At 38.8% G+C, this 57,671-nt stretch carries 52 protein-coding genes (2 of these 52 cut by a window edge); 33 read left to right on the top strand and 19 right to left on the bottom strand.

What is annotated here, in order from left to right; all coding sequences use genetic code 11:
* Nucleotides 1-1,033, top strand: the 3' portion of a protein-coding gene (locus tag GUA46_RS07910) for a leucine-rich repeat domain-containing protein (RefSeq protein ID WP_176620030.1). 659 nt of this gene lie to the left of the window's left edge; only the last 1,033 of its 1,692 coding nucleotides appear in the window; its start codon lies beyond the left edge, outside the window; it ends in the stop codon at nt 1,031-1,033.
* Nucleotides 1,034-1,095: 62 nt separating this feature from the next.
* On the opposite strand, the gene GUA46_RS07905 is transcribed toward GUA46_RS07910, so the two are convergent.
* The gene (locus tag GUA46_RS07905) at nt 1,096-4,485 is read right to left on the bottom strand and encodes an amidohydrolase family protein (protein WP_176620029.1); all 3,390 of its coding nucleotides are present in this window, start codon (nt 4,483-4,485) and stop codon (nt 1,096-1,098) included.
* A 254-nt stretch (nt 4,486-4,739) separates the two neighbouring features.
* Here GUA46_RS07905 and GUA46_RS07900 point away from each other — a divergent pair, with 254 nt between their 5' ends.
* From GUA46_RS07900 to GUA46_RS07885, 4 genes are all read left to right on the top strand, one after another.
* Nucleotides 4,740-6,674: a hypothetical protein gene (locus GUA46_RS07900; RefSeq protein ID WP_176620028.1), complete on the top strand. Its 1,935-nt coding sequence runs from the start codon at nt 4,740-4,742 to the stop codon at nt 6,672-6,674.
* Between the two features lie 2 nt (nt 6,675-6,676).
* On the top strand, nt 6,677-7,501 hold the full coding sequence (locus tag GUA46_RS07895; protein ID WP_176620027.1) for a DUF2490 domain-containing protein: 825 nt from the start codon (nt 6,677-6,679) through the stop codon (nt 7,499-7,501).
* A 34-nt stretch (nt 7,502-7,535) separates the two neighbouring features.
* Nucleotides 7,536-8,381 carry an MORN repeat-containing protein gene (locus GUA46_RS07890; protein ID WP_176620026.1) on the top strand — a complete coding sequence of 282 codons (846 nt, stop codon included), beginning with the start codon at nt 7,536-7,538 and terminating at the stop codon, nt 8,379-8,381.
* A 171-nt stretch (nt 8,382-8,552) separates the two neighbouring features.
* The gene (locus GUA46_RS07885) at nt 8,553-9,617 is read left to right on the top strand and encodes a leishmanolysin-related zinc metalloendopeptidase (protein ID WP_176620025.1); all 1,065 of its coding nucleotides are present in this window, start codon (nt 8,553-8,555) and stop codon (nt 9,615-9,617) included.
* 92 nt (nt 9,618-9,709) lie between these two features.
* On the opposite strand, the gene GUA46_RS16825 is transcribed toward GUA46_RS07885, so the two are convergent.
* Together GUA46_RS16825 and GUA46_RS07880 are read right to left on the bottom strand one after the other, a co-directional pair.
* Nucleotides 9,710-10,171 (bottom strand): HAD family hydrolase, encoded by a 462-nt coding sequence (locus GUA46_RS16825; RefSeq protein ID WP_229418471.1) that lies wholly within the window; start codon nt 10,169-10,171, stop codon nt 9,710-9,712.
* On the bottom strand, nt 10,137-11,777 hold the full coding sequence (locus GUA46_RS07880) for a helix-turn-helix domain-containing protein (RefSeq protein ID WP_229418470.1): 1,641 nt from the start codon (nt 11,775-11,777) through the stop codon (nt 10,137-10,139). The genes GUA46_RS16825 and GUA46_RS07880 overlap by 35 nt, the downstream gene beginning before the upstream one ends.
* 246 nt (nt 11,778-12,023) lie before the next feature.
* Between GUA46_RS07880 and GUA46_RS07875 the strand changes: the two genes are divergently transcribed.
* From GUA46_RS07875 to GUA46_RS07845, 7 genes are all read left to right on the top strand, one after another.
* Nucleotides 12,024-12,587 (top strand): ankyrin repeat domain-containing protein, encoded by a 564-nt coding sequence (locus GUA46_RS07875; protein WP_218109530.1) that lies wholly within the window; start codon nt 12,024-12,026, stop codon nt 12,585-12,587.
* A gap of 23 nt (nt 12,588-12,610) precedes the next feature.
* The gene (locus tag GUA46_RS07870; RefSeq protein ID WP_176620023.1) at nt 12,611-13,714 is read left to right on the top strand and encodes an acyltransferase family protein; all 1,104 of its coding nucleotides are present in this window, start codon (nt 12,611-12,613) and stop codon (nt 13,712-13,714) included.
* Between the two features lie 96 nt (nt 13,715-13,810).
* Entirely contained in the window at nt 13,811-14,239 is a 429-nt protein-coding gene (locus tag GUA46_RS07865) for an FKBP-type peptidyl-prolyl cis-trans isomerase (protein ID WP_176620022.1), read from the top strand.
* A 588-nt stretch (nt 14,240-14,827) separates the two neighbouring features.
* Nucleotides 14,828-16,516 carry a leucine-rich repeat domain-containing protein gene (locus tag GUA46_RS07860; protein ID WP_176620021.1) on the top strand — a complete coding sequence of 563 codons (1,689 nt, stop codon included), beginning with the start codon at nt 14,828-14,830 and terminating at the stop codon, nt 16,514-16,516.
* Nucleotides 16,517-16,859: 343 nt separating this feature from the next.
* Nucleotides 16,860-19,064: an ATP-dependent endonuclease gene (locus tag GUA46_RS07855; protein ID WP_176620020.1), complete on the top strand. Its 2,205-nt coding sequence runs from the start codon at nt 16,860-16,862 to the stop codon at nt 19,062-19,064.
* A gap of 6 nt (nt 19,065-19,070) precedes the next feature.
* On the top strand, nt 19,071-20,960 hold the full coding sequence (locus GUA46_RS07850) for a UvrD-helicase domain-containing protein (RefSeq protein ID WP_176620019.1): 1,890 nt from the start codon (nt 19,071-19,073) through the stop codon (nt 20,958-20,960).
* 25 nt (nt 20,961-20,985) lie between these two features.
* A complete protein-coding gene (locus GUA46_RS07845; RefSeq protein ID WP_176620018.1) occupies nt 20,986-21,408 on the top strand; it encodes an exonuclease/endonuclease/phosphatase family protein in 423 nt (140 codons plus the stop codon).
* A gap of 201 nt (nt 21,409-21,609) precedes the next feature.
* On the opposite strand, the gene GUA46_RS07840 is transcribed toward GUA46_RS07845, so the two are convergent.
* Nucleotides 21,610-21,816, bottom strand: coding sequence for a hypothetical protein (locus GUA46_RS07840; protein ID WP_176620017.1), 207 nt, complete (start codon nt 21,814-21,816; stop codon nt 21,610-21,612).
* A gap of 140 nt (nt 21,817-21,956) precedes the next feature.
* Here GUA46_RS07840 and GUA46_RS07835 point away from each other — a divergent pair, with 140 nt between their 5' ends.
* Entirely contained in the window at nt 21,957-22,178 is a 222-nt protein-coding gene (locus GUA46_RS07835) for a helix-turn-helix domain-containing protein (protein WP_176620016.1), read from the top strand.
* Nucleotides 22,179-22,803: 625 nt separating this feature from the next.
* Here GUA46_RS07835 and GUA46_RS07830 read toward each other — a convergent pair.
* On the bottom strand, nt 22,804-23,031 hold the full coding sequence (locus tag GUA46_RS07830) for a hypothetical protein (protein ID WP_176620015.1): 228 nt from the start codon (nt 23,029-23,031) through the stop codon (nt 22,804-22,806).
* 192 nt (nt 23,032-23,223) lie between these two features.
* Between GUA46_RS07830 and GUA46_RS07825 the strand changes: the two genes are divergently transcribed.
* The 9 genes from GUA46_RS07825 (at nt 23,224) to GUA46_RS07785 (ending at nt 32,166) form a co-directional block, all read left to right on the top strand.
* Entirely contained in the window at nt 23,224-23,436 is a 213-nt protein-coding gene (locus GUA46_RS07825; protein ID WP_176620014.1) for a helix-turn-helix transcriptional regulator, read from the top strand.
* A gap of 164 nt (nt 23,437-23,600) precedes the next feature.
* Nucleotides 23,601-23,954, top strand: a complete 354-nt coding sequence (locus tag GUA46_RS07820) for a type II toxin-antitoxin system MqsR family toxin (protein ID WP_176620013.1) — start codon at nt 23,601-23,603, stop codon at nt 23,952-23,954.
* Nucleotides 23,951-24,967 carry a type II toxin-antitoxin system antitoxin SocA domain-containing protein gene (locus GUA46_RS07815; protein ID WP_176620012.1) on the top strand — a complete coding sequence of 339 codons (1,017 nt, stop codon included), beginning with the start codon at nt 23,951-23,953 and terminating at the stop codon, nt 24,965-24,967. The genes GUA46_RS07820 and GUA46_RS07815 overlap by 4 nt, the downstream gene beginning before the upstream one ends.
* A 12-nt stretch (nt 24,968-24,979) precedes the next feature.
* On the top strand, nt 24,980-25,258 hold the full coding sequence (locus GUA46_RS07810; RefSeq protein WP_176620011.1) for a multiubiquitin domain-containing protein: 279 nt from the start codon (nt 24,980-24,982) through the stop codon (nt 25,256-25,258).
* Nucleotides 25,233-26,420: a ThiF family adenylyltransferase gene (locus GUA46_RS07805; protein WP_176620010.1), complete on the top strand. Its 1,188-nt coding sequence runs from the start codon at nt 25,233-25,235 to the stop codon at nt 26,418-26,420. Before GUA46_RS07810 ends, GUA46_RS07805 begins: the two co-directional genes overlap by 26 nt.
* Complete coding sequence (locus GUA46_RS07800) at nt 26,410-26,829, top strand: ubiquitination-like system serine protease family protein (protein WP_176620009.1); 420 nt, start codon at nt 26,410-26,412, stop codon at nt 26,827-26,829. Before GUA46_RS07805 ends, GUA46_RS07800 begins: the two co-directional genes overlap by 11 nt.
* Before the next feature lie 980 nt (nt 26,830-27,809).
* Nucleotides 27,810-28,112, top strand: a complete 303-nt coding sequence (locus GUA46_RS07795; RefSeq protein WP_176620008.1) for a hypothetical protein — start codon at nt 27,810-27,812, stop codon at nt 28,110-28,112.
* 268 nt (nt 28,113-28,380) lie between these two features.
* Entirely contained in the window at nt 28,381-31,566 is a 3,186-nt protein-coding gene (locus GUA46_RS07790) for a DEAD/DEAH box helicase (protein WP_176620007.1), read from the top strand.
* Nucleotides 31,567-31,806: 240 nt separating this feature from the next.
* Nucleotides 31,807-32,166, top strand: a complete 360-nt coding sequence (locus GUA46_RS07785; RefSeq protein ID WP_119641543.1) for a hypothetical protein — start codon at nt 31,807-31,809, stop codon at nt 32,164-32,166.
* A 493-nt stretch (nt 32,167-32,659) separates the two neighbouring features.
* Here the strand turns inward: GUA46_RS07785 and GUA46_RS07780 are convergent, their stop codons facing one another.
* From GUA46_RS07780 to GUA46_RS07770, 3 genes are all read right to left on the bottom strand, one after another.
* On the bottom strand, nt 32,660-33,439 hold the full coding sequence (locus GUA46_RS07780; RefSeq protein ID WP_176620006.1) for a universal stress protein: 780 nt from the start codon (nt 33,437-33,439) through the stop codon (nt 32,660-32,662).
* 133 nt (nt 33,440-33,572) lie between these two features.
* Nucleotides 33,573-34,943, bottom strand: a complete 1,371-nt coding sequence (locus GUA46_RS07775) for an aldehyde dehydrogenase (RefSeq protein ID WP_176620005.1) — start codon at nt 34,941-34,943, stop codon at nt 33,573-33,575.
* 104 nt (nt 34,944-35,047) lie between these two features.
* The gene (locus GUA46_RS07770; RefSeq protein ID WP_176620004.1) at nt 35,048-35,839 is read right to left on the bottom strand and encodes a hypothetical protein; all 792 of its coding nucleotides are present in this window, start codon (nt 35,837-35,839) and stop codon (nt 35,048-35,050) included.
* A gap of 144 nt (nt 35,840-35,983) precedes the next feature.
* Between GUA46_RS07770 and GUA46_RS07765 the strand changes: the two genes are divergently transcribed.
* From GUA46_RS07765 to GUA46_RS07755, 3 genes are read left to right on the top strand one after another with little or no spacing between them, the layout of a single operon-like run.
* Entirely contained in the window at nt 35,984-36,460 is a 477-nt protein-coding gene (locus tag GUA46_RS07765) for a DUF5004 domain-containing protein (protein WP_176620003.1), read from the top strand.
* A gap of 38 nt (nt 36,461-36,498) precedes the next feature.
* Nucleotides 36,499-37,137, top strand: a complete 639-nt coding sequence (locus GUA46_RS07760; RefSeq protein WP_176620002.1) for a GntR family transcriptional regulator — start codon at nt 36,499-36,501, stop codon at nt 37,135-37,137.
* 58 nt (nt 37,138-37,195) lie between these two features.
* Nucleotides 37,196-37,342 (top strand): hypothetical protein, encoded by a 147-nt coding sequence (locus GUA46_RS07755; protein ID WP_176620001.1) that lies wholly within the window; start codon nt 37,196-37,198, stop codon nt 37,340-37,342.
* Here GUA46_RS07755 and GUA46_RS07750 read toward each other — a convergent pair.
* Together GUA46_RS07750 and GUA46_RS07745 are read right to left on the bottom strand one after the other, a co-directional pair.
* Entirely contained in the window at nt 37,339-37,971 is a 633-nt protein-coding gene (locus GUA46_RS07750; protein ID WP_229418469.1) for an NTP transferase domain-containing protein, read from the bottom strand. The two genes, GUA46_RS07755 and GUA46_RS07750, sit on opposite strands and share 4 nt — an antisense overlap.
* 16 nt (nt 37,972-37,987) lie before the next feature.
* Entirely contained in the window at nt 37,988-38,239 is a 252-nt protein-coding gene (locus GUA46_RS07745) for a MoaD/ThiS family protein (RefSeq protein WP_176620000.1), read from the bottom strand.
* A gap of 215 nt (nt 38,240-38,454) precedes the next feature.
* On the opposite strand from GUA46_RS07745, the gene GUA46_RS07740 reads away from it, so the two are divergent.
* Nucleotides 38,455-39,537 (top strand): vWA domain-containing protein, encoded by a 1,083-nt coding sequence (locus tag GUA46_RS07740; RefSeq protein ID WP_176619999.1) that lies wholly within the window; start codon nt 38,455-38,457, stop codon nt 39,535-39,537.
* A 74-nt stretch (nt 39,538-39,611) separates the two neighbouring features.
* Nucleotides 39,612-40,550 (top strand): 3-keto-disaccharide hydrolase, encoded by a 939-nt coding sequence (locus GUA46_RS07735; RefSeq protein WP_176619998.1) that lies wholly within the window; start codon nt 39,612-39,614, stop codon nt 40,548-40,550.
* 57 nt (nt 40,551-40,607) lie between these two features.
* Here GUA46_RS07735 and GUA46_RS07730 read toward each other — a convergent pair whose 3' ends face one another.
* Genes GUA46_RS07730 through GUA46_RS07705 form a run of 6 tightly spaced genes read right to left on the bottom strand, consistent with a single transcriptional unit; the run spans nt 40,608 to nt 46,168 of the window.
* Nucleotides 40,608-41,207 carry a 3-keto-disaccharide hydrolase gene (locus GUA46_RS07730; RefSeq protein WP_108247353.1) on the bottom strand — a complete coding sequence of 200 codons (600 nt, stop codon included), beginning with the start codon at nt 41,205-41,207 and terminating at the stop codon, nt 40,608-40,610.
* A gap of 37 nt (nt 41,208-41,244) precedes the next feature.
* Nucleotides 41,245-42,693 carry a M14 family zinc carboxypeptidase gene (locus GUA46_RS07725; protein WP_176619997.1) on the bottom strand — a complete coding sequence of 483 codons (1,449 nt, stop codon included), beginning with the start codon at nt 42,691-42,693 and terminating at the stop codon, nt 41,245-41,247.
* Nucleotides 42,690-43,352: a peptidoglycan recognition protein family protein gene (locus GUA46_RS07720; RefSeq protein WP_176619996.1), complete on the bottom strand. Its 663-nt coding sequence runs from the start codon at nt 43,350-43,352 to the stop codon at nt 42,690-42,692. Before GUA46_RS07720 ends, GUA46_RS07725 begins: the two co-directional genes overlap by 4 nt.
* Nucleotides 43,339-43,782: a 3D domain-containing protein gene (locus GUA46_RS07715; protein WP_417942966.1), complete on the bottom strand. Its 444-nt coding sequence runs from the start codon at nt 43,780-43,782 to the stop codon at nt 43,339-43,341. Before GUA46_RS07715 ends, GUA46_RS07720 begins: the two co-directional genes overlap by 14 nt.
* Nucleotides 43,773-45,254, bottom strand: a complete 1,482-nt coding sequence (locus GUA46_RS07710; RefSeq protein WP_176619995.1) for an FG-GAP repeat domain-containing protein — start codon at nt 45,252-45,254, stop codon at nt 43,773-43,775. The genes GUA46_RS07715 and GUA46_RS07710 overlap by 10 nt, the downstream gene beginning before the upstream one ends.
* Before the next feature lie 41 nt (nt 45,255-45,295).
* Nucleotides 45,296-46,168: a pirin family protein gene (locus tag GUA46_RS07705; protein ID WP_176619994.1), complete on the bottom strand. Its 873-nt coding sequence runs from the start codon at nt 46,166-46,168 to the stop codon at nt 45,296-45,298.
* Nucleotides 46,169-46,219: 51 nt separating this feature from the next.
* Between GUA46_RS07705 and GUA46_RS07700 the strand changes: the two genes are divergently transcribed.
* Complete coding sequence (locus GUA46_RS07700) at nt 46,220-47,554, top strand: serine hydrolase domain-containing protein (protein ID WP_176619993.1); 1,335 nt, start codon at nt 46,220-46,222, stop codon at nt 47,552-47,554.
* A 690-nt stretch (nt 47,555-48,244) separates the two neighbouring features.
* Here the strand turns inward: GUA46_RS07700 and GUA46_RS07695 are convergent.
* Complete coding sequence (locus tag GUA46_RS07695) at nt 48,245-49,087, bottom strand: 1,4-dihydroxy-2-naphthoyl-CoA synthase (protein ID WP_108246048.1); 843 nt, start codon at nt 49,085-49,087, stop codon at nt 48,245-48,247.
* A 359-nt stretch (nt 49,088-49,446) separates the two neighbouring features.
* On the opposite strand from GUA46_RS07695, the gene GUA46_RS07690 reads away from it, so the two are divergent.
* The 5 genes from GUA46_RS07690 to GUA46_RS07670 all read left to right on the top strand — a co-directional run bounded on the left by GUA46_RS07690 (nt 49,447) and on the right by GUA46_RS07670 (nt 55,608).
* Nucleotides 49,447-50,874, top strand: coding sequence for a prolyl oligopeptidase family serine peptidase (locus GUA46_RS07690; protein ID WP_218109529.1), 1,428 nt, complete (start codon nt 49,447-49,449; stop codon nt 50,872-50,874).
* A 129-nt stretch (nt 50,875-51,003) separates the two neighbouring features.
* Nucleotides 51,004-51,588 carry a porin family protein gene (locus GUA46_RS07685; protein WP_176619992.1) on the top strand — a complete coding sequence of 195 codons (585 nt, stop codon included), beginning with the start codon at nt 51,004-51,006 and terminating at the stop codon, nt 51,586-51,588.
* Nucleotides 51,589-51,857: 269 nt separating this feature from the next.
* Nucleotides 51,858-53,618: a serine hydrolase gene (locus GUA46_RS07680; RefSeq protein WP_176619991.1), complete on the top strand. Its 1,761-nt coding sequence runs from the start codon at nt 51,858-51,860 to the stop codon at nt 53,616-53,618.
* A gap of 60 nt (nt 53,619-53,678) precedes the next feature.
* Nucleotides 53,679-54,566, top strand: coding sequence for a carbon-nitrogen hydrolase (locus tag GUA46_RS07675; protein ID WP_108246051.1), 888 nt, complete (start codon nt 53,679-53,681; stop codon nt 54,564-54,566).
* 1 nt (nt 54,567) lies between these two features.
* Complete coding sequence (locus tag GUA46_RS07670) at nt 54,568-55,608, top strand: agmatine deiminase family protein (protein WP_176619990.1); 1,041 nt, start codon at nt 54,568-54,570, stop codon at nt 55,606-55,608.
* Here GUA46_RS07670 and GUA46_RS07665 read toward each other — a convergent pair.
* Both GUA46_RS07665 and GUA46_RS07660 read right to left on the bottom strand, forming a co-directional pair.
* Nucleotides 55,605-56,846: a glycosyltransferase gene (locus GUA46_RS07665; RefSeq protein WP_176619989.1), complete on the bottom strand. Its 1,242-nt coding sequence runs from the start codon at nt 56,844-56,846 to the stop codon at nt 55,605-55,607. The genes GUA46_RS07670 and GUA46_RS07665 overlap by 4 nt on opposite strands.
* Before the next feature lie 62 nt (nt 56,847-56,908).
* A protein-coding gene (locus GUA46_RS07660) for a DEAD/DEAH box helicase (RefSeq protein ID WP_176619988.1) crosses the window boundary here: on the bottom strand, nt 56,909-57,671 show its 3' portion. It continues 749 nt past the right edge of the window; 763 of the gene's 1,512 nt are visible here — the last part of the coding sequence; its start codon lies beyond the right edge, outside the window; its stop codon occupies nt 56,909-56,911.

Raw genomic sequence — 57,671 nt, 5'->3', positions numbered from 1 at the left:
ATATGTATCTACCCTAAATACTATTGAAATAGAAAATGAAGCCAATCATACTTATGAAATAAATGGTGTCTATAAAATAAAAATTATCGGAGCAGTAGAGGTTATTGAATATTTGAATTTCAGTAATTATGAGGTGGAATTCAATAATCAAAGCAATATTATTGCTGCGGATTTAAGTAATTTAACCCTATTAAAAGAGGTGGATTTCCATATCGGAAAATTAACATCATTGGATACTTCAAATAATCTTTTATTAGAAAACCTTAGTCTGGGATACAACCAAATAACACATTTGAATTTAACTAATAACGAGAAACTTAGGAGGTTGTATGCTAGATTTAATCAGTTAACCGAAATAGATGTTTCACAAAATCCAATGTTGGAACTTTTGTGGATAAATGGCAATCAAATTTCCAATTTAGATGTTTCCAACAACTCTTATTTACAGTTATTATTTGCTAGGGAAAATAATTTAACCAGTTTGGATGTGACTCAGAACAGCCAGTTAAACCAACTTGACTTAAGCGGTAACTTAATGTCAAATATTGATGTCACCCAGAACACAAACTTGTTTTTGATCAATATTGGTGCAAACAACCTAACCCAAATAGATTTATCGCAAAACATAGAATTGGAACGTATAGATTTATATGAAAATCAAATAAGTGCGATAGACCTTTCCGCAAATTTAAAACTACAGGATTTATATATCGAAGATAATTTATTGAGCAGCTTGGACTTATCGCAAAACGTAGCACTTGAAAGATTAATAATCGAGAACAATAACTTTAGCCAAATCGATATTACCCAGAACCACAAAATGTTTGATTTGCAAATTGGCGGCAATCAATTTATGGCAGCGGAGCTGGACCAAATGATTTCTTTTGTTTACGACCAGGCGATTCTGAATTCAACCACCTATGGTTATATCGATTTCCAAAACAATCCAGGTACGGATTTGATAGATCAAACCACCATTGCTAAAATCAATGAATTAGGACTAGATTACGATTGGACATTCAACAATAATTAAGGAAAGGCCGAAATAAAAATAAAAGGCGCACTGATCAGTGCGCCTTTTTTGTTACTGAAAATTTATTTCTTCATTCCAGGAATACCCTCTGGCTTTTTCGTTTGCCAATGGAATGTCTCCGCTTCTTTTTTAACAGGAGCCACCTCATCTAACGTATCGGCATCGTAGACCCTTCCGTTTTTGATGACATGGGTAATTGTGTTGGTATTTCGAATATCTTCCAACGGATTTTTATCCAAGATCAAAATATCCGCCAACTTGCCTTCCTCGATACTTCCCAGATCACCATCCAAACCAAGCGATTCCGCACCAAGGATGGTCGCAACTTTAAGGGCGTCCATTGTCTGCATTCCGCCACTTGCTACCGACCACAGTTCCCAATGATAGCCTAATCCCTGTAACTGACCATGGCTTCCAATGCCACCGAGTCCATCAGCTTCGACCAAATCTTTCATAAACTCGGCATGCTTTTTAAACACATGTTCTTCGGGCATAAACCAAGCTCCTCTTCGTCTTGATTTTTGAGCCAATTCTTCATAAGGAGTAAAGTATTGTAGCTTTTTATCGTGGTACACATCTTCGGTGGCATAATAATAGTTCTCTGCCCATGGTCCGCCGTAGGACACCAAAAGGGTAGGGGTGACCGCCATTTTGGATTCTGCAACGGATTGTACAACGTCATCATAAATGGGGTAAATTGGGAATGAATGTTCGTGACCGGGATAACCGTCCAACAATTGGGTCATGTTCAATTTAAAATCCAATCCACCTTCGGTAGTCGGCATCAATTTTAGTTCTTTGGCTGCCATAATGATCCATTGGCGCATCTGTCGGTTCCCCACCAAATACATTTTTATGCTCTTGGTATCGTAGTACTCGCTGTATTGCTTCAGCACTTCCTTGGCATGTTCCAATGATTTTATTTTGTACGACCAATAACCAACGCCGGGCCCGGTACTATAGACCCGTGGTCCGTGCATCATTCCGGCATCAACCATATCGGAATATGTAAGAACGTCGGTTGTGGCCGTCTGAGGGTCCCTGGTGGTTGTAACACCGTACGCCAAATTGGCGGAATAAATCCAAATCTGATTTTTATGAATGCCCCAGTTAGGCCACATGTGCGCGTGGGTATCCACAAAACCGGGGGTAATTGTTTTGCCAGCAGCATCAATTTCCACGGTTCCTTTTGGAACAGTTAAAGAACCTGACGCACCAACTGCTTTAATTCGATTGTTTTCGATAAGGATGTCACCGTTTTCAATGATTTCATCATCTTTCATTGTGATGATGCGTGCACCTTTTATTAGCACCATTCCTTCTGGAATATCTTTGGTATAACTAACCTTTACTTTGATTTCTTTGGCTTGATATCCTTTGTCCTCCTTTTTGTCATCATCCTTCTCATCTTCTTCCTCGTCATCTTCGCTCTCCTTTTTTAGTTTTTCGGCTTCCTTTTTAGCAATTGCCACACTGTCGGCATATGCTTTGGCAGCCGGAAGATTGTAAATAAAGTGACTGGCGCCCAAAGACCAATGTACATCTTTACTATTGCCCGACCAAGCAGCAAACTCTCCGCCCAGCAATGTCAACTTCATGGCAGGGAAGGCTGCTTTATCCGCATCTGCTACGGATACTTTTGGCGTTTTCCCATATTTAGGTATGGTAACCGTATAAATATCATTGTTGATTTTGGCCAAGGCCGTGGTGCCGTCCGGTGAAATCTTGATTTCTGATGGAGCAGATGACTTATCCTCTGGAGCTTTATTTTGTTCTGACCCTGGCAAAATACTATGTCCTCCGTTTTCATCATGGAATCCAAAAGAAGAGGAGCCGAATGTAGTAATACCGCTTAGCGTAAGGTGTTCCTTTTGATCAGTACCGTCCCATCGAATTGAAAGCAAATCTTTGCCTTTGCTCAAATAAATTCGGTCGTCCACTTTGGTAAAATGTGGATTGGAACGACCTTCGGATTTATCTATCACCGTAATTTTTCCACCTTCGGATGGAATCCATGCCAAATCTTCCTCGGCACCACTCGCACGAGGGCCAATTGCATCGCGATACACTTGCGCGGAACCTTTGGTAAAGGCAATTCTATTGCTTTGGTAAGACCAGGCCGGATTGCTATAGATGGCCGACTCCTCCGTTAGTTTTTTGGAGCCTCCGCGTCCGTTAGCATTTACTTTATACAAATAACCGCCATCGGTTTCCCAAGATGTGAAAACAATGCTTTCGCCATCAGGGGACCAAGCGGGTTGTGCTTCGGTGAAATCGTTTTTTGTCAAACGTTTTGGTGTGCCGTTGGGCAAATCCATAACATACAGCCTGTTTAACGCGGTAAAGGCAAGTTTGCTTCCATCGGGTGACGGGACACCATCCCGGATTTGTGTCACAAAAGCCTCTTTGGTATCCTCAATGGGATATTTAAAAGATAATTGTGGGCCTAATTCGAGATTGACATCTACTTCAAAAGGTATCTCAACCGATGAATTCGAGTCGATATTTATACGGTATATTTTTCCTCCATAGCTTGCCACCAAGTTTTTACTATCAGGAGTAAAGGCCATTCCGGGCAGTACGCCAAGTGGTGCAATGGATTCTTGCTCATCCCGCTGTACTGGATAGGCCAACCAACGTTCGTCACCATTTTCCAAATTGAGCAATACCAGTCCCGTCTCGGTTTCAAAGCGGCTTCCATATACCAGCCATTTGCCATTGGGCGAAAGCGTAGGGGTAAATGCCGAACCATATCTGGAAGTTACCGTAGAAACCCCACCATCCTCGGTGTTGTAAGTTCCTAGTTGATATTGAGGCAATTGGGCGTTATAGTTCCATGCTCCCGTACGTATCGAAAAATAGATGAGTTTTCCATCTGGCGAGAATTCTGGGTCAATGGCTTTCAGTTTTTCCGGTTCGGAGATAAGTTGGGCACCGCCTCCGCCATCTTTGTGGTACATGTGCAGCTTGATGTTCCTACGGCCCTTGGCACCAACAATATAGTCTCCGTCCGGACTCCAATCGGCCGAAAAGAAATTCTGATCACTGTCCTTGGTAATTTGTTTGGTTTCTTCTGACTCCAATTCCATGGTCCAGATATTATCGGACCCGCTTTTATCGGAAATAAAAACGATGGATTTTCCATCGGGGCTGAACCTCGGGTGGACATCATAGGCCATTCCTTTGGTAATCTGAGTTGCTTTGCCCCCTTGAATGGGAATGGTGTATAGGTCGCCCATCAAATCAAAAATGATGGTTTTGCCATCAGGGCTTACGTCCAAGGAAATCCAAGTTCCCTCTTTGGTGGTGAAAGAAATGGTTCTCTCCGGTTCTAAGGGCAGTTCTTCGGTTGCCTTTTTTGTGCTGTCCGCAACCTGCTCTTTATCCTGAGCAAAAGAAGAAGTACTCATAAATACTATGGCACATGCCAACAGGTAGTAATTTTTTTTCATTGAGTTAGTTTATTGATGAATCAAGAGAACAAGGTATGAAAAAAAAGAAAGGATTTATTTATTTTTAAAGCAGTTGCAGTATTTGCAAAAGTAGACTGGATAAGCAGTTTGATAGAAATTTCCTTAGAGCCTTAATAACCGTTCAATAAATAACGGGTATATCCATCAATATCGTAAAACCATTGACCATCTCGTCCATATACCCCTTTCGGAACGTATGTAAATGGACGATTCGACTAACACTAGATTACTCCATGATACAGCCTTCCAAAAAGCGGCTTTTTTCTGTATTTCTATTTTTGATGCTTTCGCTTCAGACCTTTGGGCAAGAACGAAAAACATATGAAGGACCACTAAAAGTAGGACCTTATACGGGAAAAGCAGTTTATCAATTCGTTATTTCTGACCTCGATACCATTTTTGACGGTGATTTTCAATTACAACAATCCAATTTGGAGACCTTGGTGGAAAACGAGGACACATCCTTTCGTTTTTCGGGCAAGTTTGATAAAGGCGTTGCCAACGGACCATGGGAATTTGAATTTGGAGAATACAAGACCAATAGTCAGAGTCAGGTGGTGGGCTACGAATACCGGGTTTTGGTCAGTGGTGTGCAAGAAATAGGTGAGGGGAACCTAATAGATGGTAAACCCGATGGTGATTGGAACTACACCATTAACCAGATAAAGGACTCCGAGGTTGAAAAAATCATATTTAAAAGCACCATTTCTTTTGACAAAGGAGTACCGCGTCAAAACTTTCAAATAGAGAACGATAGCAGCGTGCTGGTGGGTCGATTTTTAAGGGACGGTCTTGCGCACGATGAATGGTCGTACTATGGAACAGAGGCCGTGGAGGATATCGAGGATTGGTTCTTCGAGGATGGATTACTGAGAACCATAAAAATAAAGTCCGAGGGTAAATCACAGGATATAAACGTATTCACCAAGAGCGTTGCAGCCTATAAAACCGTTCAGTTGAACGAGGGCTATATTACTTTGCTTGAATCGCTTGTCCATTTACAAAGCGGGGAAAGCCAAATACTGCGTCTCTTGGGACAGAACATGGGTTATTATCAAAAGGTCAACAATGTGCTAAACCATTTGGGAACTTCTGATTTTAAGCCCAACATGAAAGTCAGGGTACCTTATTTTCCTTTGGATTCCCTTCAAAATAAAACCTTGGACAAAATTGTTTCGGAATATAAAGATGCAGAAGAAATGAGCTCCATCATTTTGGATAACAGTCATCTGAACATTGTAAAACGTACGGATTCCGAAGCACTTTTTTACTACAATGCCGCTCAAAAAATAAACAACGACTTCTTGATTCCGTTATCCACATTGGTTTCACATAGGGAACTGGAAATTGTACAGTACCAAGAAATTCCTTTGCTATTGAAAAGGCTTTGGCCCAATGGCAAACCTAGCACGGAGATTTTGGTGGTCGCCGACGAAGAAGGTGGCACCAGGACGTTTAAGTTGCCAAGTTCTGAGGAATTTGAATATGAAAGCAATGACCTGTTAGCGGTCGAAGCTTTGGCCACGTACGCAAAAATGAGTTTGGAATACATAAAGGGTTCCCTTGCATCACGATTGACCAATGAGGAACAGCTTCAAATGTTGAACGGACTTGAAGAAGAGCTTATTGAGCTGAACAATGATCTAGAGCACAAATTAGATTCTGTTCCAGGACTTTCATCAGAATATACAAATGCACTAAAACAGCTAAAGAACTTGTCCGATAGCTCTTTGACCCGGTATGCGGATATCAAAAATCCCCAGCAAAAACTGGAATATGGCAAAGGGGCAAAAACATGTCTTATGCAGCTGAGCGAATTGGCAACTGGCATTAAAGCACTTCCGAACCGTGTTGAAGCTGTGGAAAAGGAATATACCGATGCCGTATGGAATCCATTTATGGCCAATGTGATGGAGGAGGAGGTGAAAAAACGAATTGTATCGGCCTACAGGGATATCCTGATTCCTTATTTCTTGAACACGGCAACAGAAGAATTAACATGTGACAATACAGGGACATTGAACGACCAGATGATGAACACTCACCAAAGTATATTGGATTTGAGAAATAAGGACACCCGCAAATTGGAGCGCAAACTCCGTCGTGAAAAACGGCCAACCGAAGTTTTGGCACTTATACTTGAACAATCAACTTCCCAAAACCAATAAGCATGAGGAATAGTAGAAATAGCTTTTTGGCGGTTGTTGTCTTATTATTTGGATGTACGGTTTTTGCACAAGAATCAGAACCCGAAGTGCTTCCGGAGACCTCACAGTACAAGGACCCAAAGACGAAAGTCTGGGTCAACACCTATGGGAACATAAGAATAGGTAAACGATTCTTCTGGGATGCCCAGACCCATTTTAGGTTTCAGGAAACCAAAAGCACCCCGTTTATTGGACAGATCGGTCAAATTTATAACCGACATGCCATTGGTTATATTTTCAACAAAAAGACCAATTTTAGATTGGGTGGGGTAGTGCGTATCAATTTTAATACCGATGAAGATTCGGAAGGTAAAAATGTGGTTCCCGAATGGCGTATCTGGCACCAATATCAGTTTGCCATGCCGTTTTATTCGGCCATGTTCTATCATCGAATTCGAATAGAGCACCGTTGGAGCAAAGGCTTTACGGAGAACAGCGACTATATTTTCAGAAACCGTTGGCGATACATGTTCAGGGCAAAAATCCCTTTGAACAATAATAAACTCAGCCCCAAAACCATTTATGTGGCACCAGAGGCGGAATTGATCATGCAGAGCGGCAAGGAGGTGGTCGCAAGTCCAATGGAAGACCTTCGGTTAACAACTACTATTGGATATATTGTTACCCCACGGCTCACATTCGCCGCAGGCCTTTTGTACAACCAAGGACAGGAAAGGTACAATGGAGGTTATTATCAACAAGGTTGGACATTGCGATTCCATATGTATTATTCTCCTGACTTTAGAAGAGTTAAAAAAAAGTTACCGGACGTCCATTTGACCGATTAACCACGTATGTAATAGTGAACCAAGCAATTAACGCATGAAAATAAAAAAATACGCTCCCTATATACTTTTAGCACTTTTTGCCGTGGCAATGTTTTTCTTTGCATCCCGTTCGGTTCAACTTCAAAAAGACCTTGCGCAGGTCAAAGAAGAAAACAAGGTTATTTCAGAAAAAATAAATGCCTATGAGCAACTGAACCGAATAGATTCTTTGTTGCTCCAAGAAGATTATGATACTGCAATTTCATCATACCATGCTTCCATGAATTCCAGCAAGGAAAACAATATGGTGATTCCTTTACGCATAGCCTTGGCGGAAAAGTTAAAGCAAAACAAAATAGTTGTCAGCCCCATGCCCGACAGCGTAACTGCAAGACAAGATACCATCCAAGAATCAAACTGGGCCGAAGAGGAAGCCGTTAGAAAATATGATTCCATCAACTTTTCCTTGGAAAAGGCCAAAGTACAATTGACCCGTCTTAAAAAACAGTTGCAGCAAAAATCATTTGGGGAATATCTTACGTTCAAAAGCAAGAAAGGCAATCAACTACACTATATCGGTCAGGTGAAAGATGGCAAGGCCCACGGTTTTGGCGTTGCACTTTTAGAGACCGGAAGTAGGTACGAAGGTGATTGGAAAAACAACCAGCGCCATGGCGAGGGTACCTTTTACTGGGCCGATGGCGAATATTATGTGGGAAGCTATGAAGATGACAAGCGTAATGGATACGGCACCTACTACTGGCCCAATGGGGAAAAGTACACCGGTGAGTGGAAAAACGATAAGCGAAACGGAGCAGGTAGGTTCTATGATGCCGAGGGAGATGTGGTCGCAGGTGGTGAATGGAATGATGATAAATTGGTAGAGGTCAACGAAAAGTGATTTCTGTATTCAATCAATCATCATTAAAAAACAACCATTCTTACATAGATAATATCATTCCATACATAATCATTGCTGTTTTGTTACAAGGTTAGAGTAATCTACTTTTTTTTGTTAAATTTAGTTAAAATCAAAACTCTGGTTTACTAGATTAACTTAAAAATTGAGAACATGATTACGAGAAACCTCACAAAATCTTTCCGCAATTCTTTATCATTTACAGCAGCCGCGGGAATGCTGATTTTTTCCTCTTGCTCCAACGATGTTGGTATGGACGAAGATGTAAACTCCATCCAAAAGTCCGAACCTAAGTTGGTTACACTTGCAGCACGCACAGGAGAGCCCATTATTTTGGATGATTTGATCACTACGGATATTTCGACCGCAAGGGCAACAGGTGCCGCAGGTACCGATAACGGACGCTTTAATATCAGCCTAAAGTTTTTATTGCCACCTACCGAAAGACAGCAAGAAGTATTTGATCAAGCTGCAGCCCGATGGGAGCGAATCATTATAAAGGACGTTCCGTCCATAACAGGAACCATTCCATCGGCATTTACCGGTTTTCCTCCAGCGGTAGATGGAACTCTTGATGATATTGTGATCGAGGTAGCCCTAGCGCCAATTGATGGTCCTGGTGGTATATTGGGACAGGCAGGGCCCAACTTTGTCCGCACAAGTGATTTCTTGCCAATTTCGGGCGTTATGTATTTTGACGTAGAGGACTTGGACTTTTTGGAAAGCCTGGACTTGTTCGAAGATGTGATCGTACACGAAATGGGGCACGTTTTGGGCATTGGTACACTTTGGAACACGGCTGATTTTGGATTTGACAGAACCTTGATGCTAGGTGGCGAGACCACACCATATTTTGCAGGACACAAAGCGAACGTATTCTGGAATGCAGAAGGAGGAGCAGGGGAACTGCCCATAGAAAGCCTTTATGGACCAGGAACGGCATTTGGCCACTGGCAAGAGTCCACATTGAACAATGAATTGATGACCGGGTTCTTGAACTTGGGTGAAAATCCATTGAGCAGGATTACGGCCGGTTCCATGCAAGACCTGGGCTATGGTGCAGCGAGCGTAGGGGAGCAGTACGACCTACCACGAGGAACACCAGGTGTTGATTTAAGCACCTTAGAGGAAGGTGATACCTCCGAAGGGCTCAACATAGCTTCCAAAGAAATATTGTTGATGCCCGTGGGTTTCGTAAATACGGGTAATAAAAAGTAAAACTTTTACCCCATGCATAAAGAAAAGCTTGTACCGGAGAGGTATGAGCTTTTTTGCTTTTGAATGCCCAGTGGGCCATAAATTTCTATCGTTCAGAGCAGTTTTTTTTCTTTCAAAGTCTCTTCAAGTCGATTATGGTTGTCCCAAAATCTATTCGCTATTTTTTTTATCACGTTTTGGTATTCTGGGTGTACTTCGAGCTTCTCCAGGTTAGGGTCCAATCCCATAAACAATACAATCCAATACTGAAAATGGTTTTTGGCGGCAAATGCTTCCAATTGTTCAATGGCCTGATCAAATTTGTTCTCATAGGCATATTTTACCGCCATACTTGCAGGTTGGTATATAGATTTATCATTTACACAGTAATCGGTATAGGCTGCCAATAGTTCATCAGCTTCTTTTTGATGCCCCATTTTTTCATAGGTTACCCCGATTTTGATATCCTCTTGAGGATAAATATTCAATCCACGGGCCTTTTTCATCTCATTATATGACTTGTAATATCTGTAAGCACTGTCATATTCTTTTTGAAAGTAGTGCAGTTTGGCCACTCACTTCCTGTAAAATGTCCAAGCGGGTAGTATCCTTCTGAAGCTCCCGTTTTATGGCATTCAAAGTCTGCTTAATGTCCTGGTTCTTGGCATAACGGATATAGGCCTTAAGATATGGGGCATAAGGGTTTTGCGGAAATAGCTCAATTGCTTTGTCAATGTATTCCAAGGCTTCTTCGGTAAACCCCGATTGTATAAGGGCGTTGCTCAAATGAAGATAAATATAGCTCTTGGCCGTATCGTTGTCCGCCACATCCAATTGAATGCCTCTTAGCGCATATTCCAAATATTTTCCGGTATTGGGCAGTTTGTTGGCATAAAGAGTGGACAACATATTTACCACCCCCGAAGAATTGGGGTTGTATTCCAACGCTTTTTCCAAATGGGGGACAGCCAATCTATAGTCCCCAATATGTTCATAATACAAAGCTTTGGCAATCAAACTTTCGGTTAATTTTGAATCGTGCAACAAGGCTTTGTCAGCATAGTTGTTGATGATCTCGGTATGCTGTTTTTCTTTCTTATAAAGGTCAAGATAGTAGTATGCAATTGCCAGGTCTGCATATACCAAGGCAAATTCAGAATCTTCCCCAATGGCTTTTTCAAACAATGGAATGGCTTCCAAAAGACCTTCTTCCGTTTGCCGGTTAAAGGGTTCTTGGGCCTGCAGATAATAATCGTATGCGGCTAGGTTATCGGTTGGTTTCTTATCGATTAGTTCCAATTCGGATGGAGTTACCTTGGCCTTGATGGCATCGGCAATTTTTTTTGCGACTTCGTTCTGCACTGCGAAAATGTCGATCACCTTGTGTGTGTATTGTTCGCCCCAGATTCGTGTATCCGTAGCGGCATCGATCAATTGGATATTGAGCATAACTTGGTCGCCCACTTTTTGGCCACTTCCTTCCACGACATAGTTCACGTTCAGTTCATAGGCGATTTCACCTATATTCTGGTTGGAATTGCGGTATTTTTCTACCGATGTCCGACTAATTACACGTAAATCCTCAATTTTTTGAAGGTTCCCTAACGACGCTTCCATCAAACCATTGACAAAATACAGGTTGGTGGAATCACTGCTTTCATTTTTGAACGGAAGTACCGCAATGGATTTTTCCAAGTTTGTTTTTTGTGATGCATCGGCAGTAGTAGGGGAGGAAGGCAAAAGTAGATAAGCAACACCACTGATAACAAGAATGGCCAAGGCCATAATGGCCCATTTGTATTTTATCCAAAATGGAGTGGATGTGTTCTCCCGTTCAGCTTCAAAACCAAGTTTACCAACTTCTCCGGGAGGGTGGCCGTAATGTTCCCGAAAACATTTGATAAAATAAGAAGTACTGCCAAACCCTACCCGATAGGACACCTCCGAAACCGTAAGGTCGGATTCCCTGAGCAATTCCATGGCCTCTTCCAATCGGATTTGTCGAATAAACTGACTGGCGGATAATTGTGTCTGCTTTTTGCATTTACGGAGCAGGCTGGAGCGGCTCATATGCATGGCATCTGCCAATTCCGATACGCCAAAATGTTCATCGCCCAGATGTTCCAGTACGATGGCTTTGGCCTCATAGGTAAATTTCTGCCCTTTTGGTTTGTCTAGCATGGTGGTTTGCAGATTGATAGCTGCATGGGTTTAACAAATATAAGCGATTCCTTTCCATGGAGAAAATGCAGGTTTTGCCGCATAATTTATATCCATGCACCATAATTTTTATGGACTGCGCAAGACTTACATACAACGCGGCATAGCTGATTAGTACTGCATCAGGCTTTGGGGAATCTTTGTAACGTAAAATTTATTGTTCAATACTTAAAACGAAAAGTCATGAAAAATTTTAAAAACAATTCAATGAAACATCTAAAGTACGCATTGCTTATTGTAATGGTAAGCCTATCCGCCTGCGGACAAAAAAAGTCAACCTCCGATAAGGAAGAAACTGCCAAAACAGAGGTAAAAGCCCCTGATGTGGCCCTTTCTGCTGCCGTGGTCGCTGGAAATCTGGAAGTGGTGGAACAGCATATCAAAGCTGGGACCGACATCAATGAAAAGGACGCCCTTAGCGGTTCCACTCCATTGATCACAGCTATTACTTTTGATAAGAAGGACATTGCACAAACTTTGATAGATGCGGGAGCAGATTTGTCCATTAAAAACAATGATGGTTCCACTGCACTGCATGTGGCCGCTTTCTTCTGTAAAATCGAAGCTGTTCAAATGCTATTGGATTCGGGCGCGGACAAAAAAATAAAAAACAACTACGGTGCAACACCGCGCGAAACCGTTGTGGGCCCGTTTGCCGATGTAAAGCCCATTTACGAAATGATGCAGCAACAATTGGGGCCTATTGGCTTGCAATTGGATTTGGAGGAGGTTGAAGAGACCCGTCCTACTATTGCCGTAATGCTACAATAATCCATCAAAAAACAACAGTCATCATGAAAACAGCACGTAGACACGATATTGATTGGTTGCGGGTAATTACCATTGCCCTGTTACTGATCTATCATATTGCCATTATTTTTCAACCTTGGGCCATGTTTGTTGGTTTTGTAAGGAGCGAACAATCCCTTGAAGGGCTATGGACCCCGATGACATTGCTCAATGTATGGCGTATCCCTATTCTGTTCTTTGTATCGGGCATGGGGCTCTTTTTTGCCATGCGCAGACGTAACTGGAAACAATTGATAGGGGAGCGGACCAGACGTATTTTGTTGCCGTTGTTGTTCGGGATAGTGGCCATTGCACCGTTGCATATGTTTATTTTTCAAAAATTCTATAAACTGCCTTTGGGATACTATCCGCATATGGGGCATCTATGGTTCTTGGGAAATATTTTTGTCTACGTGCTGTTGTTTTTACCTGTTTTTTATCTCTTAAAGCAAAGAGAAGGAGGGGTGTTTCAACAAATATTGGGCTCACTGATGTCCAACCCTGTTGGCCCCTTGTTGGTTTCGTTGTTCTTTATGTTGGAAGCCATTTTAGTAGAACCACAGGTGTATTCCATTTATGCGGAAACATGGCATGGGTTCTTTTTAGGGGCATTGGCCTTCTTTTTTGGGTATTTGTTCGTTTACAGTGGCCAACATTTTTGGGATACCGTAAAAAAATGGCGCTGGGGCTATTTGGCACTTGCCTTGAGCCTGTATGCAGTACGGTATTTGGAGTTCCAGTTGGAAGCTCCCGGATACCTCATGGCCTTGGAATCCAATTGTTGGATTTTAGGAATCCTTGGTCTTGGCTATCGGTACTTGAACAGGCCCAGCGGGCTGTTGCAATATTTGAGCCAGGCGGCCTATCCTGTTTATATCATCCATATGTTTGTGATGTATTTGGGGGCCCTGTTGATTTTGCCGTTAAAGATTCACCCGTTTTTACAGTTTGTAGCCATAACGGTGTTCACTTTTATAGTATGTTATTTGTTGTTCGAATTCCTTATTCGTAGGATATGGTTTTTGCGGCCTCTGTTTGGTCTAAAGGGGAAGGTGGACAAAGAGGTTGCAAAAAAATCATGGCTAGCGATGCTTAAATCCAATTTTTAAGGAGGTTTTGGCAAAACGAATCCAGAACTTTTCGTTGAACCATTTTATACCCTGTATATTTGCAACGTTTTGATTTTAAAACTATAAACAAAAATTATGAGTAAAGTAAAAGAGAATGACACTGTAAAGGTGCACTACACAGGTAAATTGACCAACGGACAGGTTTTTGACAGTTCATTGGAGCGCGAACCTATGGAGGTAGCCTTGGGGCAGGGTCAACTTATACCAGGTTTTGAAAAAGGGCTTATTGACATGGAGGTCAATGAAAAGAAAACCATCACCATAGACAAGCAAGAAGCCTATGGAGAGGTGAACGAGGCACTTTTTCAGAAAATCTCTAAAACACAATTGCCCGAAGACCTAAAACCAGAGGTAGGCATGGGCTTGGTAGGCTCCAATGCCCAAGGGCAAGAGCAACAGTTTAGAGTGGCCAAGGTAGAAGAAGAAGATATTATCATCGATGCCAACCATCCGTTGGCAGGCCAGGATTTGGTGTTCGACCTTGAAGTGGTTGAGATACTATAAATACACGATTTTCACACTATATTGTTAAAGCCACCCTTTGGGTGGTTTTTTTGTTTGTGCCCAGTAGGACGTTTGAACCATATGGAGAATTATAGCTTACCAATGACAAACCCTTAAAATACAACATGACGACATTTGTACTATAATGTTCTCGCGTTATGTAACTTGAGCTTTGGTACGGCATAAAAAGTGAAGGTCTTGTAGACCTTTTCTTTTTTGAGCGGGTTGAAGCGATGGCAAAGTTTATTATACACTTCTTAAAAAATTTCCTTTTAAAAATGTAAAGGAACACTGTTTTGCCGAACCCACGGTGTGAGGGAGGTAAAAGTGTATGGAATGGCAAAAAAGTTCTGAACTACTATACCAAATCAACTTTCACACCTAGCCCATGAGAAATACGTGAAAGTATATCGAGACCTACTGAATATCTTCCCTGTTCAATCCTACTTAAATTGGCAGCGTCAATATTTGCAAATTAAAACCAAGGCATTTGAACTAGAAATTTCGATAAACACCGATTATTACATTTTTATATAAGAAAAATAGTGTTAATTTAAGGCGAGAATTAACCAAACAAACTATCTCTTAATGAGAACTAGAATATTTTTCCTTTTGGCTTCAGTATTTTTACTGATTTCTTGTTCATCCGAATCTACATCCGAAGATTTAATACCCTCAGAAATTGATGGTGTCCATACATTTCAAATTGATTTTACCGAACTAAAGGCACAGAGTACATCACAAAAAGGTACAGAAAACCTTGAACCTATTTTTGCCTTGATTAGCGTAAAAAGTAGTAATGGGAGCTCAATTCTCAATAGGGAAAGGGTTAATTTGATCCATGTGAACGGAAGTTACAGTACTTCTGAAATAACTTTGAAAGTAGGTAATTATAGGTTAACAGAGTTTATTGTGGTCGATGAGAATGATGTGGTTCTTTCAATGGTGCCATATGAAAGTTCTGCAATGTCACAGTTCGTTGCCAATACTTTGCCCATAGCATTTGAAGTTTCAGAAAATGAAGTAAATAATACACTTACAGAAAACTTGTTTACCGCTGGTTTTACATCCACTGATTTTGGGTATACTGGCTTAAGCATGGTGTTTCCTGAGATTTCTGATTTTTTTGAATTACATATAGATGAATCCGAACTACAAACAACCAAGACTTTGACTATTAAATCGCTTACGGGTTCGAATTTTTTGGTGGATTGGGGAGATGGGGTTGTTGATGATTATACTACCTCTACAACCGATACAGAAGAACCGATTGAGCTTGTTCATATTTATGAGACCGCTGGAAATTATACTATAACTATTAATGGCCCCATTGAGGTTATAGAATACTTTACATTTATGGGAGGTGAAATTCCAAATGAGATATATCAACGTCAAAATAATTTGGTTTGGGTTGACTTAACTAAATTAAAATTACTGAAGTATGTGGGGATTAATGAAGGAAGATTATCCACCATCGATGTTTCTGGTAACCCAGTGTTGGAAAATTTAATAGTGTTTCGAAATAATCTGACCAGTATTAATTTATCAGGCAACCCGAATTTAAAGGAGATATTTATAACTGAAAATTCCTTGACAAGTTTAGATATCACACAAAATCCAAATTTAGAACGGATTTACGTGTCAGAAAATCAGTTGACAACATTGGATTTGGCTAACAATAAAGATTTGGCACTAATATCGGCCGATAAAAATCAATTAAGTAGTTTGGATATATCTAATAATACTAAACTAACCCATGTATATTTAGGTAGTAACATACTGACAAATTTAGATACATCGAATAATGCTGAATTGATTTCCTTGTCTGTTGGATTTAATCAGGTAACTTCTATTGATGTTTCGAACAATCCATTGCTAAAATTCTTGCAAATTAATGAGAACCAAATAAGCAGCTTGGATATTTCGAACAATCTAAATCTTGAAAGGTTGGATGCAAATGACAATTTGTTCACCGAGTTAGATATTTCAAGTAATGAGGCCTTAAAATCTTTAGTGATTGGCAATAACAACTTTCAAACCATTGATATATCCAACAATCCCTTTTTGACTTCATTGCAGCTCGCAAACAATCAATTCGATAATGAAATTCTAGATGAAATTATTTCCATCTTGTATAATAATGTTGTGTTATATTCATTAACAGAGGGTAGAATGTATTATTCGGATAACCCAGGAACAGAAAGTATTGATGGTGGTAGCATTACAAAATTGGGTGAAATGGTCGATACCTACCAATGGAAAATTTACGGGAATTAAATTGTACCATAATGTTCTAGCGTTATGTAACTTGAGCTTTGGTAAAAGCGAAAGTTTGCACTGCATTCTCTGAAAAAATTTCTTCTAAAATTTTCTTTTAAAAAATGTAATGGAATACTGTTTTGCCGAAACCGCAGAGTGGGGGAGGTGAAAGTGTATGGAATGGGTTAATACTACAAATTCAAAATCGAAAACGGATTTACGTAATTGATTACTTGTTAAATTTTAATATATTTAAATACTCCCCTATATAAAAGTCTATCCAAATAACAATTTTGCTTTGGATTTAAATAAATATTTTACAACCAAAAACATTTTAGACTCTTAATTATACCAATACAAAATGGAACTTAATTTCATTGATATTCAGAATTTTAGAAAACTTAAAGCGTGTCGAATTGATATAGGCAATGAGCAAACAATTTTTGTTGGCCCTAATAACAGTGGCAAGACTTCCGCAATGGATTCTCTGTCTTTTTTTTTGACTGATAAAAATAAGTTCTCAACTCGCGATTTCACTCTAAATAATTGGCTTGAAATTAATAAACTGGCTGAAATATGGCTAGCTGATGATAACAAAAATGATGAATATTGGGACAAGCAATTAGAGGAACTAGCTTGTTTTCTTCCTCAAATTGATTTATGGCTAAATGTAAGTGATAAAGAGTTACATTATGTACATCACTTAATACCAACCCTCGATTGGAAAAGTGGTCTTTTAGGTATTAGACTTAGATATGAACCAATTAATTTAGAAAGTCTGCTGATAGAATTTAAGAGTGATTATGATGCTGCTACAAAGCTTGGAGAAAAATCTAAATTAAAATTGTGGCCAAAAGATATGTGGGATTTCCTAGACCATAAATCGAAGTTGCCAAAACTATTTACTATAAAGTCATACATTTTAGATCCAGCAAAAGTAGGTGATTTCAAAGATCAAAATCAACTAGCTCAAGAATTAATGCCTGGAAGTATTCCTATTGATAATGATTCCTTTAAAGGACTAATAAAGGTGAGTACAATCAATGCACAAAGAGGATTTTCTGATGTCAATAATTCAAATCACAAGTTAAAGCCTCTATCAACTCAATTTAGAGATTATTACAGTAAGCATCTTAGCCCAGAGGATAAACCAACAGATGATGATTTGGGGGCATTGACTGCTATTGATAATGCAAAAAAGGCTTTTGATGACAAATTGAAAGATCGCTTTGGACCATCTTTGAATGAATTGGGTGATTTGAATTATCCTGGATTTGGTAATCCAAACATTACAATTTCAAGTTCAATTTCTCCAATAGATGGTATTAGTCATGATTCTGCAATTCAGTTTGAAATAATGAAAGATAAGGAAGGAAAGAAGACTTTGCTTTCACTTCCTGAACAAACGAACGGTCTTGGTTATCAAAATTTAATATCCATGGTATTTGAACTTATTAGGTTTAGAGATGAGTGGATGAAGGTTGGGAAAAGATCTAAAAGTGATGATGAAAACGAGATTTATGAGCCCCTACATCTAGTTCTAATTGAAGAGCCTGAAGCCCATTTGCATGCACAGGTGCAACAAGTTTTCATTAACAAAGCATACGATATTTTAAGAGCTCATAAAAATCTAGGGAAAAATAAAAAATTTACTACACAGTTAATTGTAAGTACTCATTCTAACCACATTGCACACGAAGTTGATTTTGTTTGTTTGAGATACTTTAAACGATTATTGGCAACTGGACAAAACGTGGCTACTTCTAAGGTAATTAACTTGTCAAAAACTTTCGGGGACGAAAATGCAACAACAAGGTTTGCAACCCGATATTTAAAAACAACTCATTGTGATTTGTTTTTTGCTGATGCGGTTATACTTATAGAAGGAGCGGCTGAAAGAATGCTAATTCCTCATTTTATTAATAATCATCATAAAAACTTGTCTAAATCCTACCTGTCATTGGTTGAAATTGCTGGGAGTCATGCTCATAAGCTTCAATCTCTAATTGAAGATCTTGGAGTTTTAACTTTAATTGTTACCGATCTCGACCCTATTGACCCAACTAACAACAGAACTTCGGTAATACCTAAAAAAAACAAAGGCTACGAAACCGCCAATAGTACCATTTCAAAATGGGTGCCAGGAGTTAAATCTTTAGATTCCTTAATTGATTTAGATTCTAAAGCTAAAGTTACTACAAGCGGTCTAATTAGAGTTGCATATCAAATTAATCAAAAAATTACCGTGGATAATGATAAAAAGGAGACGACTGTTAATGCAACAAGCTTTGAAGACTCACTTGTGTATGAAAATATTGTCCAATTTAAGTCAATGGAGGGGTTAAGACTAATCAGAAAATTCAAAAACACTATAGTCGAATCTACAGTAGAAAACTTTGAAAAAGATGTTTATGAAACATTGAGAAAAAGTGCCTCTGGGGATAAAGCAGCTTTTGCATTAGACTTACTTTTTCTAGATGACCTAAATAAATTGAAAGTGCCGAAATACATAGAAGAAGGATTAATTTGGCTAGAAGAAAGTTTGTCAAAAAGTCAAAATCTTTAAAAGCAAATGGAGTTGGAATCAAATGTAAATATTGATGATGTTGTAGAACAAGAAATTCAGAAAAACTTGGATTTCAATAACCCAAAGAGTTTTTTCCTTTTTGCGGGTGCAGGTTCTGGTAAAACTAGAACGTTAATTAACGTGCTAAAGTTCATCAAAAAAGAGCACGATGAAAATTTAAAACTAAACAATCAAAAGATTGCAATAATTACCTATACGAATGCGGCATGTGATGAGATAAAGAGTAGAATTGATTATGACCCATTATTTAGTGTCTCTACTATTCATAGTTTTACTTGGAACCTAATCAAACATTTTACTACAGATATAAAAGATTGGTTAAAAAATAAATTAAAAGATGAAATTGCCGACTTAGAAGATAAACAGAGTAGGGCTCGTGGGATGAATAAATCCTTTATCGATAGAGCAAAAAAAATAGAATCAAAAAGTAAAAGGTTATCGATACTCAAAAACATAAATGCATTTGTTTATAATCCAAATGGTGATAATGTTAGTAAAGACTCATTGAACCATAGTGAAGTTATAGAGTTAGGAGCTTATTTTCTAAATACTAAGGAACTTATGCAGAATATCTTGGTTAGAAAATATCCAATACTTCTAATTGATGAAAGTCAGGATACGAATAAACATTTAATCGAATCTTTTTTTTTAGTTCAAAAACAGCATAAAGATTGCTTCGCACTAGGAATTATTGGAGATATGATGCAACGTATTTATTTGGATGGGAAAGAAAACTTGGAAGGTGATATTCCTGCTGATTGGTTAACACCCAAAAAGAAACTTAATCATCGATGTCCAAAAAGAATTATAAAGCTCATAAATAAAATTAGAGAAGAAGGAGATGGTCAACAACAAGAGCCTAGAAGTGATAAAATTGAAGGTACCGCTAGGCTTTTTGTGGTACAGGTTCCATGTTCAGATAAAAAAGAAATTGAAAAACAAATTGCCATAAAAATGGGTGAAATCACTAAAGATGAGAAATGGCTAGGTGAGAATTCAGAGATAAAAACACTAACATTAGAGCATCATATGGCTGCTAAAAGAATGGGGTTTGACAACTTGTTTTTGCCTTTATATAGTACTAGTAGATTGAAAACAGGTGCTTTAGATGGCAGCCTTACAGGAATGAGGTTTTTCACAAACACAATACTTCCATTGTATAATGCTTGGATCAATGATGATAAATTTGAAATTGCTAGAATTGTAAAAGAGAAATCTCCGTTAATAAGTAAAGTAGCCCTAATAGAAGCTAAAGAGCAAAGTGTATTAATTGAAAAAGCAAATGACGCTGTATTAAATCTTTTTAATTTATGGGATAATGGGGTTCCAACGTTATTAGATATACTTAGGAATGTCGCAGATTCACGCCTTTTTGCTATACCAGATACATTGGTGCCGATAGCGAATAGAACTCAAGAAGAATTAATAATAATTCAAGAAACTGAGGAAGAAGAGGATGAAGATAAAGACTTAATAATAGATGCATGGGATGAGGCACTTTTGGCGAGTTTCGACCAAATACCGCTTTATCAACAGTATTTGATTGATGAGGCCAATTTCGGCACCCATCAAGGTGTTAAAGGAAGGGAGTTCAAGCGAGTCATGGTAATATTGGATGATGATGATGCACGAGGAAACTGGTTCAATTTTGAAAAACTTCTTGGAGTAAAAGGGCATACCGCTGCAGACGTTCAAAATATGAATGAGGGTAAAGAGACTAGTATGGATAGAACCTTAAGATTACTTTATGTAACCTGTAGTAGAGCAGAGGAAAGTCTTGCTATAGTAGCATACACATCTAACCCTGAGCTATTTGCTAGAAATATTGTTGATATGAAATGGTTTCAAAAGGAAGAAATTGAATTTATAAATTAAAATTTAAAAGTGATTATAATAAATCATGCTAGATAAGTATTTCAAAAGATTAAACCATAAGTCAAAAGGTTATCAAGTAACTCATCGTGGCCAACAATTGTCTTACGGATACAAACCAGATTTGGTTTTAGTAGATGATTATGAACGATATATTATTCTGGAAAGTGAGCATGGGACAAGTCGGAAACACTTTATTGGCGGAATGATTAAAGCTGCCCATTTTTTAACTAAAAATAATGGAGTGTTAATATTTGTAATATTGGTAAAGAAAAACACAACTGAAGAGCAAATAGCAAATCATCTGAGTAGTTATCTAAAATGGATAAAGAGTTTAACTAAACTAAGAGATGTGTATGTGCTGTCTGATTTAAATTATTGTTCCGAAAATGAACCGATAGAATTATTGGGTAAACGATTTAAAGAGATTGCTTTAAAAGTTGAAGTCTAAAAAAAGATGTTGGTCTGAAGAAAATGCGGGCGAGTAGGGGAGTGAATTTGTGGCTTGACACAAAGAGCCATTGCCCTGGGCTTTGTGTTGGGGCGTGAAACGCCCAAGTAGCAAAGCTACAAGGCACAAAGGGCGCGCGGAAGCATATTTTCTTCTTGATTTTTTGTTTCTTTTGCATCAAGGCAAAAGATAGAAAGCCTATTAAGATTTTTTTCTGTGGCCAGTTGGGTAAGGTTTAATCTTTTTCTTAAAATCCTCAATTTCATCTTTCAGTTTCTTATTGGCGTTCGTAATAAGCTCATTTTGTAGTTTCATTATGGCCAACAAATCATGCATGGCATTTAAATTCTCCAATTGAGCACCGACAATTTGTTCTAAATCTGCCTTGGTATATCCATTTCTACCCATAGAATATATATTTTTTAAACAATAGTTTCGATTATCTATACTAAAGTATAGAATGTATATCCAAAATCAAAACATTTGATGCAAAATTTGATACAAGTGTATACATAATCTATATTTATGTTGATAAAAATCAAACACTTATGACCAAACTAGGTTTATATCTAGCAAAGAAGTCAATAAATAAGGCAGAAGTCTCCAGAAAGACTGGGATAAGTAAATCCCGAATGAGCCAATTGAGTTCTAATGAATCTACGAAGCTTCGTGCGGATGAATTGTACCTTATTGCTTTGGCTATTGATGTAGATCCTTGTGAAATCTTACAAGAAGTCTGTGGGGATATCAAACTACAGGAAGAGCATTAAATTCTATTTGACATAATATTATAGGAGGCAGAATTATAAGTTTCAATTAGGGGGAGTATTTGAGCAAGTGCTTGGAAATTTATGCTTCGCTAAATTTTAAGCTTTTGCGACAAGCTTACTAGATTTTCCTGAAATTTTTCTTTTCCAGATTTTCAATTAAACCAAAGGTTTCAACAAATACGAAAAGCTGAGCTTTTAATGGCGCTGGCCAAGTGGCTGAGAATTGCGTATAAAAATAAATGCTTGGGCATTTACTTTTTATGAAAGCAATGTGCTGTTGGCCGAGCGGCTATTTTACATAGCGACAAATTGAAAATTTCAATCCTTGACGCCCACACGAGGGATATTTTACATAATGGAAAATTATAGCTTACGGATGGCGAAACCCTTAAAATACAACATGACGACATTTGTACTATAATGTTCCCGCGTTATGTTTCTTTGCTTTGGTATAAGCAAAGCTTATCTCCACCGCACCAACTCGCCTAAATTTTTAAAGAATCTCATTCTTTAAAAATTGTAGCGTCTGAAAAGTTGAGCTAAAAACTTCCTTTTAAAAATGTAATTAATACTATTTTGCCGAACCTGCAAAGAGTAGGGGAGGTAAAAGTGTATGGAATGGGTTTTAGGCACAATTATTTTGCTCAATATGGATTTTCAGAACAGCTTCTTTTAACTTCATGAGTACATGACAAACATTTTGGCGTTCCGTTTCTGAAAAAGAATCCGTGGGTAGGTAATGGAACATATAAATGGCCTTGTCCAACCATTGCGTAAAGGAAAGTAAATCTCCATCATGGCATTCTTCAAAATAGGAGAGTAGGGGGAGTAGGTTAATCTCGGTGGATCTCATATAGTTGGTTATTTAATTGTTGAAAAAACCGTAAAAGACTATAATTAATCGTTTTAATATTAAAAAATTAACTAAAACGACATTTAATATTACTAAAACGAATCATAAGATTCGTTTAAAGTTAATTATTAAATGCGAATTAGAAAACTAAGTTTGTTTAAAATGCTACAGATTTAACGTAAAACGATTCATATGAGCACTAAAAAGCCAATCAATAGAATTAGAGTAGTCCTTGCAGAACAGGATAGAACCAATAAATGGCTAGCTGAAAAAGTAGGGAAGAGCAGAACTACCGTTTCCCGATGGTGTACAAATGAAATGCAACCATCACTTGAAACTTTGCGAGTAATTGCGGAGGCTCTAGGTGTGGATATTCGTGAGCTTTTGGTACCTACCTTATTATAGCTATTTCTCTGTTACTGCTGAGTAAAGCAGCTTTATGTCACTTTAAAGTTGAAAAAAAATAAATATTTTCTTATAAAATCAACTTTAAAGTATTATTTAAAATAATTTCGTATATTTGCCACTGTAAAGTTGAATATATGTAAAATCCTGTAATCTAGAAGCGAATGACAAAAGAAGAAGTGGAATTGTTTTTACAGGAATTTCGAGCCAAAATTAGTGCCAATATAGGTGGGGTAGGTATAATTATAAAGAGAGAAAGAACCGCCAATCTACAAACAATGTTGGATTTAGAGTTGACTAATGTCACCGTTAGAGAGCATTTGAAAAATTTATCATACAAAGACTATTATAAGGGACCCGCCAAAGATTCCAATGGTGGGGCAGATTTGTGGGAGTTTGGAAAAAAAATAAAGAATAAGGAGATATATATTAAAATTACTTTAGGCTCATTTGGAAAGCCTGTAATATGTATTAGCTTTCATTATCCAGTTAGGCCAATAAAATATCCGTTAAAATGATTTACAATCAAATAGACAGTCCATTTTCTAATGGGCAAGCAATATTGAAGAAAAAGAAGAGTAATCTAACGTTTCGTAAAAATGACTTTGAAATTACTGAGCATTTTTATGTTTGTGAAGACACCGGCGAGGAATTCACAACTAGTGAATTGGATGCTATTAATATTAATCAAGTTTACAATCAATACAGAGATAAATACGGGCTTCCTTTTCCAGACCAGATAAAACAAATTAGAGAGAAATATAAAATTTCGGCAACAAAAATGTCTGAAATTTTAGGCTTCGGGGCCAATAGTTACCGTCTTTATGAACAGGGAGAGGTGCCGAGCGTTGGGAATGGAAGACAAATATTAGGCGCTGCTGATCCAGAGACATTTAGACTTTATTTAATATCAAATCAAGAATTAATCGACCCTAGAGATTTTCACAAAATCAATAAGACTATAGATGAGTTGGTTAGCTCTGAAACAGCCAGCAAATTTCATGATCAGAATATGAAGGAATTATTCGGGAAAATTTCATCAGATCAATATACTGGTTATAAAATGCCAAGTCTTGAGAAAATTTCGCATATGATACTTTTCTTTTCGGAAAACGCAGAAACTTGGAAAACCAAATTGAATAAAATGCTATTCTATTCTGACTTTTTAGCATTCAAGAATTCTGGGTTTGGTATTTCTGGATTGGATTATCGGGCTATTCAATATGGCCCTGTCCCCTCTAGATATGGAAAATTATATGATGAGATTAGCAAAGGAGAGCAGCTTAGGAGAGTTTATATAGAAGAACGAGACTATGAAGGTTCATTTTTTGTTCCAAAATTGACTTTCAACGAACATCTTTTTGATGAATTTGAACTTGATGTGATGAGAATGGTATCTAATAAGTTTAAATGGTATAGTGCAAATGAAATAAAAGAATTAAGCCATGAAGAGTTGGCTTGGAAAGAGAATAAAGAAGAGCAAAGTATAATTAGTTATAAGGATTATGGATTTAGCCTTAAGACTATCTAATAAAATTAAGTTATGGAAAAGAATAAAGGTAAAGGAGAAGCTCCAGGGCAAAATAAGGAGTTTAAAATTTTGGTTAATGCTAGAGAGAAGATTTGGGCAGAAAAGAAAATTAATTTTGATCAAGTTGTAATACTTGCTTTTGGTTCGGTTTCACAAGACCCCAATGTGTCATATACAGTAACGTATAAAAAAGGAGATAATGGAAAACCGGAAGGTATTATGGTTAAAGGAGATGAAATTGTAGTTAAGGATGGAATGAGATTTAATGTCACACAAACTAATCGATCATAGCCCTGATTTAAAAAGACTAAGGGATGAGGGATATGAAATTTCAATTAAAGGAAGTCATATTCTTATAAGTAACATACCTTATGTTGATAATTCCAAGAAAGTCAAGTTCGGAACATTGGTTTCTGTATTGACAATTTCTGGAATTAAAGCTGGGCGTCCCAACAATCATGTTGCATATTTTCAAGGCGAACAACCGTGCAATAAAGATGGCTCTATAATATCTGCTTTAATTCATGGACAAAACAAATCTGTTCTTGCCAAAGACATTGAAGTAGATCGGTCATTCTCAAATAAACCATTGGGCGGTTATTTGGACTACTATCAAAAAATGACAACTTATATAAACATAATCAGTGGTCCAGCAATCTCCATTGATAATACTTTAACACCAAAAACATTCAGACTAGTTGAATCAGGGAACTCAAATTCTGTATTTAACTACCCTGATACTAATTCCAGTAGAGCTGGCATTTCAGCTATATCTTCTAAATTAGAAAAGTATAAAATTGGGATAATAGGAGTAGGGGGGACTGGTTCTTATTTGCTTGATTTTATATCGAAATGTCCGGTTAAAGAAATTAGAATTTTTGATAATGATGAATTTCAATTACATAATGCATTTCGTGCTCCAGGCACACCTGAAGCAGAAACATTAAAAGAAACACCTAAAAAGGTAGATTATTGGTATGGAATCTATTCTAGAATGCATTCCAATATCATAGCTAATTCTAAATATGTCATTGCCTCAAATTTGAATGAACTAGATGATTTAGACTTTGTTTTCATATGTATTGATAATGGGGAATCTAAAAAAATCATCATTGAATATTTAAGTAAAAAAGAAATAAGTTTTATTGATGTTGGAATGGGCATCGAGCTTACAGAGAATAATTCCCTAATTGGTATAATCAGAGTGACTTCATCAGATGAGGGGAATATAGACAAAATAATTTCTAAAGGAAGGATTTCTTTCGCAGATGGGGATGAAAATGATGAGTATGGACAAAATATTCAGATTGCCGAACTAAATGCTTTGAATGCTTCCTTGGCAGTAATTAAATGGAAAAAAATGTGTGGATTTTACTATGACATAGATAAGGAAATGCATAGTTTATATTCCATTGATGGCAACTCAATATTTAATGATGATTATGAAGCATGAATTCGTTGAACATATGCCAGAGAAATTGGAAGATGACACTATTTATGTTTCAATTTCTTTTGAGATAGTAATGCACAAATGTGCTTGCGGTTGTGGTAATGAGGTTGTAACCCCCTTATCACCTGCCGAATGGAGCGTAACTTTTGATGGAGAAACAATCTCACTTTATCCTTCGATTGGCAATTGGAGTTTGGCTTGTAAGTCTCATTATTGGATTAGAAAGAATAAAATTGAATGGTCTACCCAATGGAGTAAAGAAGAAATAGAAGAGGTTAAGAACTCTGACTTTATCGCAAAAAAGGAGTATTACGAAAAGTCGGCTGAAGAACAAAATAAAGATATTTTAGATGAAGTCTCTCCGGTAAAAAATAAATCAATTTGGTCAAAATTCAGAAGTTGGTTTAAATAATGTTAAGCTCATAAAGGTGGATGGCCAGAAGAAAATGCGGGCCGGCGTTGGGGTGAATTTGTGGCTTGGCACAAAGAGCCATTGCCCTGGGCTTTGTGTGTGGGCGTTTATGCCCAAATAGCGAAGCTATAAGACACAAAGGGCGCGCGGAAGCATATTTTCTTCTTGATTTTTTGTTTCTTTTTTATCAAGAAAAAAGAAAGGGAAACCTCAAATAGACTTCAAGTAGCATGTGTATGGAAATTTGCGGGCAAATTTTATACTTATGCGGGTTCTGGGCAGGATTATCAACAACTTTTCTTCTCTAAGTATCAAACTAAGAAAATAGTTCAATTCGGGCAGAAAATTTTTGCTTTTGGCCGGGGCAAGCGTGGGCAAATTGTGTGTAGAGAAAAATGTGATTAACATTTTTATGTACAAAACAATCGAGCGTTTGCGCGCGGCAATTAAATATAACGACAAATTATGGTACAAATGAGAACAAACGGTGCGCAGCACACCGAATTGGAAAATATTAATGACCCCGTTGCAAATTTCAATAAATAACGCTCACATGAGGGATATTTTACATAATGGAGAATTATAGCTATCTAATGGCGAAACCTCTAAAATACAATACGCCGACATTTGTACTATAATGTTCTCGCGTTATGTTTCTTTGCTTTGAATAAAGCAAAGCTTACTTCCCTAAACTTCCAGAAAAGTTGAGCTAAAATCTTCCTATTAAAAAATGTAATGAATACTATTTTGCCGAACCCGTGAATTGGGGGAGGTAAAAGTGTATGGAATGGGTAAGGAGTACATGTGTATATTATAAACATTTGTATATTTATCGCGTCTACACAGTTTTAGGAAATTTCTAAAACAATTATTTATCGATAAGGAGTCGCTTACAAGTCCAGCGGCCGCGAAAGTACCGCTTCCAGTCCTAGACTGTGTAGACAGGGCTGACGGGGTGGCTCCGCTTTTAAAATTTCTTTATGTCTACAAGAAAAAACGAAATCCATGAAGAGTGGTACCAACGATTAAAAAAGGAACTCTCTTTGACGGATTCAAAACAAAAGAAGGCGATCCTTGAAATTATTGCCATCATTGATGATCATTTCGATGTAAATTCTCTGGAAGGCCATGTAGATGGTTTGCAAAACATGCTATCTGATAGTATTGAAAACAGAGTATTGGGTTTACCAAAAAAATATATTTTCGATTGTGTATCTCAAACATGTTCTCATGTCAATTTTTTAATAAAATTATCCTCTAGACTATCTATACTCAAAGCTTGATATTTATTAATATATGATTTAAAGTCCTTCTAATTTATATTGGAAGGATTTTTTGTGTGAAGTCAATAAATTTATTATGTCTGGTTAGAACCCGTTGCTTAAAATTGCGGGAAAACCCTACAATTTCTAAGGTTTTTCTATAACACGTTTTAACAATACATTCCTATATTGAAGTACTCAAAACTATTAACTTACTTCCTTTTGTTTTCTCCCCCATAAATACCCTTAAACGGGTATATGTACTCAATAAAGATTGTTAGATTTTACAATGACACAAAAGACTTTGGATTTGCCATACGAAATACAGCTACAGACAACGGATGCCATTTACTACAGGCATGAAAAAAGAAAAATAGGAGTAATGTCTCAGCTAGCATTTGAAAAGGCAAAACGAAGTTTTAATGCTATTCATGATAAAGATGATTCATTCAACATAACGCATGAGGGAATTTCTTTTAAAGCTGAATTAGAGAAGGGGAGAGGTAAAAACAAAAGGAAATATAAAATAAAAGGATGTGTTAAAAGTAGTATAGGGGACTATAAAGAACGCTATCATCAAGTAAACATTAATGGAGTAGGTGACTCAGGTTTTGAATTGAGACCGGCACAGAAAGGAGCAATTTATGCACTCCTATCTCACTGGTCCGTGTCAGATGAAATCTCAACCATAGTTCTGCCTACCGGAACAGGAAAGACTGAAACAATGTTAGTGACCACCTTAGCAGATAAGGCACAAAGAACATTGGTAATAGTTCCAACGGTTGAGTTAAAACTACAAATTGCTGAGAAGTTTGAAAACTGGGGGATTTTGCGCAAGCTTGGTGTGATACCTAAGGATTTTCCAAATCCAACTACTATAATTTTAAATAAGACCATCTCTGATGAAGGCTCAATTAGTTTTTTAGAGTCTGCGGATGTGATAGTATCTACTCCAGCGTTAATTGCTAGGGCTCCTAAAGAAGTAAAAGAAAAGCTTAAAAATATTATTACACATGTGTTTTTTGATGAAGCTCATCACGTTACCGCTAGTGAATGGGAAGAAATTAAAATCCTCTTGAACAAATCTAAAGTTGTCCAGTTTACCGCTACCCCTTATAGAAACGACCGTAAGCCAATAGAAGGTAAAATGGTATACAACTACCCTTTATCTAAAGCTTTGGAGGATGAATGCTTTTCCAAGATCTCACTGGTTACTGTTGATGAACGTCATCCAAAAAAGAAAGACAAAGCTATTGCAGATGCTGCTATGGCAAGGCTTAAACAGGATAGAGAAAAAGGATGGAAGGACCATTGTATGATGGTAAGAGCAGAAAAAAAATTACCTGCTGAAAAATTATATCACAGTTACAAAAAGTGGTTTCCAGATGAAAAGATTGTCTTAATTCATTCAAATACAAAGGGTAGAAAACAAATTATTGAGCAAATTAAGAAAAGAGAATTTGATATAATTGTTTGCGTCGGAATGCTTAAAGAAGGGTTTGACTTTCCTGAATTTAAAATTGCTGCCGTACATGGAATACATAAATCTTTGTCAGTTCTTTTACAGTTTATTGGAAGATTCACAAGACCCAAAGAAGGACTTGGTGATGCTTCTTTTGTGGTAAACTATGCTGAGGAGAAAATGTCTGTTGAACTTGAAAACTTGTTTCAAGAAGGTTCTGGATGGGAAAAAGTAATAAGTGAAATTGCTGATGCAAAAAAAGCCGAAGCAGAATCTTTACTAGCATTTCTACAAGGCTGCAAACCATTTTCAGGTTTTGATTCGCCCGATATAGAGTTAAACCCAAGACTTGTTTACCCTGCTTTAAGTTGTATGTCCTATCGTTGCAAAAAAGTAGATTGGGCATTGTTCAAAAATGCTTTCAACCTAAAAAAATATGCTCTTTCACAGCCTTATATAAACCAAGAAGAAAATATATTTTATTTCACCACACAAAAACGTGAAAAGGTAAAATGGGCTAGAACAGATGCTTTAAAGGATCAAACTTGGAATCTTGTGGTACTGCATCATGATACAAAAACTGAGATGTTATATGTTGGATATTCGGAAAAAAGAATGGATGTTGATTATTTAGTTGAAAAAATAACCAAAGCTGAACCAAATTTGCTTAAAGGAGATTGCGTTTTCCGTTCTTTTGATTCAATAAAAAGATTAAGCATTGTGCATGCAGGAATATTTAAACCAGCTAATCAATTACATAGATATTCAAGATTAAGCGGAGCGGATGTTACAACAGAGCTAAGCAGATGGCAGGAAGGCAAAAGAAGTAAAAAATCAGATTTCGTAGGAATTGGATTTAGAGATGGTGAACCAGTAAGCGTAGGAGCTTCGGTAAAAGGTAAGCTATGGAGTCCAGCTCGTATAGGAGATTTGAAAGAGTGGAAATCCTGGTGTTTAAATATGGGTAGATTAATTACGGATGAAAACATTGATTCAAATCAATTGTTAGTAGATTCTGCCAAAAAAATACAATTGGAGACCTTTCCGGAAGGAATAATAATTCTTGCAACGGATTGGGCGGAAGAACTTTATTCGAGAATCCATAAGCTAACCATACAGAAAACTCATTCGCATTCATTTTTACTCTCCGAGTGTACCTTAACAACTCAAAAATGTGAAGCACAGAAAGCTGATTTTAAATTGATTTTATATAATGAAGAAATCACGTTTTCCATAATTCTTGGAGGAGAAAATGGCTTTACGGTTCACGGCTTGGACAATAGTACATATAGCATTGAAGGGCTTAAAATGGAACCGATGCCTTTAAAAAAGTTTTTTGAAGAGAATCCACCAACAATGTTTTTATTGAATGGCTGTACAATTTCTGGATGTATTCATACGGATTATGGAGATTCATTATATGACAAAATACCTGAAGATCGCATTGAGGTACTCAAATGGGAGAACGTAAACTATCGAATTGAGTCATTATATAAATCAGGAGTTAAAAGAGAAAATTCGATACAAGAATACATGATGAATACACTTGTGAATAGAGGAGCTAAAGTTGTTTTTAATGATGATAATTCTGGTGAGAAAGCAGATGTAATAGCAGTTTTTTCTAATGAAGATGTTATACGATTTGAATTAATACACTGTAAGTATTCTAAAGAAAAATCTGGAGCAAGAATATCTGATTTATATGAAGTATGTGGACAAGCAATAGTATCTCTTCGGTATAAATGGAAGCCTGAAGAACTATTAAAACACATGGAAAGGAGAGATGGCATGGGAGTTCTTAGAGAAAAAAGGTTTTTCCACGGTAGTCTGCAAGAAATTGAAAAAATAAGGAAAGCTCTTAAGTACACAGATGTTGTATTTGAGTTTGCAATTGCTCAACCTGGGGTAGAAAGGAAAAACTTATCAAATGATATGATTGATTTTTTAGGCTCTGTTTATTCAACTATTGCTGAAATGACAGAAACCAAATTGAAGTGCTATTTTAATACATAACATTGTAGAAATACTTAAAAAGTTATTATGAATGGAATGAAGAAAATGCGGGCCGGCGTCGGGGTGAATTTGTGGCTGGGCACAAAGAGCCATTGCCCTGGGCTTTGTGTGTGGGCGTTTACGCCCAAATAGCGAAGCTATAAGACACAAAGAGCGCTTGGAAGCATATTTTCTTCTTGATTTTTTGTTTCTTTTTTATCAAGAAAAAAGATAAAAGGAATTAACATAAAATTTTAAGACATGAGTGATGCAATTTGGGCTTTAATAGGAGTGGTTGTTGGAGGACTGCTAACGGGCTGGATAAATTATGGTCTTCAAAAGAGACAATTCCAACATAATTTTGAAATGTTCCGATTAGAAAATCAAAGTAAGGAAACTGTCAAATCAATATTAACTGATTTACTTTGGCACAAAAAGTTCATAGATCGTTCTATGAAAGCTCTTAAACAAAATATTGGTGGTTACACTGAGGACGAAATAAGACAACTTCTTCACGAGGTTGGTGCTGTAAAAATAACCAGAAAGAAAGATAATACCGAATGGTGGTACTTAAAGGAAAGAGAGGAAGAAAGAATAGAGCACTTAAAGAGTAAAAGCTAGCGAAGTTCCTTTTTGGCAGGATGCTAGCAAGTGCTTAGAGATTTATGCTCCGCTAAATTTTAAGCTTTTGCGACAAGTTGTCGAGAATATTCTGAACTTTTCTTCTCTAAGCATAAAACTAAGAACATAGTTCAATTTGGGCAGAAAATTTTTGCTTTTGGCCGGGGCAAGCGTGGGCAAATTGTGTGTAGGGAAAAATGTGATCAACATTTTTATGTACAAAACAATCGAGCGTTTGCGCGCGGCAATTAAATATAACGACAAATTATGGTACAAATGAAAATGAACCGTGCGCAGCACACCGAATAGGGATTATTCATAACCCCGTTGTAAATTTCAATAAATAACGCTTACATGAGGGATATTTTACATAATGGAAAATTATAGCTTACCAATGGCGAAACCCTTAAAATACAACATGACGACATTTGTACTATAATTTACATTATGTAAAATAGAATGTTTCAAAACCAGCATAACCCCACCCGACAACTTATTTCGGCAAAATCAATAACGGTACTTTGGTTTTTCGGATAATTGCCTTAATTGGATTGTTTTTAAGCATAATACGTTTGCCTGCTTTTTTAGGAACACACAACAATTGTATATTGGTGTGAGAAACATAATTCACCAAACCATCCAAAGCGTTGACACCTTTCGAAAATTTGTATGAAACTGTCTTGTGCCAAGGAAATTCGGTTTTTTGCGGTTGATCTTGGGAAATATCAAAATGTCGGACAGGTTTTTCACTATTGCGGGTTAAGTCCTTGATTACTTCTAAATTGGAAGCCTTGAGTTCATTTCCAAAAAAAACAAGGTTAATATCTTTGAACGTGTGAAATTTGTCGTCCTCGCCCAAAATAAGCACATTCGTATGGCTTGTTTGGTTGATTACAAAATCGGTTATGCTTTCCGAGAAAATCCCAAACCTGGGCCTACGCTTGCCCAAAACCAAAATATCTGGTCTATGTAGTGCCAAATAGTCCCTTATTCTATGTTTTACCCTTCCATGCTCCATTTTATAGGTAACGGGCAAATGCTCTTGTTTCCCCATATTTATGATCAGCTCCTTAATTTGAGCTTGTGAAGAATCATAATCTTTGGTCATTGAGCTCCTTTTTCCATTCCGTGTATTGTAGGGGTTTACGTGGAAAACCTCCAAAGCGCCATCGATTTGCTTGGCCAGCTCCAAAGCGCTGGTGAGCACAAATGCGGAACTTTTGGACATGTCCAGCAATACGGAAATATGATACTTCTTTGCTGCTGCTTCCATAGGCGTTTGTTTATGACTGATACTCTTAAAGTTAGCGTCAAAAAACCTATGAATCAGGTGTTTAACTTTTATTTAATAATAAAATGAGATTCCTTTAAATGAAGGCATCAAAAATTGCTATTTCATTAATAATTTAAAACAAATACTTTATTTTTTTAATCAAAATAATTGAAAAACTATAAGGAGCGTAACGTAAAGGCACATCTAACCAAGTGCCTCTTTTTACAATGGATTTATGGTGCGAGAACAGGTCAAAAGTATGTTTACCATGGTATCCCCCTATCCCGGATTGCCCTACTCCACCAAATGGTAAATCCTTGTTGCTGATATGGATTACGGTATCGTTTATAGTACCACCGCCGAAGGAATAGCGGCTCATTAAGCGTTTTTGGAACTTTTTGTCACTGGAGAACATATAGAATGCCAATGGGTTTGGGTATTTGGAAATATAGCTGTCCAGTTCGCTTTCATCCGTATAGGAAATCAAGGGCAGAATGGGGCCAAATATTTCCCCTTGCATGATGGTACTGTCCAGTTCGGGTTCATCCACTAAAGTTGGGGCTAAATATTGATCGGCATCCACAAACTTGCCTCCAAAAATTATCTTCTGCCCTTCAAGCATTCCTTTAAGTTCCTCGAAGTGTTTACCAGTAGCAATTCGAGCAAAATCACCTGATGTTTCCATATCTTTTCCATAAAACTCGGTGAGGGAATTTTTAAGGTTATCTACGAGAGCATCTTTCACATTTTTATGCACCAAAATGTAGTCCGGGGCTATACAGGTTTGCCCGGCATTGATGAATTTCCCCCAAGCTATTCGCTTGGCAGCCAGTTTTATGGAAGCCGTTTCATCCACAATGCAAGGATTTTTACCGCTTAGCTCCAGTGTTACCGGGGTAAGATGTTCCGCGGCACTTTTGTATATGATCTTGCCCACTTGGGTACTACCGGTAAAAAATATGTATTCCCACTTCTCGGCCAATAATTGAGTGGACACCTCTACTCCACCCTCAATTACGGTTACGTACTCGGGCGGAAAAACTTTGCGGATTATTTGCGAAATAATCTTGGAGGTATGCACACTGTACTCCGATGGCTTCAATATAGCTGTATTGCCAGCTGCCAAAGCACCTATCAGCGGTGAAATGGCCAACATAAACGGATAGTTCCAAGGTGAAATAATAAGCACTTTGCCATATGGCTCCGGCTGTATCCATTCCTTTGACGGAAAATTGGACCAAGAGCCGGAAACCCTTTCGGGTTCGCTCCATGTATCTATGTTTTTTATGGCATGTTTTAGCTCCGCAAGTGCCAATTGGGTCTCTGTGGCCAGACTTTCGAACTTTGGCTTTTTAAAATCGGCATAGAGCGCATCACAAATAGCATCCTCCTGATCCACAATCTCTTGTTGCAGTTTTTTTAGATACTGTTTTCTATAGCCTATATCCTTGGTTTTCTGTGTGGCAAAAAAGTCGTTTTGGGCGGCCACCAATTGCTTTACCATAAAACTGATTGTTTCCTTAAATATAAACAAACAAGCAGTAACCTGTCCAAAATATAAAAAGCACCGGGCTTACCGATGCTTTTTCATTATGTTGTGTAGTGTGTTTAAAGAGAAATCTCTTCGGTAGCCCCATTCGGATAAATAAGTGTGGCCACGTCGTCGCATTCGCCATTTCCAAAATCCACGGTAACGGCCAATCCATTTTTGGAAACCACCATGGTTCCTGTGGTCATATGTTCGCAGGCAGCGCTCCCTTGAAGGTCTTCCAAAGTTTCAACGGCATAAACGTTTCCATCGGCTTCTACGTTCCAACTTCCGGAGATGGAAATCATGGTGCCTTCCAAGCTGTCACCAAAAGCAATGGTAAACGTTTTGGTACCGTTTTCGGAAATCACGGAGCCATCTTCCATTTCTATGGACATATCGCTGATAATGGAGAACGATACCGAGGTTTGCTCCGTACTTGAGGAAATCTCAAATGTTCTGGTCCCATTTACTTTGATGTTCCCAACATAAAAATCTTGGTATGTGGCGATAAAAGTGGTCATCTCGCTACCTACTTCGTAAGTGGCAGTAACGGTTCCGTTTATATTATCGGTACCATTGAGCACACAATTATTGAAAGTTGCGACAAAACCTGTTTCGGTATATTCAGTGGAATAGCATTCGCCTTCCTTGCCAACGGTGACACTTTCGTCCGAATTCCCGCCAATTATTTCCGCTAGGGCCGTATCAACAGCTCCGGCAATATCGTCGGTATTCAAAATAGTCTGTAATTCTGCTTGTGAAAGGGTTTCTCCATCACCGGACATCCCGTCTTCGCTACACGATTGAAAGCCAAGAAAGGCAATGGTGAAAAACGCGATGCTTACATTTCGTAGATTAAGTTTCTTCATGTTATTTGGTTATAGATGTGTTGGTAGAACAACGAAACACGTTCATTTTTAGTGTAAAGGAGCTTATTCAATTCGATGAAATGCAGGGTTGATTGAACCTTTTTCCTTGAAATTGTCTTAATTTCATCGAGCTAAAACAATCTCATGAAAGAAATCAAACTATCTATCTTATTGATGTTTACACTTGTATTGATGATGTCCTGCAGTGAGGATGGTGACGATGGTCAATCTGGATTTTCCAATGCAGAACTTGTAGGCACTTGGGTCTTGGTAGAGGTTAATTTAAGTAGCGAAGTCGATGTGGATGGTGATGGACAGACATCCACTAATTTGATGGAAGAAGAGGATTGTGTGTCGGGCAGCATAGTTTTTAATGCAGATACCACCTACCAGTTTGAGCAATCTAGTTTTACGATCAATTCCATCACCAATAACAGGTACTATGTGGATTGTACCGGAACCAATCTTGCTACAGGTGCCTGGGCAAGCGATGGTTCTAACGTAGCTTTTCAAGGAAGTAGCATTTTGAACAGCAATTTTGAATTGATGGGAAACCAGCTCATTTGGAACAAGGATGAAGAATTGCCAGGAGTGTCATCTTATATCTATGAAAAACAATAGTGTTGACTTGCTGCCCTAAGAAACACTAACCTTTGCGTATGGCTAAGTTGTCGGCTTTAAGAGATAAGATCAAAGAACATTTATTGCAGCAGATTCAAAATGGGGAATTGCAAGTAGGCAAGACGATTAATTTGGCGGCTCTCTCCCGGGCAACGGGCATTAGTGTAACGCCCATTCGTGAAGCATTGACCCAATTGGAGCAAGCCCAAGTAATTCAGGCAATACCCAACCGCGGTTTTGTGGTAGCCAAGCTTTCCAAACAAGAAGTCAAGAACTTAATCGAAATTGTGGCTCAATTGGAAGTGATGGCCTTGGAGAATTCAAAGTTTGAAACTGATGAAATGGAAGCCTTGGCCAAAATGCAGTCCGAACTTGAAGCAATCACCACTATGACAGAAGGGTTACGGGCCAGATTCAATTTTCACAATCATTTGGTACAGCATTGCCCAAATAAAGTGCTCTTACAAATTTTAAAGGACCTGAAAGTTCGACTTCATTTTTATGAACACGATTTTATTAAAGATCATGGATTCTTCAAAAAACTGAGTACGCAGACACGTTCCGTGATAGATGCTATACAAGAAGACAATGTGCCAACCGCTGCATTGATTCTACGTATGCACTGGATGTCCATTTTGGAACATATTGAAGCACAAATCAGTGTTAAAAATGGTTAATCTTCTGATTGTCACACTAAAATAATTCTAATTTCGTTTTTAGGTAAAATAATTCACCATGAATTACTTGAACAAAGAAATAGAATCGCGCACCAAGAGAAAGAAATCCAAATCACTGGTAAAAAGACAGATTTCTTGTGGAACTTTCCAAGATTTTGAAACCTTAGATCTGGACAATCATAAAAGGGCTTTTCCAAAAAACTAGCCCCGCTCCTGCTCTTTCAGCTTACTTTTCACAAAATCATAGTCCGATAATGAGTTGGCATTGAACAACGCTTGCTCATTTTTAGGCTGAACAAGTAAAATCTCAGCATCCATTAGAAATTGTTTTGGGCTTGGATAATCGGAATTCTTGAGAAAATTCATAGCTTCTTGCAACCCATTAGGCTCCCAAATACAACATAACGGTTCAGGATTGCCCGTATTTGGATTTTTAAAGGCGGTTGCTGATTTCCCAGGGTTTCTTTTCCCTACCAATTGCTGTAACGACGGTAGGTCCATGAACGGTAAGTCACAGGCAATTATCAACCAACCAACGTTTGAGTGGGCATTAAAAGCACTTGAAATACCATTAAATGGTCCCTTATATTCATTTTGGTCCACGATAGTGTTAAAGCTTGGTGGAGTTTCTTGTAGTTGTTCTGACCGTATACTTAAAAAAACGCTATCGCAGACCTCTTTTAACAGGTGGTACAAATATTCCCGCTGAGGAGTTCCATGGTAATCTACGAGCCCTTTATCCCTTCCCATTCTTGAACCTTTACCACCGGAAAGTACCAGACCGAATAATTTGGGGGGATGTTTTGTTGCTATTTTTTTGTGTTCTGTGTTCAAAGGCTTGTATTAGGAATCATACCTGTGGTGGAGGTATCAGTGCAATTTCGTCATACGAATTGATCCTGTCACCATCCGATGCGTAATTTTGATTCACGGCAACGGTCACCTGCGGTATGGATTTGAGTTCTGGATACGTATTTTCCAAAAATTTTTTGAGTTCACCTACCGTATTGGGTATTTTTTTTCCGGACAAGCTTGCCGTGGGTACCGACAATGTTGGAGTCCCAATAATATCTTTGGTAGCTCCGAACAATAGTATAGTCATAATATCAACCTATTAGCGTTATTGTTTGTTTTGAATCTTGGTTAGATAGGCTGGTAGGTTATATTAAAAGGTGAAAATATTAAAAATTGCCCGAACGCCTATCATTTTAACAAGCAGGAATTTCTTTTAACTTTTCTTTAATTTAATTCTGGTCATCATACATACTTTTCCTTTAAATTCGGCGTTTTGCATGCAGAACCTTAACTTATATGAAAATGAAAAATATACTTCGATTTACTTTCCTTATATCCCTTGGACTTATTTTATTCTCTTGTGGAAATGCTGATGATGATGTGAGTTTTGACATTGATGACAGGGAACTTGGTCTTGGAGAAGAACCAGATGATTGTCTAGGTTTTGATGAAAATGAGATTCTATTGTCCATTCAGGATGAATATACTACCCAACCTGGTAAAGTTTCTATTCTTTTTAGGGTGTCCGACCTTATGGGAAATCCTATTTCAGGTCTATCCGCCGACCAATTCTCGATTTATGAGCAAGGTAGGAACGATGATTGCTTTAACTCCATATCATCATCAGAATCTTTTGCACGAATTTCCCCTAATTCACAGGTCTTCAACAACAATACCCTCTTGGTATTGGATTTGAGCAACAGTGTTTTGGAAAGTAGTTTGGATGAATTAAAGGTAGCTACCACAAGTTTTATCAATAATGTAATGCCCTCGCCTGGTTCAGAATCCTTCAAAATGGCCATTTATTGGTTTGATGGAGAGGACGAACTTCACCTTTTGAACCCATTGACGTTTTCTATTGAAGAACTAACCGCTTCTGTGGATGGAATCACAGCGGACATCAGTAGTGACCCATCAACAGATTTGTACGGTGCGGTAATCAAATCAACAAACATTGCAGAAGATTTATTGGATGAAAATTCTGATGTGATCAATGCTGCTTCCGTAGTATTGTTCACCGATGGTACCGACCAAGCATCCCGTTACAGGGAGTCCGATGCGCTACGCGTGGTCGAGGAAGCGGACAGAAACATCTCTTTCTTCTCTATTGGACTTGGTGCCGAAATCGATACCGAAGTTTTGGAGCAAATTGGGAAAACAGCCAGTGTGTTTGCAAGCAATTCCGAAGAGTTGGAAAATACTTTCAACGATATATCCGAACGTGTGGAGGAACAAGCGGGAAGCTATTACCTGTTCGAATATTGTACACCAAAACGTGATGGTAGTGGTGAAAGCAACCTAGTGATTCAACTTACCCACAATGGATTACAGGGAGCCGTTCAGACCAAATTCAGTGCCAAAGGGTTTATAGGAGGTTGCGAATAAGTCAGCATACTCGTTAAACTAGTTAAATTTGGGATTATACCGTATCTTGTTCAGCAATTAAACTGAACATAACTATGATTAACCCTAGAAAAACATTTATTTGCACCCTATTTTTAGGATTTGCCAGCAGTCTTTATGCCCAACACATCAGTCCGTTAGAGGGCAGATGGGATTTGGAAATGGATTTTATGGGCAAGCCCTCCCCTTCTTGGTTGGAAATAAAACATTCTGGAAATGCTACGTTATTGGGACGCTTTGTGTTTGCTTTTGGTAGCGCAAGACCCATTGCCGAAGTGGAAACTTATGGGGAGAACAATTTTACCTTTAGTATTCCCAATCAATGGGAGCCCAAAGGCAGCGATATGATCTTCCATGGCGAATTGGATGGTGAAGAATTGAAAGGTACAATGATCTATACTGATGGTTCCATTATTCATTGGACCGGGGTGAAAGCACCTGAACTGCCTTACACCGAAAATCCAAAATGGGGAAAAACCATTGAGGTGTTCAATGGTAAGAATCTTACTGGTTGGCACGTAGATGGCGAAAAAAACCAATGGATGGTAAAAGATGGCATTTTGACCAGTCCTGAATCAGGATCTAATTTGATTACGGATGAAAAATTCCAGGACTTTAAAGTGCACGTAGAGTTCCGTTATCCCGAGGGCAGTAATAGCGGTGTTTATTTACGTGGTCGTTATGAAGTTCAAATTGTGGATAGTGAAGGTTTGGAACCTGCCGATATCTATTTGGGAGGTGTTTATGGCTTTTTGGAACCTAATCAGAATGCCTCCAAACCTGCTGGCGAATGGCAGACGTATGATATTACATTGATAGGACGACGGGTAACGGTAACACTTAACGGCAAAACCGTTATTTCTGATGCCACTATTCCAGGTATTACAGGTGGAGCTTTGGACAGTAAAGAAGGCCAGCCTGGACCATTCATGATTCAGGGAGACCACGGACCTATTGAATACAGAGCTTTTGAAGTTACTCCTTTAAAGAATTAAAGATTCATAATTCAAATAAAAAAAGCCCGATTATAGCAATCGGGCTTTTCTTTTTTCTTAATCCAAAGGGATAAGTTCTATGTTTCGCCATTTTACGCGAATACCTCCTCCATCATGGATCTGTAATGCGATGGCGCCTTCGCCCTCTCCAATTTTTTCATCTTCCAGATGAACCATTTCAACCCCATTGAGCCAAGAAGTTACCTTGGGACCTTCCACACGGATTTTCATAGTGTTCCACTCCCCCATTTTTAGGGCTTTGTCTTTTTCAGGGTCTGGTTTTATCAACCAACCTCGCCCGTAAGATTCGTAGATTCCACCCGTATCTTTTCCTGGAGGGGCAACCTCTACTTGCCAACCGGTTACTTTGGTGCCTTCAAAAGTAGAACGGATAAAAACACCGCTGTTACCATCGGCCTCTTGTTTAAACTCCAAGGTCAATTCAAAATCTTTATAGAATTTATCTGTGGACAAATAGCCATATTCACCTTTTGGACCACTTTCGCAGATGAGTTCACCATCTTCTACAAACCATTTTTCCTCTCCGTGGTTTACCCAACCATCCAAGTTTTTACCGTTAAAAAGAGTAATAGACTCTTGTGCAAAAGTCAATTGTGCTGCCAAAAGGCATAATCCTACTAAAATCTGTTTCTTCATTTTTATGTGCTAAAGGGTTATTTACTGTTTCTAAAATCTATTTACCATTAATCAGACCGTTTCCTGTATTTTGTTGTTCCAAAGGCTTGGAAAGGTCTATCAAAAAACCATTGATGACGGCGTGCGTCAATTTCCCATCTTTCTTTAGAAAGAATGTCGGGTTTGCTCCCGGTTGCATACTAAAACTTTTTAATTCAAATTTCTCATCTACCAATATCAACGGAAAGTGTACAAAAGTGCTTTTCTCTGGCTTCTCCGTTTTTACATAGGCCACCCCATCCTGCAACAACTGCATGGGATTATCAATTCGAGTCACCTTGGCCACCTTTGGCTGAACGATGCTGTAACCCTTCGCATCAAAGGTTTTGTAAGCATAATAAGTGGATAGGTCCCCTTGGTCGGCAACCGAACTTTTGTAATAGAACTCGTTGTGGTCTTTTAAATCTACCTCGTAGTTGATTATTCCCAAATCAATAATATAGTCATTGCCCAAAAGCTCATAAGTGATGTTTTCTATCTTTAAATCGAACAACATACGATTGTTGTGGGGAATTTTTTCGTAATCTTCAATGGGAATATCCTTGTACGATTGGTTGGCAATAGTATACAGCGCCGAAAGAATGGAAACGTAGTTCAGCTTGCGAATCTCTTGTTTTTCCGGGTCGCCTGGATAGCCTCCAGATTCTATCAGAATAAGGCTAGTCCCCCATTTAGCAATGTTGTCACCAAAGGCACGAGGCTCAAAATCATCGCTGTACCGACCAACCTGTCCTGGTGCATAGTTTTGTATGATTTTATCCATAAAAACAATCACTTTCATGGCATTGGCCCTAACATCGTTGATGTCCTTTTCGTAATTATATGCTGTGGCGAGATATGAAATAGTCGCCGGCTTATCGGTCCGTTCCGCATTGTAGTACTTGCTCTGGTCGTGAAGGTTAAAACCAAAATCGGCATCAAGGCTATCACGAAGACGCTTTAAAGTTTGCCCTTCGGGAGACTGCAAGCGCAGGGCATCGCGGTTGATATCGATTCCCAAGGCATTTCTTCTCGTAAATACTTCGGCGCCATCTGGGTTGAGCATTGGTAAAAAGTGAAGTTTTAACTTGGATAAGATTGCTTCCTTCTCTTCCTTGAATTCAGGGGCATCCAAAAAATTAAGGATGTCAAAAATAGCTTGGGTGGCCGTGGGCTCATCACCGTGCATTTGGGACCATAAAAATATATTGCTGTCCCCGGAACCAATGCTTATCAAGTGTATATCCCGCCCCTGAATAGACTCCCCTACCTTTTGGACTTCAAACTTAGGGTTCGCTTTAAATTTTTCGATTAAGGGTTGGATGTCGGCGTGTTTTATCCTCCGTTTTCCAATGCTCGATTCTTTGTAATCATCATAAGTTTCATACAGCTTGGAGGTAAGTTCATCCTGAGCCTGTACATTGCAAACTAGTAGAAAGACAGCCGAAAGTAAAAGTTGCTTTATCATTGTTTTTTTGTTGGAACAGGTTTAAAGTTAAATTTTTTGGTGGCATTTCGAACCTTTTCCACAAAATCCATTCCTGGATCGGTTTTTTTGGTACGATAACCATCATCTACCTCCAGCCAAAGCGGATGTCCTTCAAAAAGTGTGTATTCTTGGTGACCGATTACATAATCAATATCATATTTTGATGCTAAATAGTTCACCAGATAGATATTGGAGCGCAACTGTTTTTTGGTCAAGGGCAACCCTTCGGTACCGCCCACATTTTCTATACCAATGGCACAATGGTTTAATCCAATAGTGTGTCTTGCCATGGTGGTTTCCGGCATTAAACGGTATATGGTGCCATCTTGATCCACCAGAAAATGAGAGCTTACGTTTAGTCCACTTACGTTCACCAAATCGGGCCGCCAATTGGGCAATGTGGACCTATTAAAGGCCTCGAACGATTTTTTTAGGGATGGAATGGCCGTCCAATGCAGCACTACCATTTTAGGCGTTATTTCCGGGGTATCCTGCTCCAACTCGTACCTATTCAACAGGTATTCCTTGGTCAATTCAATCCGTTGTTCATCAAAAATAATGGGAATATCCACAATTTCCTTTTGAGTTGAGCATGCTCCCAAGGCCAGTCCCCATAAAAGTAAACTAATCTTCTTCATTTGTAGTATTTATGGAATCGATGGGAACGGCATAACAGATAATCAATCTTTTTCTGCCCCATTCCCGTGCTTTTTTTACGTCTTTACCCATGTAAATATCAATACGGTTTCGCCAACGCCAATGCATTTTGTCCTTCACGTAAAATGTATCTGGGAAAGTATCGATTTTTACCATGGTATTGTACGTCAATCCTTTTTTGATAAGGTCTCTGGATACTGCGATGACTTTCATGCCGGGCTTTAAGGTATCTCCCCAAGCCGCAACGGAAGGGTTGATACTATCCGTTTGCCAAAATACGGAGTTATAGGCAGAAGCCGTGACTTCGTGTCCGTACCAATCATATTTTTTGTTGGGCTTTGTTTCATCTTCTTTTGATGAACATCCCACAAGAATAATGATCAGTATGAAAACACAGTTTTTCAATGCAATAAATTTTCCAAGAGCATAATGTCCACATTGGTGTTGTTCCATCGGTCGGACAACACATCGGGAACCGGCGTGAATCCTAAGGTCAAGGAGCTAAGTACTATATCCAGGTCACCATCATTATCAACATCCGAAGCATCCATCAAAAACCATCGTGCCAAAGCGGGGTCTTCCAATATTTTTGTAGAAAACTCATAAGTATCCGAGTCCTTGTTTTCCAAATACACGAAGGAGCGTTCTGGAAACTCCATATAATTGGGAAATGTGCTGATCAGGGCGAAATCTATGTCGCCGTCTTGGTCAAAATCCCTGGAAAGTACCCTTGTAGCACCGTACATGGGATAAAAATAGGATTCAGCGTACTCATTGTTTCCTTGATTGAGATAGATGCGCATACCGTGATAGGGTTTGTGCACATACGAAATATCCGCATTGTCCCCTTGAACTGTTATAATGTCATCTAAACCATCCCCATTATAATCTACTATTTCGAACCAACTTGTTCCGAATATAGGGCTGAACTCCAAAAGTTTTTTAGCTTCAAACACTAAATCTTCAGTCTGATGGAAAACAGTAATGCTCTCGTTACTTTGGGTCATTAAGGCTACAATATCTAGTTTTCCGTCGTTGTTCATGTCCTTTGCCACAGTACGTATGGCACCGGGTAGGTTGAGCAATACTTTTTTGTCATACCCTCCAGATTCGTTCTCGATCAAAAGAGACAACCGACCGGATTCATTGCCGAACTCGCTCACGATGATTTCATTTTTGCCGTCACCGTTCAAATCTTCCAATAAAGTATGGACGGGCCTATGAAAACTTTGGTTTACAGCTAAGGTATCCGTTCCAATTTTGCGAAGTATTTTTCCTTTTTCCAATTCGGATGGACGAATGATTCCTACCTCACTGATAATTTCCATGGAATCTTTTTTACTGTACCAAGTTATAGGTGTTTTGCCTTGATAGATTTGTTCGGAGGCTTCTTGGTCAAAATTAAAAGACCCTAAAGTCCCGGTGAGATCTCCATAGTGGACTTGGTTTTTATTCTGAAGAAACTCCAAATAAGTGATCATACCACCATTTTGTTCATCAACGGCATATGGCTTGGCCACAAATTGGTTCAAAGTATCTGCTCTGGGTACATCTATGGTTTCCAAATGTTCTGGTGCATTGGATAGTACGTAGGTCTGAATCTGAACCCATTCTTCAAAGGTGAGTTTTGGTCTAAAGCCTGATGTTTCTGCATTCGCATCTTCATTGATTCCTTCTACTTCCATACGCTCAAGCATGGCTGGAAGCACCGAATTTTCCCATATTTCTTTGGGCAATTCGTCCAATTTAGGAGCTAAATGACAACTGGCACAGTATTTTGTATAGAGCTCAGCTTCCGGGGATTTCGGTTTTTCTTTTTTACAGGAAGAAATAAAAATTAGAAGTAATAAAAGCAGTGGGGTAATACTTGGTTTGTTCGGCATTGGTCGGTTCTGTCTTAAACTTTAAGTGAGTTGGTTTACGTTTAGTTGGGTAACGGTACATAGGTGTTGTCGTTTTCCATCATTGGAAAGGTTTTATCGGCCCATGCTTTTTTTGCCTCTTCGAGTTTTTCCTTACTGGAAGAAACAAAATTCCAATAAATATAACGTTCCTCTGGAAAAGGTTCGCCACCGAACAACATTAAATGTGTATTTGGTTTTAGTTTTATGTTGCAGGTGTCCTCCACTTTGGATACTAGAATATTTCCTTCGCCGACCGTTTCTCCGCAGGCTTCAATGCCGCCTTCAACTATACAAATGCCGATTTCGCCTTTTAGGCTACCGTTTACATTCAAGGAATACGCTTCCTTTGCCATTACTTCTACCATAAAAAGATTGGAATGCACGGGTACCGGGGATTTTTTTCCGTAACCTTCGCCCGCAACCAGTTTAAATTCTGCGGGACCATCGCTCCATTTAGGAATATCCGCACCATCAATATGATGGAATTGAGGTTCCATGTCTTCCAATTCTTTTGGCAACGCCACCCAAATTTGATACCCATGCGCTGTAAACGAGTTACCGTTGCGCAAATCTTGTGGTGTTCTCTCGGTATGGGTGACCCCCTTCCCTGCCGTCATCCAGTTAACGGAACCGGGTTTGATTCGTTGATGGGTTCCGAGGCTATCTTCGTGGTTGATCTCACCTTCCAACATAAATGTCAAAGTGGAAAGGCCCATATGCGGATGCTGGTCCACGTCCATATACTTTTCAGGCCCCAATTTTGTTGGTCCCATATGGTCGATAAAAATAAAAGGGCCGATCATACGCTTCTTGCGGAAAGGAATCAGCCTTCCTACCAAAAAATCGCCAATATCCCTGCTACGCTCTTCAATGATCAATCCAATGTTGGACATGTGTTAAATGTTTATATTTAGAAGCAGAAAGTTACAAATACATCCTATACCATGAAACTACTTAAACGTGTTTTGCTGCTCCTTCTCGTAATCATAGGAGTTGTCGTTTACCTAAATTACCCCAAACTGAACATTATTTCCGGTTATGCCGCCAAAAATGTGGCCTCCGGCGTCTTTCTGGCGCATCGTTCTGCTGCCAGTATGAATCAATACGATAATAGTGCACCTTTGATAGAAATAGCATCTACTGAGATTGATGAGGGTGAGCAATCAGCATCATCCACTGTTTATGGAATGATGAAGCGTACCGCAGTTTATCGTGAGGGTCTTGGAGCTGTTTTGATCAATGATGATTACGACCCCAAAGCGTTAACAATAAGACCTCAACGAAACCAACCTGCCGATACCATTCCCTATCCTTACGGACAAGCGGCTCCATTGGACACCATATTGGCCGATGTGAATATGGATCAAATCAATAAGGCCATCGCCATGGCCTTCGCCGAGCCTGAAACTCAAAAAACACGAACCTTTCTAATTCTTTATAAAGGACATTTGATTGCCGAAAAATATATTGATGGGTTTGATAAGGACACCCCTATTTTGGGATGGTCCATGACCAAAAGTGTTTTAGCATCTTGCTATGGAATTTTGGAACACCAAGGAAAGTTAGAAATGGATTGGCCCGCTCCCATTCCTGAATGGAAAGATGATGAAAGGAAAGATATCACCCTGAACCACCTGCTCCGCATGCAAAGCGGATTGGCTTGGAATGAAGATTACACGAGCATATCCGATGTTACACGGATGTTGTTCTTGGACAGTGATATGACTCGTGCCCAACGTGATAAAAAAGCGATTGCAAAACCGACAGAAATATGGAACTACTCTTCGGGAACCACAAATTTGCTTTCGGGAATACTAAAGCAGCAATTTAGGAGCCATCAAGAGTATTTGGACTTCCCGTACTCCGCTTTAATCGATAAAATAGGGATGTATTCCATGGTTATGGAAGCGGATATTGCAGGAAATTATGTGGGCTCTTCTTACGCATGGGCGAGTACACGGGACTGGGCACGTTTTGGACAATTGCATCTGGACAAGGGAAATTGGAACGGGGAACAATTGTTCGATGCTTCATGGGTAGATTATATCACAACTCCAACCGCTAAATCCAATGGCACTTACGGTGCTCATTTTTGGCTGAACGCAGAAGGTAAATATCCCGATGTGCCGAGGGATATGTTTTCTTGCAATGGTTTTGAAGGTCAGCATGTATTTATGATTCCTTCCAAAGACTTGGTCGTTGTACGGACAGGTTTGGCCGAGGAACCGTATTTTGATGTGAACGGAGTGCTGTCGAACATCGTAAAAGCGGTACCATAAATCGATGAGATATACAAAAAGGTTCGAAAAACCACAGGAAAAGGGTACTTCACAACAATAATTTCGTTTACGGGAATTCTCGTAGTAGTTTTACTATGTAATAAAAAACGAAAGTAATTTTTTCATTTTCATATAGTGTTCTCGTAAAAGAGTCTTGACCATAACGGCAAGGCTCTTTTCTATTTGGGCCTATCCTGAATCAATCCAAGACGCATCTCGACTCCTCTTCGATATGGCAACTACTCTGATCATTTAGAGCGCAGTCGAGAAATCTAAATTCTTCAGTCGTATCCTGCGTCAGAAATACCCCCTGGCAAGCCAATAACTAAGTACAGAATCACATAAAATATAAAGATGACAACAGGTAACGGATACTTCACAACAATAATTTCAACGAAATGAAGAGGTGAGCTACTTTTATTATGTAATAAAAAACGAAAGTAATTTTTTCATTTTCATATAGTGTTCTCGTAAAAGAGTCTTGACCATAACGGCAGGGCTCTTTTCTATTTAGGGCCATCCTGAATCAATCCAAGACGCATCTCAACTGCGCTCGATGTGACAACTACAGTTGTGCATTACTTGTCATTTCGAGCACAGTCGAGAAATATAGATGCTTAAACCCATTTCACTCTTTCAAAAAATGACAATGGGTAATTGTAAATTGTTTATTGGTAGCTGTAAATTGATTTACGGAATCCACTTGTCCTTGCCAAAATCCGGTTTACGCTTTTCCAAAAATGCGTTTCTACCCTCTTTTGCTTCGTCCGTCATGTAGGCCAATCGTGTAGCTTCACCAGCAAACACCTGTTGTCCGACCATGCCATCGTCTGTAAGGTTCATGGCAAACTTTAGCATTTTTATGGATGTGGGCGATTTGGCCAAGACTTCCTGGGCCCATTGATAGGCAGTATCCTCTAATTCATCATGAGGGATAACAGCGTTTACCATCCCCATTTCATATGCTTCTTGTGCGGAATAGTTCCTTCCTAAAAAGAAAATCTCACGGGCCTTTTTTTGCCCTACCATTTTGGCGAGATATGCGGAGCCGTAGCCGCCGTCAAAACTGGTAACGTCGGCATCGGTTTGTTTAAAAATGGCATGTTCCTTACTGGCAAGGGTCATATCGCACACCACATGTAGGCTGTGCCCTCCCCCAACGGCCCATCCGGGCACTACGGCAATGACCACTTTGGGCATAAAACGAATCAAACGCTGTACCTCTAAAATATTCAAGCGATGGTAACCATCGTCACCCACGTAGCCTTTATGTCCACGTGCCTTTTGGTCGCCCCCGCTGCAAAAGGCCCATTTGCCATCCTTAGAAGATGGTCCTTCGCCAGAAAGCAGCACTACCCCAATGGAGGTATCCTCTTGCGCATCGTAAAAAGCTTTGTACAGTTCGCTGGTGGTTTTGGGGCGGAACGCATTGCGTATATCGGGGCGGTTAAAGGCGATACGTGCCACGCCATTACATTTTTTATAGGTAATATCTTCGAATTCCATGGCGGTCTGCCAGTTGGGTGATTCCATAGTTGTAGTTTTTATTGAATCACAAAATAACGGAAATTCTAGATCATGGTGGTTTTGAATTACTCCTGCCGACACCACTAAAAGAATAATTTGATTAAATTAATGATTGACAACAGTTTAATGTATGCCAATCCTTGTAGGTAGTTTTATTTTTTTTCAACTACCTATGAAAATCACTACTAACCTATTTATAGACAATCGAAACTGTAACAATGGTTCAACAATGCCATCTTTAACGTGAACACTAACCTATTTACCATGAGATTGACAATTCTACTATTTTTATATTCCTTCAAACCACTTCAATAGTTTCTCAAACCTCTCTTAAAGAAATCGACCTTAATAATGGAAAATTCAAAGTGGGATTTCAACATTATAAGGCCTATGATAGCACAAGAACTTACAGTAGAATATATGACTACACCAATAAAAAAATAGAAAGACCGATTCCAGTAAGTATATGGTATCCAGCCCAACAAAATGTAGATGATGTTGAACCGCTGACGGTCTTAGATTATCTTGAAATTTTAAAAGAAGAGGAAGAATGGGAACATCTGCCCAATGATCAAATATTGAATTGGTTTTATTATCAAAATACCCCCGCTAATCAAAAACATCTTATAGAAGAATCTACTGCTTATGCAAATGTGGAATTTGCAAATGGAAAATTCCCAGTAGTCATCTATAGGCCAAGTTTTCAAGCGTCTTCCATTGAAAATTTTATGCTTTGTGAATATTTGGCAAGTAACGGTTTTGTGGTCATATCAAGCCCAAGTAGAGGAACGGAAACTCGCTGGTTCAGCAGCAATAATGCCAAGGAAATTGAAACACAGGCTAGGGATGCGGAGTTTTTGATCAAGGAAATAGGGCAACTTTCTTTTGTGGATTATGAAAAGATTGCTCTAATGGGGTTCAGCTTTGGGGGACTATCAAATATCATAGTGCAAAATCGTAACGACAATATAAAAGCAATCGTTAGCCTTGATGGTACAGAAAGATATCAATATGGATTACTGGAGCAATCCCCATTTTTTGATTCTAAAAAAGTAGACGTTCCGTACATTCATATGGCTCAGAAAGAAATTCCTGAAACAGTTTTAAAGGAAGATAAGATTGATTTCGAACTAAATACTGTATTTCAATTATATGATAGCATAACAAACAGCAAAGTGTATCGGTTGAGGTTTCATAATCTGACACATAGCTACTTCAGCACATTGGGAGTCCTTTTTGCAAATAGAGATGAAAGACAGGACAAAAGCGATTCTGAAATTATGGAATCGTACAAATGGGCTGCGATTTACACCTTGAATTTTTTAGAAGCTACTTTGAATAAGAATAAAAAAGCAATGGGGTTCATTGAAAACAGGCCAGAAAACAATGGGGTGGGGAAAAAACTGATAACTCAGAAAATCAAACAACCAACAAAGCAAACATTCTCGTTTCAGGATTTTAATCAGTTGGCTTCAAACCAAAACTATGAAAACTTAATACAACTACATGATTCAATTGTAGCGATGTATCCTTCGTTCGAAATTCCAGAGGGTAGTTTAAACATACTCGGATTACAACTTGTTTTCAATCCAAAAACATCATTGCAGGGAATAAACGTATTTTTATTGGCAACAACACTTTATCCGGATTCTTCAAACCTCTATGATAGCTTGGGTGAAGGATATTTGTTCTTTGGTGAGAAGAAAAAGGCCATAGAGAGTTTTGAAGAGTCTCTGGCATTGAACCCTCAAAATCCCAATGCCATTGATCGATTAAAGCAACTTAAAAAATAAAGGCCTGTTTTTCCTTCTAAAAATCAGATGTCTGACTTTTAGCGTCAATATTTTCTTGGTATGCATCAACCCCCAAATTACTTCCATTCTACTTTCGTGATGGATTAGAAACCCCAAAATATTTATATCATGAAAAAGAATTTGATTTTATTAGGTGTCCTGTTTATAGGATTTACCTCTTTTGCGCAGAATACGAACAATGTACAACTAGGAGTGCGTGGTGGTGCCAATTTTGCCACCGTTGCAGGTGATGATTTTGATAGTCCAGATTCAAGAACATCATTTTATTTAGGTTTGTTGGCCGAAGCGCCATTGTCCGACCATGTGTCGTTGCAACCTGAGGTGTTTTATTCTGCACAAGGTTTTGATATTACCGATGAACCCAATACTCCAGATGCACAGTTTCAGGTAGACTACATACAAGTTCCTGTGCTTTTAAAGTTTTATATAGCAGATGGACTTAACATTCACGGTGGCCCACAGTTTGGTTTTAAAGTGAACGAAGAACTTGATTTTGATCCAGGGGAAGATTCTGGTGATTTTGACTCAGATTCCATCAACAGCTTTGATTTTCAGGGAACCGCCGGTGTAGAATATAAATTCCCATCTGGATTTTTTATCCAAGGAAGATATTCTTACGGTTTTTCCGAAATGATCGAGGACGTCGATGTTCATAACTCCGTTTGGTCCGCAGGCCTTGGATTTATGTTCTAAAAGAACTGTACAAAAAATTGAAAAAGAAAATGGGAAACTCCATCTATTCACTTAGATGGAGTTTTTTTATGCTTAAAATGCTTTAATGATTTATTTGTTGGGTAATTTTAGTCTTTCAGGTTAAATTCATCCACAAAGTTCAACTGGATTCAAAATAATGCTCATTAGGTACTGTTTTTATAGGGTATGACACTAAGGTGACATCTAAATGTCGTGGCGCTGTCATGCATGCTACGATAACTTTGTTCCCGAACTAAAAATCATATATCATGAACAATTCATCAATCGGGGAACGATTAAAATATCAGAGAAAAATTAAAGGTTATTCCCAAGAAGAACTTGCAGACAGAACCAATGTAACCGTACGAACCATCCAACGAATAGAAAAGGAAGAGGTCTCCCCCCACCTAAATACCATCAAACTTTTGGCCATTGCGCTAGATATTGAAGTGGATGAGCTTGTTGCTTTGGATGATCCAAAAGAAGAAACCGTAAAAAAGAAATGGTTGCTCTTGATGCATGCAACACCCTTGGCCGGGTTGATCTTACCACTATTAAATGTGTTGATTCCACTTTTTCTGTGGATTCACAAGCGGGAAGATAATCCTGTGTACAATGAACATGGCATCAAGGTCATTAATTTTCAGATTACCGTATTGATACTTGCGATTTTGTCTTTTATAAGCTTACTGACTATTGAAAAGTGGGGCTTTTTCATTTTCATTTTCATTTCAGTGGTACCGATTTGTATTGGAATAATGCTGTTCAACATCGTGTATGTAGTACAAAAAAATAAATGTTACTATCCGTTCTCCATTCCATTTATCAGATTGAAGAAAAGCAGAACATTTGTTTTGATGGCTTTGATGGGCATGGCGCTAATGGGCAGTTGTACTGCTCAAAAACTAGAAACCATCGAGCGTTTGGACAGTTCTGTGATAACCAAGGACTCTGTAACTGCCAAAATCCACCAATTGATGGAAGATGCCAATATATACGGTACTGCCATATCAGTTTTTAACGATAACCAACCTGTCTATAAAGAAGTATTTGGTTATAAAGATTATCCAAACCGAATACCATTTACCGATTCCACCAACATTTATGGGGCATCCTTTAGCAAAGCGGTATTTGGTGTTTTGGTGATGAAATTGGTTGAGCAAGGTGTTATTGACCTGGATACACCGCTTGAATCTTACTTGCCACAAAAAATATATGAATACGAACCCCAAACAAGTTGGCACGACGATTTTTCAAGTCTTAAGGAGGACTCGCTCTACACCAAAATAACTGCTAGAATGTGCCTGACCCACACCACCGGGTTTAAAAATTATCGATGGTTTGAAGAGGATTATAAACTCCGCACCCATTGGGAACCCGGCACCAAATTCGGATATAGTGGCGAAGGTTTCATTTATCTACAAGTGGTTTTGGAGAAGTTAACGGGCAAAGGTCTGGAACAGTTGGCTCAAGAATACATATTTGAGCCTCTGGACATGAAAAATTCCGCCTACGAGTGGAAAACCAGATTTGACAAGGATTTTGCATTGGGCCACGATGAAGATGCGAAAGCACTTAAAAAGGATAAGGACAATGAGCCCCGGGGTGGAGGTACTCTGGAGACGACTGCCAAAGATTACACCAAATTTCTCACCGCTGTGCTCAACCAAGAATTGATCAGTAAGGAATCCTACGAAGAAATTTTCGCCCCACATATCAGAATTAAGACCGAAAAGCAGTTTTATGAAGGTGAAGGCAAAATCACGGATAAATATGATGACATCAATTTTGGGTATGGTCTTGGCTGGGGTTATTTTGAAACACCTTACGGAAAAGCTGTTTTTAAGGAAGGGCATGGCAGTGGATTTGTACACCATTCCGTTTTATTTCCAGAAACTGGAAAAGGAATAATGATTATGACCAATTTTGAGAACGGGAACAGTATCTTCAAGGAATTACTAGAGGTTATTCTGATGGATACTTACACACCCTGGGAGTGGGAAAATTATATTCCGTACGATAAAAAATGACCCACTTTTATAACATTACAAGTATCTTTACTAGAACATAATAGAATTTTTCAGAAGAGTATGGCAAAGAAAAAGTATATCATATCGGTAATACAATTAAACCTGGACAACACACCCGAAAACAATTTGGTCAAATGTACCGAATGGGTAAAAAAGGCAGCAAGTAAAGGGGCCGAGGTCATTTTATTGCCCGAACTGTACAGTAGCCATTATTTTTGCCAGAGCGAGGACACGGAGAACTTTGCGTTAGCGGAACCACTTTATGGCACTTCTTTCAAGGCGTTTAGTGCGTTGGCAAAAGAACTCGGTGTGGTCATAATAGTTCCGTTTTTTGAAAAACGAATGGCCGGAGTGTACCATAACAGTGCCTACATAATCGATACGGACGGAACAGAGGCCGGACTATATCGCAAAATGCACATTCCGGACGATCCACATTTCTATGAAAAATTCTATTTCACCCCAGGAGATCTCGGGTTCAAGAACATTCCGACCAAAAAAGGAAATATAGGTACCTTGATTTGTTGGGACCAGTGGTATCCGGAAGCTGCAAGATTAACGGCTTTGCAAGGAGCGGAAGTACTCTTCTACCCTACTGCCATTGGCTGGCATCCCCAGGAAAAAGAGGAATTTGGTGAAAAGCAGCACGGTGCTTGGATGAATGTAATGAAAGGACACGCCGTTGCAAATGGGGTCTATGTGGCCGCCGCCAACCGAATCGGGCTTGAAAAATATCTTCCGGACACTAATGGTATCGAATTTTGGGGATCCTCCTTTATTTGTGGCCCCCAAGGAGAGATCTTGGCGCAAGCATCCAATGATCAGGAAGAAATATTAATGGCCGAAGTAGATTTAGATCTTCAGGAAAATGTAAGGCAAAATTGGCCGTTCCTCAGGGACAGGCGTATAGATATGTACGGTTCCATTACCAAACGTGCCATCGACTAATATGAAGAAGGAAAATTGGGTATTCCCCGCAGAATGGGAAAAGCAAGAGGGCATTTTGCTTTGTTTCCCACATAATGGTAACGATTGGCCAGGTAAATACGGAGCCATTCAATGGGCCTTTGTGGAATTCATCAAAAAAGTTTCGCAATTTGAAAAGGTGATTCTTGTGGTTTCATCAGAAAAGCTTCAGGATAAAGTACATGGTTTGCTGGGCGCGGCGCACGTTAACATGGAGAAAGTTTCCTTTATCGTGCACAAGACCAACCGGAGTTGGATGAGGGATTCGGGCCCCATCATCGTTAAAAATGGAAAGAAACGGAAAGCAATCAACTTTAACTTTAATGGTTGGGCAAAATATACCAATTACAAACTGGATAAACACGTGCCCAAAAAGGTCTCGGATTTTTTAAATATTCCTGTTGAAAGGGCAGTGTATAAAGGCAAGCCCATTGTTTTGGAAGGCGGAGCCATCGATGTGAACGGTAAGGGCACCTTGATCACTACCGAAGAATGCCTTTTGGACCCTAAGGTTCAGGTAAGAAACAAAGGTTTTACCAAAGAAGATTATGAGGCCATTTTTAAGGAATATTTTGGGGTTACCCATACCATATGGTTGAAAGATGGTATCAAAGGTGATGATACACACGGACACGTTGATGATTTAGCTCGATTTGTAGATGAAGAAACTATCATAACCGTGGTTGAAAATGACCCCAAAGCATCCAATTATGTTCCGCTACAAGAAAATTTGAAGCGTTTGAAGCAGGCGAAGTTGGAAAATGGAAAATCACCAAAGATTATCGAGCTGCCAATGCCCCATCGCTTGGAATTCGATGGTCTTGAATTACCAGCCAGTTATGCCAATTTCTTGATTTTGAACAAAGCTGTTTTGGTGCCAACCTTTAATGATAGTCGTGATCGTGAAGCTTTAAATATCTTGTCAGAGGTATTTAAGGATAGAGAAGTAATTCCAATAAATGCCATTGATTTAATATGGGGGTTCGGAACTTTGCACTGTTTAAGCCAGCAAATACCCGTTTAGGTACAACTTTTATTCTTTGCCTCAATCCATTTGGCCATGTACTTGGTGCTCATCATGGTTTGATGCTGTAGCAACTTTCCAATAAAATTTTGTTTACGGTGAGTTTCCAACACGCTGCGTATGTGGTTCACTCGCTCCTCCAGTCGGTCTTGTAAAAATGCTCCATCATACATAGTTTGAAGAAGTTCGAGCCCCTGCTCTTGAGCTGTTTCCCATAAGTCTTTGTTTTGATGAAGTTTTACGGAGATTTGGGCAAACTCTTTCCAGTTATTTGTGATAGCGCCGTTCCAAGGAAGGTCTTTGTGCATACCTTCTGCACCTACCGTGGTAGTTACGCTGGGCGTTCCAGTTCGCATGGCATCCATTAGTTTCCCCTTTATACCAGCTCCAAACTGTAAGGGTGCCAACAGTACTTTTGCCTTATTGAGCACGACATCTACATTTTCGGTCCATCCTTTCACATAAAATCCTGATTTTGGATAGTGCATTTGACTCACTTGTTGAGGTAAGTATGCACCATAAATGTGAATTTCAGCGTCAGGTAATTCTTTTCGTATGCTAGGCCATATCTCTTGTTTTAGAACTTTAACAGCATCAATATTCGGGCTATGCTTACCATTGCCAATGCTTACGAAGCCTTGTCTATCTTCAAAAGAGGTAAACTTTTTCCTGGATATGGCCGAAGCATCGATCATGAAAGGTAAATGCATGAGTAACTCCGATGGAATATGTAGTTCTTTTTGTAAAATCTCCATTTCGTAAGTGGAAATTATTAGACTAAGGTCACAACGATAGGTACTGGCTATTTCCCGTAAGGTCATTGGATGGTTTTTCCAATCATCGATTACAAAGGAACTTTGTTTTTTTTGAACTTCTTCCCTGGCCTTTCGCAAAGCATGTAAATCTTCTGTATTGAGGATGCGCAACGCTTTTGGGGCAAATTCAGCGACTCGCCATCCAAATTGCTCTTCGACCATAAAGCGGTCAAAAATGACAATGTTGGGCAAAAGTTTTTTAATAAAATCATCAAAACTCGAATCGTTGAGTTGAATGGCAACTTCGACGACTCCAAATTTTCCCAAATCCAGACTATACTCCGTTCTGCTTGCCTTACTCGCAAAGGTGATGTTGTAACCAAATCTTAAAAATGCTCCCAACAATTGTTGCATACGACAGCCGGCAGCAGTAGTGGTCGGCTCTGGCCATACAGACCCAATGACAAGGAGTTTTTTTGACATACTAAATTACAGGTACATAGGTAAAGGGTAAAAGTACTACGTTAGAATTCAATAATCTAGATTTACATTTTGGCCGCAAACATTTTGGAAATACTCGAGCGCAGTTTACGTTCATAATCCTCCTCCAGCCACTCTTTGTAGTTTTTTGTGTTATTCATGATGCAGTACGAATACTGCTTGACCCGATACTGAATTTCATCTTTGAGCTCTTTGGCCAAAATTCGGGCATCGAATACGTCCTCACTGTTTTCCACGCATATTTGAGCGTGCTGCTCAATACTTTTTTCAAGGACCAATTTTGATTTTTTGCCCTGCGCGAAAATCTTTTTGTATTCCTCTTTTACATCAAAGGAGATATTGTTCGAGTTACTGAACTTAGCACGAAGCTCGTCTGGCATCTCATAAACAAAATCACGCTCGATTTCCTCATCATTTTTAATGTTCTCCAAATAAAAGTCCGGAAAATGGAATATTTCCTGCCAATCGATCGGCGCATCCCATGGGCCAAAACGCGCAATATTGTTACCCATATCGATTACGTTGAACTCATTTTTGTTTGGAAGAACCCTAGAGCCTCTACCAATCATTTGGAAATACAAGGTGAGTGATCTTGTGGCCCTGTTCAAAATAATGCTCTCAACCGTAGGTTCATCAAAACCTGTGGTGAGAATACTAACTGAGGTCAATATGGCATCGGGGGTTTCCGCGAACCACTCCAGAATCTCTTTTCGCTCCGTGGCCGTGTTTTTATTGTCCAAGTGCCTAACGTTATAGCCTGCTTTTTTAAAGGTCTCATAAACGTACAGGGACGTGTTGATACCGTTG

The sequence above is a fragment of the Flagellimonas chongwuensis genome, from assembly GCF_013376415.1.
GTDB lineage: Bacteria > Bacteroidota > Bacteroidia > Flavobacteriales > Flavobacteriaceae > Flagellimonas > Flagellimonas chongwuensis.
This window is presented reverse-complemented; position numbering and strand designations above follow the sequence as displayed.

Coding starts and splice junctions, on each gene's coding strand:
- GUA46_RS07905 (WP_176620029.1), bottom strand. CDS start 4,485: ATGAAAAAAAATTACTACCTGTTGGCATGTGCCATAGTATTTATGAGT.
- GUA46_RS07900 (WP_176620028.1), top strand. CDS start 4,740: ATGATACAGCCTTCCAAAAAGCGGCTTTTTTCTGTATTTCTATTTTTG.
- GUA46_RS07895 (WP_176620027.1), top strand. CDS start 6,677: ATGAGGAATAGTAGAAATAGCTTTTTGGCGGTTGTTGTCTTATTATTT.
- GUA46_RS07890 (WP_176620026.1), top strand. CDS start 7,536: ATGAAAATAAAAAAATACGCTCCCTATATACTTTTAGCACTTTTTGCC.
- GUA46_RS07885 (WP_176620025.1), top strand. CDS start 8,553: ATGATTACGAGAAACCTCACAAAATCTTTCCGCAATTCTTTATCATTT.
- GUA46_RS07880 (WP_229418470.1), bottom strand. CDS start 11,777: ATGCTAGACAAACCAAAAGGGCAGAAATTTACCTATGAGGCCAAAGCC.
- GUA46_RS07875 (WP_218109530.1), top strand. CDS start 12,024: ATGAAACATCTAAAGTACGCATTGCTTATTGTAATGGTAAGCCTATCC.
- GUA46_RS07870 (WP_176620023.1), top strand. CDS start 12,611: ATGAAAACAGCACGTAGACACGATATTGATTGGTTGCGGGTAATTACC.
- GUA46_RS07865 (WP_176620022.1), top strand. CDS start 13,811: ATGAGTAAAGTAAAAGAGAATGACACTGTAAAGGTGCACTACACAGGT.
- GUA46_RS07860 (WP_176620021.1), top strand. CDS start 14,828: ATGAGAACTAGAATATTTTTCCTTTTGGCTTCAGTATTTTTACTGATT.
- GUA46_RS07855 (WP_176620020.1), top strand. CDS start 16,860: ATGGAACTTAATTTCATTGATATTCAGAATTTTAGAAAACTTAAAGCG.
- GUA46_RS07850 (WP_176620019.1), top strand. CDS start 19,071: ATGGAGTTGGAATCAAATGTAAATATTGATGATGTTGTAGAACAAGAA.
- GUA46_RS07845 (WP_176620018.1), top strand. CDS start 20,986: ATGCTAGATAAGTATTTCAAAAGATTAAACCATAAGTCAAAAGGTTAT.
- GUA46_RS07840 (WP_176620017.1), bottom strand. CDS start 21,816: ATGGGTAGAAATGGATATACCAAGGCAGATTTAGAACAAATTGTCGGT.
- GUA46_RS07835 (WP_176620016.1), top strand. CDS start 21,957: ATGACCAAACTAGGTTTATATCTAGCAAAGAAGTCAATAAATAAGGCA.
- GUA46_RS07830 (WP_176620015.1), bottom strand. CDS start 23,031: ATGAGATCCACCGAGATTAACCTACTCCCCCTACTCTCCTATTTTGAA.
- GUA46_RS07825 (WP_176620014.1), top strand. CDS start 23,224: ATGAGCACTAAAAAGCCAATCAATAGAATTAGAGTAGTCCTTGCAGAA.
- GUA46_RS07820 (WP_176620013.1), top strand. CDS start 23,601: ATGACAAAAGAAGAAGTGGAATTGTTTTTACAGGAATTTCGAGCCAAA.
- GUA46_RS07815 (WP_176620012.1), top strand. CDS start 23,951: ATGATTTACAATCAAATAGACAGTCCATTTTCTAATGGGCAAGCAATA.
- GUA46_RS07810 (WP_176620011.1), top strand. CDS start 24,980: ATGGAAAAGAATAAAGGTAAAGGAGAAGCTCCAGGGCAAAATAAGGAG.
- GUA46_RS07805 (WP_176620010.1), top strand. CDS start 25,233: ATGTCACACAAACTAATCGATCATAGCCCTGATTTAAAAAGACTAAGG.
- GUA46_RS07800 (WP_176620009.1), top strand. CDS start 26,410: ATGAAGCATGAATTCGTTGAACATATGCCAGAGAAATTGGAAGATGAC.
- GUA46_RS07795 (WP_176620008.1), top strand. CDS start 27,810: ATGTCTACAAGAAAAAACGAAATCCATGAAGAGTGGTACCAACGATTA.
- GUA46_RS07790 (WP_176620007.1), top strand. CDS start 28,381: ATGACACAAAAGACTTTGGATTTGCCATACGAAATACAGCTACAGACA.
- GUA46_RS07785 (WP_119641543.1), top strand. CDS start 31,807: ATGAGTGATGCAATTTGGGCTTTAATAGGAGTGGTTGTTGGAGGACTG.
- GUA46_RS07780 (WP_176620006.1), bottom strand. CDS start 33,439: ATGGAAGCAGCAGCAAAGAAGTATCATATTTCCGTATTGCTGGACATG.
- GUA46_RS07775 (WP_176620005.1), bottom strand. CDS start 34,943: ATGGTAAAGCAATTGGTGGCCGCCCAAAACGACTTTTTTGCCACACAG.
- GUA46_RS07770 (WP_176620004.1), bottom strand. CDS start 35,839: ATGAAGAAACTTAATCTACGAAATGTAAGCATCGCGTTTTTCACCATT.
- GUA46_RS07765 (WP_176620003.1), top strand. CDS start 35,984: ATGAAAGAAATCAAACTATCTATCTTATTGATGTTTACACTTGTATTG.
- GUA46_RS07760 (WP_176620002.1), top strand. CDS start 36,499: ATGGCTAAGTTGTCGGCTTTAAGAGATAAGATCAAAGAACATTTATTG.
- GUA46_RS07755 (WP_176620001.1), top strand. CDS start 37,196: ATGAATTACTTGAACAAAGAAATAGAATCGCGCACCAAGAGAAAGAAA.
- GUA46_RS07745 (WP_176620000.1), bottom strand. CDS start 38,239: ATGACTATACTATTGTTCGGAGCTACCAAAGATATTATTGGGACTCCA.
- GUA46_RS07740 (WP_176619999.1), top strand. CDS start 38,455: ATGAAAAATATACTTCGATTTACTTTCCTTATATCCCTTGGACTTATT.
- GUA46_RS07735 (WP_176619998.1), top strand. CDS start 39,612: ATGATTAACCCTAGAAAAACATTTATTTGCACCCTATTTTTAGGATTT.
- GUA46_RS07730 (WP_108247353.1), bottom strand. CDS start 41,207: ATGAAGAAACAGATTTTAGTAGGATTATGCCTTTTGGCAGCACAATTG.
- GUA46_RS07725 (WP_176619997.1), bottom strand. CDS start 42,693: ATGATAAAGCAACTTTTACTTTCGGCTGTCTTTCTACTAGTTTGCAAT.
- GUA46_RS07720 (WP_176619996.1), bottom strand. CDS start 43,352: ATGAAGAAGATTAGTTTACTTTTATGGGGACTGGCCTTGGGAGCATGC.
- GUA46_RS07710 (WP_176619995.1), bottom strand. CDS start 45,254: ATGCCGAACAAACCAAGTATTACCCCACTGCTTTTATTACTTCTAATT.
- GUA46_RS07705 (WP_176619994.1), bottom strand. CDS start 46,168: ATGTCCAACATTGGATTGATCATTGAAGAGCGTAGCAGGGATATTGGC.
- GUA46_RS07700 (WP_176619993.1), top strand. CDS start 46,220: ATGAAACTACTTAAACGTGTTTTGCTGCTCCTTCTCGTAATCATAGGA.
- GUA46_RS07695 (WP_108246048.1), bottom strand. CDS start 49,087: ATGGAATCACCCAACTGGCAGACCGCCATGGAATTCGAAGATATTACC.
- GUA46_RS07685 (WP_176619992.1), top strand. CDS start 51,004: ATGAAAAAGAATTTGATTTTATTAGGTGTCCTGTTTATAGGATTTACC.
- GUA46_RS07680 (WP_176619991.1), top strand. CDS start 51,858: ATGAACAATTCATCAATCGGGGAACGATTAAAATATCAGAGAAAAATT.
- GUA46_RS07675 (WP_108246051.1), top strand. CDS start 53,679: ATGGCAAAGAAAAAGTATATCATATCGGTAATACAATTAAACCTGGAC.
- GUA46_RS07670 (WP_176619990.1), top strand. CDS start 54,568: ATGAAGAAGGAAAATTGGGTATTCCCCGCAGAATGGGAAAAGCAAGAG.
- GUA46_RS07665 (WP_176619989.1), bottom strand. CDS start 56,846: ATGTCAAAAAAACTCCTTGTCATTGGGTCTGTATGGCCAGAGCCGACC.